Origin of the sequence: Azospirillum sp. A23, from assembly GCF_042938965.1 — a bacterium.
Classification (GTDB): Bacteria; Pseudomonadota; Alphaproteobacteria; order Azospirillales; family Azospirillaceae; genus Azospirillum; species Azospirillum melinis.
Genome location: NZ_CP170667.1, coordinates 1,234,118 through 1,290,991, shown reverse-complemented (window position 1 = coordinate 1,290,991; position 56,874 = coordinate 1,234,118). Strand labels below are relative to the sequence as shown.

The window sequence follows — 56,874 nt, the reverse complement described above, 5'->3', positions numbered from 1 at the left end:
GGAAACCGGGCGGCGGTGGCCACTTTGTCGAATGGAAATAACCCTATACGACGTTCAAGAGTGTTTCCGGCCTTCACAAGCTTCCGTCATCGGCCTATTTGGACGGACGGAGGTGCCGTGCCCGCAAGGCACGGCCCGGAAGGACAATCAAATAAGAGAGGGTAAATCAAATGGCGTTCGAACTTCCGCCGCTTCCGTATGCGTACGACGCTCTGGCTCCGTACATCTCGTCGGAGACCCTGCACCTGCATCATGACAAGCACCACCAGACCTATGTCACCAACCTGAACAACCTGACCAAGGACACCCCGCTGGCCGACGCCAGCCTGGAGGAGGTCATCAAGGCCTCTGCCGGCGATTCGTCCAAGGTCGGCATCTTCAACAACGCCGCCCAGGTGTGGAACCACACCTTCTTCTGGCAGTGCCTGAAGAAGGACGGCGGCAAGATGCCGGCCGCCCTGGAGCAGCGCATCGTCGCCGACTTCGGCAGCGTCGAGAAGTTCAAGGAAGAGCTGACCCAGGCCGCCCTGACCCAGTTCGGCTCGGGCTGGGCCTGGCTGTATCTGGACGGCGACAAGCTGAAGGTCGGCAAGACCGGCAACGCCGACACCCCGCTGGCGCACGGCCAGAAGCCGCTCTTCACCATCGACGTGTGGGAGCATGCCTATTACGTCGATTTCCAGAACCGCCGCGCCGATTTCGTGAAGGCGGTCATCGACAATCTCGCCAACTGGGACTTCGCCGCCGAGCAGCTGGCTGCGTAACGTTTCCTGTCGAGGTATGAAAAAGCAAAGGCGCCCTTTCGGGCGCCTTTGTCGTTTCCGGTGAGGGTATTCGGATTTATACCGGCAGCATCGCCGCAGCCACCCGCCGACCTTCGGCCAACAGGACATTGTAGGTCCGGCACACCGCACGGCTGTCCATCAGTTCCACCACGATGCCCTGCTCGCGCAGGGCCAAGCGCAGGGCCTTCGGAATCATCCGCATGGTGCCACCGGTGCCGAGCAGCAGAATCTCCACCTTCGGCTCCGCCGCCAACACCGGCCCAAAATCTTCCACCGACAGGGAGGCGACGTCGGTCGCCTCCCACACCAGGGTGCGGTCCGGCAGGACGATCACCGCGCCGACACGCCACTGGCCGGAAATGCAGAACTGTCCCGGACCGTAGCCGTCGATGACCTGACGGTCCGACGGGATCATCGGCATAATGTCGGCCATGCTGCCCTCTCCTTCCCCAAACGTCCGGCGTTACGGCGTGGTCGCCGGGGTGTTGCCCGCCGAAGCGGCATCGGGAGAACCGCGCCGCAGGCGATTCTCGCCGAGGAACAGCAAGATGGGGGCGGCAATGAACACCGACGAGCTGGTCGCAAGGATGACGCCGAAGATCAGCACGATGCCGAAGTCCTGCAGCGCCTCGCCGCCGAACAGCGCCAGCGGAATGATCGACAGCAGCGTGCAGACCGAGGTGCCGACGGTACGGTTCAGCGTCTCGTTGATCGACATGTCGATCAGGTCGCGCAGCGGCATCTTCTTGTAGATGCGCAGATTCTCACGCATGCGGTCATAAACCACGACCTTGTCGTTCACCGAGTAGCCCATGACGGTCAGGATCGCCGCCACGGCCGTCAGATTGAACTGGATGTCGGTGATGGCATAGAATCCGACGATCTTGGTGATGTCGAGGATCAGCGTCACCACCGCGCCGAAGCCGAACTGCCATTCGAAGCGGAACCAGATGTAGACCAGCATCGCCAGCATGGCGAGGCCCAGCGCCAGCATGCCGTTGGCGAACAGCTCGCCGCTGACCGACGCGCCGACGGCTTCGACGCGGCGGACCTGAGTGCCGGGAATGGACTGCGCCAGCGTGTTGCGCACCTTGTCGGCTGCGACCTGCTGGGCGGCGTCGTCGCCGGGCTGCCGTTCGAGACGGATCAGCACGTCCTGCGGCGACCCGAACTCCTGCAACGCCACCTGCCCCATGCCGAGGCCGGACAGCGTATGGCGGAGCGAGGCGAAGTCGGCGGCCTGCGGCGTGCGGGCTTCGATGACGATGCCGCCACGGAAGTCGATGCCGTAATTCAGGCCGGGATGGAAGAACAGGACGACGGACGCGATTGACAGGATCGCCGACACGACGAGGCCGGCGATGCGGCCGTTCATGAAGGGGATCTTGGTGTTGTCGGGGACGAGGCGGAGATGGAACATCGGAAGACCTCTCTCAGACCGGCAACACGGCCGGACGCGTCCGGCGCAGCCACGTCACCATCATCAGGCGCACAAGCACCGTGGCGGTGAACATGGAGATGAGGATGCCGAAGGTGATGGTGACGGCGAAGCCCTTGATGGTGCCGGTGCCGAAGACGAACAGCAGCGCCATCTTGATGGCTGTCGTCAGGTTGCTGTCGACGATGGTGCTGTAGGCGCGGCTGAAGCCGGCTTCCATCGAGGCGAAGACCCCACGGCCCTTCTTCGTCTCCTCACGGATGCGCTCATTGATCAGGATGTTGGCGTCGACCGCCAGACCCAGCGACAGCAGCACGCCGGCGATGCCGGGCAGCGTCAGGGTGGCCTGCAACAGCGACAGCGCCGCGAGCGTCAGCACGAGGTTGATGAACAGCGCCGAGCAGGCGAAGGCGCCGAACAGCCCGTAGCAGGCGATCATGTAGATGCAGACCATCACGAAGCCGACGACGACGGCGGTCAGGCCGGCGCGGATGGAATCGGCACCCAGGTCGGGACCGACGGTCCGCTCCTCGATCACCTTCAGCGGGGCCGGCAGCGCGCCGGCACGCAGCAGGACGGCGAGGTCGTTGGCGTTGGCGGCGGTGAAGTTGCCGCTGATCTGACCGCGGCCGCCGGTGATCGGCTCGCGGATGACGGGGGCGCTGATGACCTTGTTGTCGAGCACGATGGCGAAGGGCCGGCCGACATTCTGCTTGGTCACCTCGGCGAACCGGTTGGCGCCGGCGGTGTTGAACTCGAAGTTCACCACCCATTCGCCGGTCTGCGGGTTGGTGCCGGCCGACGCGTTCTGCAGCGTGGCGCCGTCGACCTCGACCTTCTTGCGGATGACGTATTTGGACTGGTAGCGGTCGCCCTCGGTCGACGGCAGGATCTCGGACCCCGGAGGGGCGCGGCCGGTGGCGGGATCGGCGTTCACGTCGACCAAGCGGAAGGTCATCTTGGCGGTGGTGCCGAGCAGCCGCTTGATGCGGTCGGGATCCTCGACGCCGGGCAACTGGACCAGGATGCGGTCGTTGCCCTGGCGGGCGATGGTCGGCTCGTTCACGCCGGTCTCGTCGATGCGGCGGCGCACGATCTCGATCGACTGCTCGATGGCCTGGGTGGCGCGGTCGCGCAGGGCGACCTCGCTCAGCGCCACGGTCACCGTGCCGCCGTTGACGGTCACGTCGAGGTCCGGCTGACCGCCGCCCAGAGCCGTGCGGGCAACCGGGCTGGAGAGCTGGCGCAGGGCCTTCACGGCCTCCTCGGCCTGGGCCGGGTCGCGCAGCTGGACGGTCACGGCGCGCTCGCCGGCGTTCAGCGCGGTATAGCCGACATTGGCGGTGCGCAGCTGCTGCCGAGCGCCGTCCACCAGACCTTCCACGCGGTCGCGGATGACGGTGGCCATGTCGACTTCAAGCAACAGATGCGATCCGCCGCGCAGGTCGAGACCCAGCGACACCCGGGTGTTGGCGTACCAGGACGGCAGCGCCGCCAGCGTGTCGCGGCCCATGAAGTTGGGCAGCATCAGGATGAACCCGGCGATGCAGGTCGCCAGGATCAGGTAAATCTTCCAGCGCGAAAAATAGAGCATGCGTCACTCGAATCCGATCAGACACCCGGTCCGGGCGACCGGTCCGCCACGCTTTAGCGGCGACCGGCCGGGCCGGACGGGAAGCGCCTTCGGGCCGACCCGTGGAAGAGGGGCCCGGCTGCGGCTTACTTGCGGCCGAACAGCTTGCCGATCCCGCCGGCGGCGGTGGTGTCGGCCGGCTTGGCCTCGCCATCGACGGTCGGCGCGGCGTCGCCGCCGGACTTGCCGGCCGGCTCGGTCTTGGCGAGCACTAGATTGACGGTCGAGCGCAGGCAGCGCACGCGCACATTCTCCGCGATCTCGACGGTGATCTCGTCGTCGGTGCCGACCTTGGTGACGATGCCGATGATGCCGCCGCCGGTCACGACGCGGTCGCCGCGGCGGATGGCCGACAGCATCGCCTTATGCTCCTTCATCTTCTTCTGCTGCGGACGGATCAGCAGGAAGTAGAAGACGACGAAGATCAGGATCAGCGGCGCGAACTGGACGAGCATGTCACCGCCGCCGCCAGCCGGGGCCGCCGTCTGTGCATAAGCCGTCGAAACGAACATCTGGAAGCTCCTTACAGGTTTGGTCTCGGCACCGGATCGGCGTTCCGCCGGGACGCCGCGACTATAGCCGCCCATGACCGGGATGCAATGGTGATGCGCCACAATCCGCGGGCGCACCACAGCTTGTGTGCTTGCCTTGCTGTGTTACGGTGCGAAGGCGTCGGAAAGATGGCTGCGCGGGCACCCACTTTCCATGGAACATCCAGAAAAAATTTCCGGAAAATTATGTCGCAATCCATCGAAAAGTCCGGTGCCGATCAGGCGCTCGTCCCCTTGCTGACCCGCATCGCCGAGGCGCTGGAACGTCTCGCCCCGCCGCCGGACCGGCCGCTGGACTTCGGTGCGGCGGATGCCTTCGTCTGGCACCCCGATCCCGACCGTCTGGAAGGGGTTCCCGTGGTCAACCGCGTCGACATCATGCTTCTTCAGGGCATCGAGCGGCAGCGCGAGATCCTGCTGGACAACACCCGCCGCTTCGCCGCCGGCCTGCCGGCCAACAACGCCCTGCTGTGGGGTGCCCGCGGCACCGGCAAAAGCTCGCTGGTCAAGGCCGCCCACGCCGCCATCTGCACGGAGCGGCCGGGCGAACTGGCGCTGGTCGAGATCCACCGTGAGGACATCCCCACCCTGCCCCGCCTGCTGACCCGGTTGAAGGGCGAGGCCCGCCGCTTCATCCTGTTCTGCGACGACCTGTCCTTCGATCATGACGACGCCCATTACAAGTCGCTGAAGGCGGTGCTGGACGGCGGCATCGAAGGGCGGCCGGACAATGTGGTGTTCTACGCCACCTCCAACCGCCGGCACCTGATGCCGCGCGACATGATCGAGAACGAGCGGTCGACCGCCATCAACCCGGCGGAAGCGGTGGAGGAAAAAGTGTCGCTGTCGGATCGCTTCGGTCTGTGGCTGGGCTTCCACAACTGCGACCAGGACACCTTTTTCGCGATGATCGAGGGCTATGTCCGCCATTTCGGCCTGGAGATCCCGGAAGACCGGCTGCGCGCCGAGGCCGTCGAATGGTCGGTCACGCGCGGAAGCCGGTCGGGCCGGGTTGCCTGGCAGTTCATCCAGGACTTGGCTGGCCGCCTCGGGAAGTCCCTTCGCTGACCTTGCGGTCCATCTGGTCGCTCGGGTCGACGGCCTGGCTGCCCTTGCGCAGCTCGAAATGCAGCTGGGGCGAGGACACGCCGCCGGTCTGGCCGACCCGGGCGATCACCTGCCCCCGCTTCACCGACGCGCCGCGCTCCACCTCGATCTTGTCGAGGTGGGCGTAGGCGGTGATCCAGCCGTCGGAATGCTTCAGCAGTAGCAGGTTGCCGAAGCCGCGCAGCTCGTTGCCGGCATAGGCGACCACGCCGTTGTCGGCGGCGACCACGGCAGTCCCCTTCGCGGCCGCGATGTTCAGCCCGTCATTGTGCAGACCGTCTGGCTTCGGCCCATAGCCGGAGATCAGCTTGCCCTTTACCGGCCACAGGAAACGGGCGCCGCCACGCGGCGGCGGGGCGCCGACCTCGGCCTTCGGCTCCGGCTTCGGTGGCGCAGCGGCGGCAACCTCCTGCTGCGGAGCGGCGGCAGGCGGAGCGGGCTGTGCGGCTGGTGCCGGAATCGGCGTTGCCGCCGGCTTGCTGCCGGGCGGACGCAGCATGGTCGGCGCCTGGCCCGGTTGATAGGCGGTATCGCCGGCTGCGGCAGGGGGCGCTGCGGCCGGTTCCGGCGCGGCCCCAGGCTTGGACGGCGGCGGCAGCGGCGTGGCGGCGATGCCGCCGGAGGACATGGAGCCGGAGGACAACGCGCCGGGAGGCGGAAGCTCGGCCGCCTGCACCGACCCGCGACCGGCAGGCGAACCCTGCGGCGTCAGCGGCACGGCACCGCCGGAGGCGATCCCGGAAGCGACCATGGTCCCATTGCTGTCATTGCTGCCCGGCAGGCGCAGGGGCTGGCCGACCTGCACCGCATAGGGCGGGGTCAGGTTGTTCAGCCGGCTCAGTTCGCTGACGTCGACATTGTGCATCCGGGAGATGCTGTAGAGGCTGTCGCCCTTCTGCACGATGTACTGGCGCGAGGTCGGCAGGACCAACCGCTGCCCGACTTCCAGCCGGTAGGGCGGAGCCAGCTTGTTCGCCTCGATCAGGTCGCGCAGCGGCACATTGTAGCGGCGCGACAGGCTGTAGGCGCTGTCGCCCTTCTGCACGCTGATGGCGCCGCCGGCCGAATCCGGCACCTCGGAAACTGTGGTGAAGGGGGCAAGCCCCCCCACCCGCTCGCAGGCGCCGAGCGCCAGGACGGCGGCGGACAGGACCAGGGCGGGCAGGACGCGCTTGGAAAATGCGGGTTTCATGCGGAACGGACCGATTGCGGCGGGTCGGACAGCAGCGGAACGAAACGGACGGGCCACAGGTCCTCCCGGATAAGGCCAGCTTCGGAGCGCCGGAAACGCACGACCCTCTGGTCGCGGTGATCGGTCCCCAACGGAATGACCAAGACACCATCAATGGCGAGTTGATCCGTCAAGTCTTTTGGCGGCTCCGGCCCACCGGCGGCTGTGACCAGTATACGGGCGAAGGGCGCCTGCTCCGGCCAGCCCCGCGTCCCGTCGCCGAGCCGCGTGGTGATGTTGCCGATGTCGAGCGCCCGGAACCGCCCCTCGGCCTCACGCAGAAGCGGCTTCAGCCGCTCTATGGTGAAGACCCGGCGGCAGAGGCGCGACAGCACCGCCGCCTGATAGCCGGAACCGGTTCCGACCTCCAGGACAAGATGTCGCGGGAGCAATTCCAGCGCCTGGGTCATCAGGCCGACCACCAGCGGCTGGCTGATGGTCTGGCCCTGATCGATCGGCAGCGCCGTATCCTCCCACGCCCTGTCCTGGAAAGCCTCCGGGACGAACAGCTCGCGCGGGATCCGCTCGATGGCCGCCAACACGTGCGTGTCGGTGACGCCGGCCCCGCGAAGGGCCATCAGCAAGCGGATCTTGCGCGGGTTGTATGTCACACGAAGGCCTGCCTCAACGTCTGCAACGTTGGCGTATGGGTGAGGTCGAGATAGACGGGCGTCACCGAGATGCCGCCGTTGAAAACGACATGGATGTCGGTGTCGTCCGCCACGTCGGCTTCGCCGCGCAGCGTGCCGATCCAGATGTAGGGCTTGCCGCGCGGGTCGACACGCTCGAACAGCTCGTCGCCGATCTTGCGCTTCCCGTGGCGCACCACTTGGATGCCGGTCACCTCCGCGGCTGGGCGTGCCGGGAAGTTGACGTTCAGCAGCACGTTCTTGGGCCAAGCCACCGTCACCGCCTTGCGCACCACGTCGGTGCCATGGGCGGCGGCGGCAGACCAGTCGATCGGCTGGCCCGGCTCGTAATGCTGGCTCATGGCGATGGCAGGCACATTCAGCAGGGTCGCCTCCATCGCCGCGGCGATGGTGCCGGAATAGGTCACGTCCTCGCCGATGTTGGAGCCCTGGTTGACGCCGGACAGAACCAGCGTCGGACGGGCGTCCTTCATCACATGGTTCACCGCCAGCAGCACGCAATCGGTCGGCGTGCCGTCGACGGTGAAGCGGCGTTCATCCAGCTTGCGCAGACGCAGCGGCCGGTTGATGGTCAGCGAATGGCTGGCCGCCGACTGCTCCATCTCCGGCGCCACGACCCAGACGTCGTCGGACAGCTCGTGCGCGATGGCTTCCAGGACCTTCAATCCCTGGGCATGGATGCCATCGTCGTTGGTGACGAGGATCCGGGTCCGGGACAGGTCGAGCGGCAGGTCGAACATCAGATGGAAATCCTCTCCACTCCGCGCATGTAGGGACGGAGCGCTTCAGGAACCAGGATCGAACCGTCGGGCTGCTGGTAATTCTCCAGAACCGCGATCAGGCAGCGCCCGACCGCCACACCCGATCCATTGAGGGTGTGCACGAACTGAGTTTGCTTCTCGCCCTTGGCCCGGCAACGGGCTTTCATCCGCCGGGCCTGGAAATCGCCGCAATTGGAGATGCTGGAGATCTCGCGGTAGGCGTTCTGGCCCGGCAGCCACACCTCGACGTCATAGGTCTTGCGCGAGGAGAAACCCATGTCGCCGGTGCACAGCACGATGGTGCGGTAAGGCAGGCCCAGCCGCTCCAGGACCGTCTCGGCGCAGCGGGTCATGCGCTGATGCTCGTCCTCCGACTGTTCCGGCGCGGTGATGGCGACCATCTCCACCTTCCAGAACTGATGCTGACGGATCATGCCGCGGGTGTCGCGCCCGGCCGACCCTGCTTCTGCACGGAAGCAGGGGGTCAGCGCGGTGTAGCGCAGCGGCAGCTCCTCCGACGCCACGATCTGGTCGTTGACCAGATTGGTCAGCGGCACCTCGCTGGTCGGGATCAGGTAATGGTCGCTGGAGGTGGTCTTGAACAGATCCTCCTCGAACTTCGGCAGCTGGCCGGTGCCGAACAGGGCGGTGTCGCGCACCATCAGCGGCGGCGCGATCTCGGTGAAGCCGTGCTCCGACGTGTGGATGTCCAGCATGAAGTCGGCGAGCGCGCGCTCAAGACGGGCCAGACCGCCCTTCAGCACGGTGAAGCGGGCGCCGGACATGCGGGCCGCCGCCTCGAAGTCCATCAGGCCCAGCGCCTCCCCCAGCTCGTAATGCTGCTTGGGGTTGGCGAGGTCGGGCGGCGTGCCCCAGCGGCGAACCTCGACGTTGGCGGTCTCGTCCGGGCCGTCCGGCACGTCGTCGGCCGGGATGTTGGGGATGCCCGCCAGGATGGCGTCGAGTTCCGCGCCGAGTGCGCGTTCCTCCTCCTCCACCTGGGGCAGGCGGTCCTTCAGGGTCGCCATCTCGTCCAGGATCGGCTGGGCATCGCGCCCTTCGCGCTTGGCGAGGCCGATTTCCTTCGCCGCCTCGTTCCGGCGGGCCTGCATCTCCTGCATCTGGGTCTGCGCGGCGCGGCGGCGGCTGTCGAGGTCGAGCACGGAGGACGACATCGGCGCCAGTCCCCGGCGGCCAAGGCCGCGGTCGAAGGCTTCGGGATTCTCACGGATGGCGCGAAGGTCGTGCATGGCTCGAACAATCAACGAATTGTGTGGGGCACTGGTTATACGGCGCGACCCCGCCAAGGTCCAGTGCGAGGCCGCAGCGCCGGTCGGTACGGATGGAGTCGGCCATCGTCGGTGCCCCCGATGATGCCGCGCATCGGGGGCTCTGCTCAGGCAGCCGGCTTGGTCAGCACGGCGACGGACTGTCCCAGGGCATGGCCGCCCCAGCGCGGGTCATGGGAATCGACGAAGGCGACCTGCGGACACCCCAGATGTGCAGCCCAGCGTGAAATCGCATTGCGCTCGATGAAAACATTCAGGTGCGGCAGAACCGACTGCCGACGGGCCGCGACCGTGTCGGTAAAGATCGTCCAGTGGTTCGGATCGGCAAATTCCAGAAACGAGAAGATGATGCGACCGCCCGGCTTCGCGGCACGCACCAGATCCGTCAGGTACAGGTAGGAATCCTCGTGCCTGAGATGGGTGAAGACGCTGAAGGCGCAACAGATGTCGGCAAAAGCGTCGGGCACAGGGATTGACAGCCCGTGATTCAGAAGGAAGCGGTAGTGTGGCGGAGCCTTCGAGGCGGCGAACCGAAGGAGGTCGTCGACAACGTCCACTCCAAGATATTCGATTTCCCACTTTTGCGAAATCGCCGTGGACAGACGACCGCTGCCACATCCGAAATCGAAAACGGACATACCGTTCGCCAGACCATAGTGTTCCAGTATCTGGCATTCGATATGACCGAAAATCTCGTAAGCGCCGCCAACCGCCTTGCTCATCGCCACGTCGATGGGATCGACGCTCTTCAAGGCCGCAACCAGCTTCTCGTAATCATCGACGAAATATTCTTTTTCCATTACCGGTCTCGACAAAAGGAGAGAAATCGATCGTACTGCGGCTGCCGCAGCCACGAGGTCCGAACCATTTTCGACGGACCATAGAACGGAAATCAAACCCTGAGAAGCCGCGAAACAGCCAAGTATCGGCTGGCCCCGATTCCGCCCGGGCAATCCGGATCAGGGACCGGATGTCGTCGGATTGCGTCCGGAGCATGACGGACAAGACTTTGGGAGCTTGGACAATTTTTCCCTCGGCGCACAATGTCCGCCGGCCGTTCGCATGGCAGCGTGGCGAATCTTCTGAAGCGCAGCAGGACTTTTTGGCAGTGAGGGATTGTGGCAGTGCAGGATAACGAATCGTCCGCTTACCTGGTGTCCGGAACGCCCGCCTATCGTCGTGCCAGCCGTATTCTGTTCGTCGCCGGCTTCTCCACCTTCGCCACTCTCTATTGCGTTCAGCCGCTGCTGCCCGACTTCGTGCGCGAGTTCGGGGTGACGCCGGCGGAATCGAGCCTGTCGCTATCGTTGACCACCGGCATCCTGGCGGTGGCGCTGCTGGTGGCCGGCGCCATTTCCGACGGGATCGGCCGCAAGCCGGTGATGGTCGCGGCATTGCTCGGCGCCGGCATCCTCGGGATCGTCGGCGCGCTGATGCCGGGCTGGCATGGCTTCCTGGCGGTGCGGGCGCTGGAGGGTCTGGCACTGAGCGGCCTGCCCGCTGTGGCGATGGCCTACGTCTCAGAAGAGGTCGATCCGAAGTCGGCCGGCGTCGCCATGGGACTCTATATCGGCGGGACGGCCATCGGCGGCATGTCGGGCCGGGTGCTGACCGCCGTCCTCACCGATCTCGGCAGCTGGCGGCTGGCGGTCGGGGTGGTCGGCGCGCTGGCGGTTGCAGCCGCCGTCACGGTCTGGTTCGCCCTGCCGCCGTCAAGGCACTTCGTCCGCCGCGCCGCCGGGCTGCCGGCCCTGGTGCGGGCATGGCGCGGATTGCTGACCGATCCGGCTCTGCTCGGGCTCTTCTCACTCGGCTTCCTGCTGATGGGCGGCTTCGTCACCGTCTTCAACTATATCGGTTTCCGGCTGAGCGAGCCGCCATTCGAACTGCGCCCGGCCGTCGTCGGCGCGGTTTTCCTGGTCTATAGCTTCGGCGTCGTCAGCTCTCCGCTGTTCGGCGGCTGGTCGGGCCGATTCGGGTCGAACCGCACGCTGGCGGCGGCGGTGGCCCTGATGGTAGCCGGGCTGGCGCTGATGGAGATCGAGGGCCTGTTCGCCATCGCCTTCGGCATCGCCCTGTTCACCTTCGCCTTCTTCGGCGCCCATTCCATCGTGTCGGCCTGGATCGGCCGCCGCGCCGCGATGGCGCGCGGCCAAGCCTCCTCCATCTATCTGTTCTGCTATTATCTGGGCTCGACGCTCGCTGGGACGCTCGGCGGGCTGTTCTGGCATGGCTATGGCTGGACCGGTGTGGCCGCCTTCGTCGGCCTTCTGCTGACAGTCGCGGTGGGGGTAACGGTCGGCCTGCAACGCAGCCGCTGACGGCCGAGCTGCGGTACAGCCGCCGATGCGCGGCGAACGGTCGCGGCTGCGATTCGGCTTATTGCGCTGCGCCGGACGGCGCTTCACGTTGTGCGCGTCCATTCGGCGGGAGTGCGCGCAGTGAGCGATCTGACCGTATATCTGGAAAGCGATGCCCGCCGACCGGAACTCCGCACGTCCGATGCGGCCTTGATAACGGCTCATCTCGCCCATGCCGGTATTCTCTGCGAGCGCTGGAACGCCGATACGCCCCTCCCCGCCGATAGCGATGCGGATGCCGTGCTGCACGCCTATGCTGTACCCATCAAGCGGCTGAAGCAGGCGCGCCGTTTCCTCACAGCGGATGTCGTCCGCATCACCCCGCAGACGGATGGCATCGCCGCATTGCGTGCCAAGTTCCTGGACGAACACACCCATGACGAGGACGAGGCGCGATTCTTCGTAGAGGGTGCCGGCGCCTTCTACATCCATCTGAAGGCCCGCGTCTTCCGCGTGGTGTGCGAGGCCGGCGACCTGCTGAGCATTCCCGCCGGCACGCCGCACTGGTTCGACATGGGGCCGAAGCCGCGCTTCACCACCATCCGTTTCTTCGGCCGTCCCGACGGTTGGGTGGCCACCCCGACCGGCGACGCCATCGCCGCGCGCTTCCCGCCCTTCGAGCCGGAAGCCGCGCAGGCGGCCTGAATCCGCCCCATTCCCGCCTCAAAAAATTCACTTGAATCACGGGCGGAAAAGCGTAAATCAATCGGCACGACGCACCCGCACGTGCCTATGGCCCTCTGTGGTTATGCTACGACGTACCGCGTCCTTTTTGGCAGAACCGACCATTCCAGTGGGTCGGTCCCGAGAGGGAGGTCAGTATGTACGCTGCCCACGGTGGGGCTGTGAGACGGTAGCCCTTTAGCCGGTAAACGACGCGCTGTTGCCTGGAGCTTCACAGCCCGGGGCCGCTGCTCGCACCGGCTTTTTCCGTCTCCCCCTTCCCCAAATCCGATCGATCGCCGATTCCGCTGCGCCACCCGCGCCCAGTCCTGTGCTGGCCGGCTCGTGACGCGGCCGGGGATCGCCGTCTGCTCACCGGACCGGCCTGCGCGCCGCCGTCCGGGGATAGGAGTGCGCCATGGGTTTCCTGCGTTCCCGTTCCGCCGTCACCCCGCTGCGCCGCGTCGGCCTGAACGACAGCAGCGCCGTTTCTCTGTCCACCGGCCGCCGCTCCACCGTGGCGCAGGCCGTCGCCCTGCACCGCCCGGAAGAGCCGATGCACTGCATCCGTCCCGGCGTGCTGGCCGACACCGCCGACAGCTTCCTGAAGGCATTCGCCGGTACGACCGATGCGGTCGCCCGTGGCGGCGACGTGCTCTATGCCGTGAAGTGCAACCCCGAGCCGGCAGTGCTGCGCGCCCTGTGGGCCGGCGGCGTGCGCCATTTCGACGTCGCCTCCCCCGGTGAGATCCGCCTGATCCGTCAGATGTTCCCGGACGCCGTCCTGCATTACATGCACCCGGTCAAGGGCCGTCAGGCGATCCGCAACGCCTATCACCAGTATGGCGTCCGCGACTTCGTCCTCGACAGCCGGGAAGAGCTGGACAAGATCCTGGAGGAGACGGACGGCGCCGCCGACCTCGGCCTCGTCGTGCGGCTGTCGCTGCCGAAGGGCAACGCCGTCTACGACCTGTCCGGCAAGTTCGGCGCCGCCATCACCGATGCGGTGGAACTGCTCCGCGCCGCCCGCGCGGCGGCGGCGAAGGTCGGGCTGTCATTCCATGTCGGCTCGCAGATGCTCGACCCGTCGGCCTATGAGCGCGCCATCGCGCTGGCCGGCTATGTCATCGCCGAGAGCGGCATCGACCTCGACGTCCTGGACGTCGGCGGCGGCTTCCCGGTGTCCTATCCGGGCGTCACCCCGCCGCCGCTCGGAGACTTCATGGCCGCCATCGCCCGCGGCGTCGCCGCCATCGACCTGCCGGCGCAGTGCCGCCTGTGGTGCGAGCCCGGCCGCGCGCTGGTCGCCCCCGGCGTCTCTCTGGTCGTTCAGGTGGTGAAGCGGCGCGGCAGCGAACTGTTCATCAATGACGGCGTCTATGGCGCGCTGTCGGACGCCGGCGTGCCCGGCTTCCGCTTCCCGGCACGATTGATCCGCCCGTTCGAGGCGATGACCGATGCCGGGGATGAGGCCTTCAGCTTCTACGGCCCGACCTGCGACAGCGCCGACAAGATGGCCGGCCCCTTCCACCTGCCGGCCGATGTGAAGGCCGGCGACTGGATCGAGCTGGGGCAACTCGGCGCCTATGGCTCCTGCCTGCGCACGGCCTTCAACGGTTTCGACCAGGCGCGCGTCGTCGAGGTGTCGGACGCCCCCCTGCTCGCCACTCCCGGTTACCAGCTTCGCTCCTGCGCGGCCTGAACGCGAAGCCGGTTTCTGTGGATAAAGCGTAAAGACATCCGTAACATTCAGTCGCCCGGCGCGTCCCGTTTCCGCTTCTCCGAAGTGGGCGGGAGCGCCGGCTTATGTCGTCGGCCTAAACTACCTCGGGGAGACAAAAAATCATGGCCCTGGACACGAAGCTCTGCACGTTCACAGGCCGCATGGTCATCGTTGGATTCGGTTCGATTGGCCAGGGTGTCTTGCCGCTGCTTCTCCGTCACATCGACGGACTTACGGCCGACCGAATCACCATCGTCACCGCCGAGGAGCGCGGGCGCGAGGAAGCGGAGCTTTACGGCGTCGCCTTCCACAACAACCCGCTCGACAACGACAATTTCTTCCAGGTTCTGAAGCCGCTGATCGACAAGGGCGATTTCCTGGTCAACCTGTCGGTCGACGTCTCGTCGCTTGCGTTGATCGAGTTCTGCCAGCGGGTCGGCGCCTTCTACACCGACACCTGCACCGAACCGTGGGCGGGCGGCTACACCGATTCCAGCCTGTCGCCGTCGCTGCGCTCCAACTATGCGCTGCGCGAATCGGCACTGGCGCTGCGCGGCCGTTACGAGGGCGGCCCGACCGCGTTGATCACCCATGGGGCGAATCCGGGTCTGGTGTCGCATTTCGTCAAGCAGGCGCTGCTGAACATCGCCGCCGACACCGGCGTGGAAACCGATGTCCCGACCGACCGCGACGGCTGGGGCCGGCTGGCGCAGAGGCTTGGCATCAAGACCATCCATGTGGCCGAGCGCGACACTCAGGTGTCGAACCAGCCCAAGCAGATCGGCGAGTTCGTCAACACCTGGTCGATCGACGGCTTCGTCAGCGAAGGCTGCCAGCCGGCCGAACTGGGCTGGGGCACGCACGAGAAGGACTTGCCGCCCGACGGCAGCCGGCACGAATTCGGCTGCGACGCCGCCATCTACCTGATGCGCCCCGGCGCGGCGACGCGCGTGCGCACCTGGACCCCGCTGGAGGGGCCGTTCCACGGCTTCCTCATCACCCACAGCGAGGCGATCTCGATCTCCGACTATTTCACGGTGCGCGACGGCGACCGCGTCGTCTACCGGCCGACCTGCCACTATGCCTATCACCCCTGCGACGACGGGGTGATGTCGCTGCACGAGCTGGCCGGCAAGAATTACAACATGCAGGCCGAGCAGCGGCTGATGATGCATGAGATCACCGGCGGCATGGACGAGCTGGGCGTCCTGCTGATGGGCCATCCCAAGGGCGCCTACTGGTACGGCTCGCGGCTGGACATCGACACGGCGCGCTCGCTGGCGCCCTACAACAACGCCACCTCGATGCAGGTGACCTCCACCGTTCTCGGCGGCATCGTCTGGACGCTGGAGAACCCGAATCGGGGGTTGGTGGAACCGGACGAGGTCGACTTCCGCCGGGTGCTGGACATCGCCACCCCCTATCTCGGCGAGGTGGTCGGCGCCTATGGCGACTGGACTCCGCTGCAGGACCGCAATGTCCTGTTCCCGGAAGACATCGACGAGGACGATCCCTGGCAGTTCAAGAACTTCCGGGTGAATTGAGAGACGTTGGATGAAGCACCGCAGCCCCCAAAGCCGGTTCCGGCGCGGCGGCTGCGGCAGCGCTGCCACAGGGGGGACGGCGACACGGTGACATTGCCCGTGGAAGGGTCTTGAAACCGTTGACTTGGGCTTTCGCTTCCCCCAATCGTTCCGACATGCCCAAGCACGTCTCCCGGCGCGCCCGCGCCAAAGTTCCGACCGTCGCCAACCCCATCCTGCGCTCCGGCATCGTCGGGCTGATGGTGGCGTGTGGGGTCGCCGCCGTGGATCTGGCCCTTCCGGATTCGGCCCATGCCCAGACGCCGGCCAAGCAGGCGCTGACCCCAAAGCCGACTCCCAAGCCGGCCGACGGACCGCTTCCGGGCAGCAAGCCCACCGCTCCGGCCGCCCAGGCCGGCGCGGCCGGCACCGAATCGAAACAGGACCCCGTCCTGCTGACGGCCGATCAGGTCACCTTCGACGAGGTGAACAGCATCGTCACCGCCAGCGGCAATGTCGAACTGGCCCAGGGCAAGCGCAGCGTCCGTGCCGACAAGATCACCTACAACCAGAAGACCAAGGTCGTCACCGCCACCGGCAAGATCAGGCTGGTGGAGCCGTCGGGAGACATCGTCTTCGCCGATTACGCCGAGCTGACCGACGATCTGAAGGACGTATTCATCGAGAACATCCGCGTCCTGATGACCGACAACGGCCGCATGGCCGGCAACGAGGGTGAGCGTCGCGAGGGCCGCCTGACGCGCGTCAGCCGCGGCGTCTACAGCCCTTGCGACCTGTGCAAGGAGGACCCGACCCGTCCGCCGCTGTGGCAGATCCGCGCCGTGCGCATCGTTCACGACAACGAGGAGCACGAGGTCCGCTATCGCGACGCGACGATGGAGATCTTCGGCATCCCGGTCGCCTACACGCCCTATCTGTCGCATCCCGATCCGTCCGTGGACCGCAAGAGCGGGTTCCTGACGCCGTCCTTCGGCAACAACTCCAATCTCGGCGCGATCCTCAAGACCCACTATTACTGGGACATCGCGCCGGACCAGGACGCCACCTTCGACCTGCATTACTACTCGCAGCAGGGGCCGCTGCTGGGCGGCCAGTACCGCAAGCGGTTCGAGAGCGGCCGGCTGGAGCTGGAAGGCGCCATCACCCGTGGCGACGTGGCCAACACCACCATCGTGCCGAAGGAAACGCGCACCCGTGGCTACGTCGCGGCGCGCGGCCTGTTCGACATCGACGAGACGTGGCGCGCTGGCTTCGACATCAAGCGGGCCAGCGACCCGACCTTCCTGCGGCGCTATTACGATTTCCGCGAGGATTACCTGACCAGCAAGGCCTTCGTCGAAGGCTTCCATGGCCGGAACTATGCGGCGATCACCGGCTACAGCTTCCAGGACATGCGGTACGGGAACCCGATTCCGGAGCCCGTCACCCTGCCCTATGCGCAGTACAACGCGCTGGGCGAGCCGGGCAGCCTGCTGGGGGGCCGCTGGTCGTTCGATACGAGCCTGCTGGCGGTGTCGCGCTTCAGGAACGCCGGCCCCGACACCCAGCGCGTCATGGTCCAGCCGGGGTGGGAGCGCAACATCGTCTCCAACGCCGGTTTTGTGACGACCCTGTCGGGCAGCGTTCTGGTCGCCGGCTACAAGGCGCAGCAGTTCAACTACAACGACCCGACGGTCCGCGGCGACGACAATATCAGCCGCTTCCGCTTCTTCCCGCAGGGGCAGGCCACCGTCCGCTATCCGTTCGTCCGCTACGGTGAAAGCTCGTCCCAGCTGGTTGAGCCCATCGGCCAGCTGACCTTCGCGCCCAAGCTGCCGAACGGCCGCCTCTTCCCGAACGAAGACAGCCTGGACGTCGAGTTCGACGATGTGAACCTGTTGCAGCCCAACCGCTTCACCGGCATCGACCGGCTGGACGACGGCATGCGCTTCACCTACGGCTTGCGCGGAGCGATCTACGGCTACACCCAGGGATCGGCCAGCCTGTTCCTGGGCCAGAGCATTCGCCTGAGCGACAGCAGCGCCGGCTTCTCCGGCGATTCGGGCCTGGAGGAGCGGGTTTCCGATTATGTCGGCCGCCTGGATCTGCAGCCCGCCGACTGGCTGGACGTCAATTACGGCTTCCGTGTCGATCACGAGACCTTCCGTCCGCGCCGCCACTCGCTGAACGCCTCGGCCGGCGTGCCGCTGCTGAGGCTGTCGACCTCCTACACCTATGTCGACCAGACGACCTCCCGCACCGCGGTCACCCGCAACCGGGTGGAGCAGGCGAACTTCGGCGTTTCGTCGCAGTTCACCGATCGCTGGAACATCGGCATCGCCCACACCCAGGCGATGGAGCCGCAGCCTGGTCCGCGCTCCAGCCTTGCCGTGCTGACCTATGGCGACGAATGCCTGCTGTTCCAGACCATCGCCCGGCGCGACTACACGATCAGCACCACCGGCGAGAAGGACGGCAACACCATCTTCTTCCGTCTGGTCTTCAAGAATGTCGGCGAGTTCAAGAGCCCGGGCATCAACGCCAGCTTCCTGGGCGGCGGGTCGGCCAACCAGTAATAGCGTTTCCTCGGGACAAGACGGCACAAACCAACGGCCAGGGGGTTGCATCCCCTGGCCGTTGCCATTAGCCATAAAGGTCCGACGAGACAGCCCGCCACGACCGAAATCATGACCCTGGGACGTTACGACTACGAAAGACGGTACCGCAAACGCATGCGGGCCGGCGCGATCAAGTTCATGCTGCTGGCGGCACTCGTGCTGGGGGTCGGGCTTTTCTCCTACCAGATGGGAATCGAGCAGCTGAAGGGCCGCGATGTGACCCTGCGCGAGGAGATCGCCACGCTGTCGCGCCAGAAGGCGGAGCTGGAGCTGCTGGCCAGCCAGATGCAGCATGCCGCCCGCACCGCCGAGGCACGCGCGGCTGAACTGGAAGGCCGCCTTCAGCGCGAGGTGCCGACCGGCGATCTCGCCAAGCTGAGCCAGTTGGTGGGGGAGCGGCTGAAAAGCGGGCTGGACGCCAACCGCCTCGCCTTCGTCATCTCGCAGGCCCAGGTTCCGCGCAACTGCCAACCGACCGACACCAAGCGCTTCACACTGAGCACCCCGCTGCTGAAGGGCGGCGCGCGCGGAGTCACCTTCGGCAACGGAACCGTCACGGTCACCGGCGAGGGGCAATCGGCGCACAACCCGCAAGGCAACGCCGAAAGCTGGTTCGATCCGGGCCAGCCGGTGACCATCCGCATCACCGGCATGGGCGGCAAGGGCACCACGGTCAGCGGCGTTCTGCCTCTGCACCAGTCGCTGGTGGTCGACAACAGCGAATACCGCTTCACCATCGCTGCGGCCCAACGTTCCTTCGTCGAGGTGACCGCCGACCGCTGCGCCTATCCCTGAGGCGGAACGGCGAATCCGCGCGGCGGCTCTCCCGCCGCGTGGATGTCCCACATGGTCGTGAAAGCCGATTCGATGGAACGGGCGAACCGGTCGGTGTCGAACAGGGGAGCGGTGGCGCACGCCCGCTCCAGCCGCAGCTTCAGAGCGGCCAGCTCGGCAGGCTCCACCGCCAGCCGCCGCGCCGTCGCCTCATAGGCGTCCCAATCCGCCACCGCCAGTTCGGGCAAACCGACCGCGTGCAGCAGGCTGGCGGCAACCCGCCCGGCAAAGGACCGGCCGGGGACTGTCAGCACCGGCAGCCCGGCCCAAAGAGCATCGCTTGCCGTGGTGTGGGCGCCGACCGGGGCTGAATCGAGGAAGAGGTCGGCCAGCCGGTGGCGCGCCAGATGCGCCGGTCCCGGAAGGCGCGGGGCGAAGATCAGGCGTTCCGGCGCAACGCCGCGCTCCGCAGCCGCTCCCCGCAGGTTGGCGGCGACCTCTGCCGGCCCGTCCAGCAGCCACAGGACCGATCCCGGCACGCGTTGCAGAATCCGGCACCAGCGACCGAACAGATCCGGCCCGATCTTGTAGGCCGCGTTGAAGGCGCAGAAGACGAATCCGTCGGCCGGCAGCCCGCAGTCGGCGCGGTCCGGTATCGGCCCGATGGTGCGTTTCCGGTCGTTCGGCTGGTAGCTGTCGGGCAGATGGACGATGCGCTCGCTGTAGAAGCGCTGGTGATCGGTCGGCGCCACCACCGCGTCGGCGATGACGTAGTCGATGGCGGTGCTGCCCAGCGTGCCCGGATAGCCGAGCCATTGCGCCTGCACCGGCGCCGGCCGGTATGCGGCGATGCCCGGGCGGGCGTTCTGGGTGTGGCCTTTCAGATCGACCAGGATGTCGATGCCTGCCTCATGGATCAGCCGGGCTGCGGCCTCGTCGGTCAGGGCGGACAGGTCGAGAAGACGGTCGAACCCGGCGACCAGCCGCTTGCGCAACGGCCCGCCGTCGTCGGGGCCGTAGGAGCAGCCAATGATCTCGAAGCGGTCGCGGTCGTTCCGTTCGATCAGCTCGGCGATCAGCACCGCGGTGGCGTGCTCATGGAAATCGGCGGAGAGATAACCGATCCGAAGCTTTGCCCCGCGGTCGGTGCGCTTCGGGAAGCCGGGCCGGATGCCCCGCGTCTTCCAGCCGGAATAGCGCTCGGCACAGGCACGCTCCAGCGCCGGCCCCGCTCCCTCTCCCAGGACGATCCAGGGGTGAGCCTGCTGCGTCCGCCCCTCCCGCACCAGATCGACCAGCCGGGCGGACAACGCGCCCAGCCCAGCCCAGCGGCAGAGATGCCGGCGCTGCTGCACCAGCTGCGCCAGCACACCACCGGCATCGGGCAAGCCAATGCGCAAAGCGCGGTCGAAACCAACGAGGCTTGCTGCCGCGTCCTCCGCCGGGCCGCCGCGCTGCCCACACTCCTTCAACGCAAGGGCAAGGTTGGCCTGTCCCTCCGCCAGATCGGGCAGCAGAGACAGGCAGGCACGGAAACCGGCAGCGGCGCGGTCCAGATCGCCGCGGTCACGGTGCAGGGCGGCCAGGGCCAGCCGGGCCGGCACCAGCGCACGGTCAAGCTCCAACGCCCGGCGTAGCGCTGCTTCCGCCTCGTCCAGCCGGCCAAGCTCGCGCAGGAGGACGCCCTGGTTGCACGGCGCCGGCGCAAAGCCGGGCATCAGCCGGGCGGCTTCGCCATAGGCTGCCGCAGCCTCCGCCGGACGGCCGAGCGCCTGCAGGGTCACGCCCCAATTGTAATGGTTGCCGCCGAAATCGGGGAACCAATCCAGCGCCTTGCGGTGATGTGCCTCCGCCTCCGCAAGGCGGCCCTGACGCCGCAACGCCTCCCCAAGGTTGGAGCGGGCGACCGCCTCCTCCGGCGTGCCGGCCTGGCCCAGCGTGTCGAGTGCCGCGAACAGGGCCGACAGCAACGCCGCGTCGCCCGCTTTGCCGACAAGGCGGCGACGCAGGTCGGCAACGACGCCCTTGCCAGTCTCCTTTCCGACCATGGGCGGCGAGGTCACTTGCGCTGCCACTCGCCCGCGGCGGTCATCACGAATTGTCCGGCCGGGGTGCGCTCGATCAACTGCTGGCCGGCAACCGCCTGGACCTTGTCCAGCGCCGTGCCGTTGCCCTTGGCGATCTCCTGATAGCGGGCCAGGCGCTGGGCGTTCACCTGCTGCGCCAAAGCCTGGGCGGAGGCGGGCGCGCCCGGAACCACGCCGACCATCCCGTCCGGACGCTCGCCCAGCTGCCCGGTGGCCTTGGCGGCGGCCAGCGCATCCTGGGCCAGCGCCAGTTGCGGCATCGCGACCGCCAGCAGTCCGGCAGCCAGGGTGGAGAGTGCGAGCCGGTTGAAGTGCCGGCGACTGATGGGGCTTCTCGTCATCACTTCTTCCCCTTCGTCGAAGAAGGCACGGTGTCGGTGGGAAGACCGAACAGGGCGGGGTCGTTGCGGATCGCGTCGTCGACGTCGCGCTCCAGCTTGACCCGCACCTCCTGCTCGATCCGGACGTTCAGGTTGATCTCGATGGGCTTGTCGGGTGCCTCGATCTTCACCGTCGGGGCGCAGGCGGCAACGGAGGCGGAGATCAGCAGGGCAGCCGTCAGGCCTGTGTGGGGAAGTCTGGTAACCATGGTGGCGATCAGTGGTCCTTCTGGTCGGAGCCGGTCATCCGCTCCCGCAATGTGTCGGGAATCCGGTAGACGTCGAGGTTCTGGCGCAGAATCCGGTCGAGCGCGCCGGACAGCTTAAGGTTAAGCGCAACCGGATAGCCATCGTAGAATGACGGGTTGGCCCCGCGCAGGGAGAAGCCGGCGTTGAGTTCGCCGCCGGCCTGCCCGTCGATGGTGATCCGCAGGGTTTCGTAATGGAAGTCGGTCAGGGCGCCCATCAGCATGGCGGTTGGGCTGCCTTCCTCCCCTTTCAGGCCGGATGGCGGCTGGGCGGGGTCGTAACGCAGCGTTCCGGGCCCCGCCGATTCGAGGACACCGCCGTTCAACGTGACCGTATCGCCGGCAAGGACCACGGGGAGGGTGCCGGCCAGCTTGCCGCTTGCCTCCAACCCATCCACGGCAATCAACTCCAGCAGCTTTGCGGCATCGATGCCGGCGGCATGTAGGGTGACCGTCCCCTTCGGCTTGTCGGGCGACAGTTCGAACGGGTCAGCATGGAGCGTGCCGCCGGCCCAGCGCCACTCCGCCCGGTCGACATCGAGACGCCCGTCACGGCCATAACCGAACAGCAGCGTCCCGTCGGTCAGCGGAATGCCGACATCCAGCAGGCCGATGGACAGCTTCTGCCCGACCGGGATCACCGGTGGCGACAGGCTGGACAGGGCGACCGTACCGCTGACACCGGCGACCGTCACCGGACCGGCGGCGCCGGCCAATCCCTTGACCACCGCTTGGCCGGCCGTGGTCAGGCCCTTTGGGGTCAGGGAGAGTGTCGCCTTGCCGGACAGCGTGCCGGATGCCTTCTCCAGGAAGGTGGCACCCAACGGCGAGACCGCGGCGAGACCGGGTCCGTTCTCGGCGACGTGGATCGGCTTCGCCACCGCCTCCAGCCGTCCGGTACCGGCGGTCTGGTCATAGGTGCCGTTCAGACCGACCGTAAGAAGACCGTTTGCGCCCTTGGCGGTGCCGTCGATGTTCCACGGCCCCTCCCCCGCCTGAACCGCCTGCATTGTCACGGCCAGCGGTACGACGGGTGCCGGCTTGGCCGTGCTGGTCAGCCGCGCAACGGTGGCATCCGCCCGCCGTCCGTTGCCGTCCTGCCCCAGCCGCAGCACGACCTGCTCGGCCCTCAGACTGCTCGTCGGCATGTCGAGCCGCGGCGCTTGCAGCTCTGCCGCGACGGTCATGGAACCGGGCGCCCAGCGCAGAAGTTCACCCTTCTGCGCGGCGCACAGCGTCGCCCCCTGCGGCAGGTCGAGACGCTGGCCGGAAACCGTCAGACCTTCCGCCTTGGCCGGCAGGCAGCCATCGGGGGTGACGGTCACGGCGCCGCCATCCGTCCCGACCACCAGCGCGCCGGACAGGATCAGCCGGCCCGACATCGGCAAATCCAGCGCCTTGGCCGTCGCTTCGAGCGAGCCGCTATCGCCGGTGATTTCCAGCCGCAGCCCCTGCCATCCGTCGGCGATGCGCAGTCCGGTGACGGTCACCGCGGCACCAGTGAAGCCGGTCCCGCGCAGCGCTTCGGTCGCTGTGGCGCCGATCAGCGCCGGTCCGGCCAGGATCACCCCGCCCAGCCCGACGACGCCAAGCGTCACCGCCACCGCCGTTGTTCCCGCTATCGCCCGCCCCAGCCTCAATGCCCCCGCCCCTTCCCGTTCGATCGTCAGGACCGGCATGCCACGTCCACGCCCGGATGAACACCCGGACGAGCGGCCGTCATCCGTGACCTTTGGCGGATCTTTCGGGTGGCAGACCGGCTGGCCCGCCTATCGATTGGCCGACCGGCCGAACTCCCCGCCAGCGTGGCTTTGCATTCCGCCGCTTTTCCCCTATGGTCCGGGGCGCGGATTTCGGCTCATCGGAGTGTTTCGCATGAAGCGGTGGACCCGCGCGTTGCTGGCGGCTCTGTTCGCCACAATCTTCACTGTCTCGTTCTTTACAGTTTCTCAAGGGGAGGCGAAGGCCTTGGATCCGGAAAACACCATTTACCTCGACCTGAAGGACGGTCGCGTGGTGATCGAACTGCGGCCCGACCTGGCGCCGAACCACGTCGCCCGCATCAAGGAACTGACCCGCCAGGGCTTCTACAACGGCGTCGTCTTCCACCGCGTCATCGACGGCTTCATGGCCCAGACCGGCGACCCGACCGGCACCGGCATGGGCGGCTCCGGCCAGAAGCTGAAGGCGGAGTTCTCCAGCACCCCGCACATCCGCGGCACCCTGTCGATGGCCCGTGCGCAGGATCCGAACAGCGCCGACAGCCAGTTCTTCATCTGCTTCGCCCCGTCCCAGTTCCTGGACCGCCAGTACACCGTCTGGGGCCGCGTGGTCGAGGGCATGGAGTTCGTCGACATGATCAAGAAGGGCGATCAGGCCCGCAACGGTCAGGTCTCGAACCCGGACAAGATCATCAAGATGCAGGTCGCTGCCGACGTGAAGTAACGTCGCCGCATCAGCCGACCGAAAAAAAGGGACCGGTTCGCCGGTCCCTTTTTTCTTGTGCACCGACTCCGAACTCAGATGCCGGCTTCAGCCGCCGGACAGTGCGTTGGTCATGGCCCGCAGCAGGTCCTTCATCGATTGCGGCCGGTCCTGCCAGCGCATGGACAGCCCCGACAGAAGCACCTTCTCGAATCCGGGGACCAGCACCACCCCCAGCTCCGACGGCTTCGGCACCTTGTCGTTCATGAAGCGGGCGGTGGCGTCGGGCGGCGTACGGCCGGTCAGCGCCAGATAGATGGTGGCGCAAAGCGCATAGACATCGGACCAGGGGCCTTGCCGCCCCTCGTTGGAATATTGCTCCGGCGGGGCATAGCCCGGCTTGAGGATCACGGTCATGCCGGCTCCCGGACGGGCGGTCTGCCGCGCGGCACCGAAGTCCAGCAGCTTGCGGTCGCCGCCATTGGTCAGAAAGATGTTGTCCGGGCTGATGTCGCGATGGATCAGACCCTGGTCGTGGATGGCCTGCAAGGCCTTGGCGATCGGCATCACAACGGCCAGGGTCCGCTTCACGTCGATGCGTCCACCGCTGTCGACCAGATACTTCTTCATGGTGCGGCCCTCCAGCAGCTCCATGACCAGATAGGCGGTGCCGTTCTCCTCGAAGAAATCCTGTACGCCGACGATCTCGCGCACGTCCCGCAGCCGGGCGAGCGTCCGCGCTTCCTCCAGGAATTTCTCCAGACCGGCGGCGAAGGTCTCCGCATGTTCGTCCGAGAAGGGGGAAACGGCGGCGGCGTTGGGAATCCGGGCGATCAGGTTGGCCGGGTAATATTCCTTGATCGCCACCCTCACCTGCAACCGGTCGTCCCAGCCCAGATAGGTGGCGCCGAATCCGCCCTGCCCCAGCACCCTCCCGGCCCTGTAGCGGCCATGCAGCAGCGTGCCGGGCACAAGATGCACGCCCGGCCGGTTGTCGGACTTTTCCGGGAAACCACAGGCGGCACAGGCGCCAGCGTTCCCTTGGGTCGCGTAGCAGCTTGGACACAGGCCGGGTCTCACCCCCGAAGCCGGCTTCGATGCCGCCACTCCTGCCGGCTGGCCGCTGACCGGGTGAAGGATTGTCTCGGCACCGCGCATGCCTTTCGGCGGAGGTCCCTGGGGCGAAAGCTGCACCACATCCACGGTGGGCTTCATAGCTCCAGGGGAAACAGGCGGCATGACGGGTGGAGGGGCTGGTGCCGTCGCCAACTGGCGCAGCCGGTCCAGCAGTTCCAACAGACGCCGGACCTCGGCCTGGGCGACTTCGCTCTCCGGCTGGGCAATCTCGGCCTGGAACTGCGGTTGGCGGACGATCTCAAGGATGTGCTGGCGGATCAGCGGCAGTGCCCCGTCCTCGCGGATCAGGCCCGAGCACGCGACCTCCGCCAGCCGGACGGTGCGGCGGCGCAGGACCGGCTCCACCTGCCGCAGGCGGACGGCGAGCTGGCCGGTCTTCACATAGTCGTCCACCGCCCGTTCGGCTTTCGCGGCGATCCGCTCGCAGGTGTCGACCGGCAGCGGAGCGGAGCGGAGCGCCGCCAGCGCGCGGACGAAATCCCGCTCCAGCAGAGCCGTGTCGGGCGTCTGCACCAGCATGTTCTCGATCAGCAGTTCGTTGCAGACGGCAGCCTCCAGCGAGGCAAGGATCTCGTCGGCATGCCGTTCGGCGGCGGGGGCCGCAGCGACGCGGGTCAGGTAATGGATGCGGCAGATCAGGTCCGATTGCCCCTCGCCAAGCCCGACGATCGACCGGCGATAGGCGCTGGCTCCCCCCTGCTCCAGCCGGCGCGAATAGCGCACGGTCAATGCATCGGCCATCGCCGCACCGCCGATCAACCCGTCGCGGGTCAGCAGATGGCCGACCAGCGTCTTCAACATCTCCGCCTCCTGATCGAAAGCGCCACGGCCCAGCGGCTGGGGCGCTTTCAACTGGCGGCGGATGCGGTCGAGCACCGCGGCCTTGGCCTGGGGAAGCTTGTTCTGGCGGAACAGGGCGTTCAGCACGCCGACGCGGTTCGGTCCGATGGCCTCCATGCCGATCCGGCCGAACAGCAGGTCACACAGGGTTCCCAGCAGCGCGCCGGGCAGCAGGTTGGCGCCGAACAGCTCCGCACTCGCCGCGGAAGAGGCCAGGATCTCGCCGATCACCCCATCGACGGCCGCGGCCAGCCGTTCATCCCGATCCCACTGGTGCAGCTCCAGCAGCCGGTCCAGCTTGCCGTTCCAGGTCTTGATGTCGAAAAGCTCCAGGCCGATGGCAACGCGCATGTCGTAATCCGCATCGACGGTCGGTGTCTTGCTTCCCTGGGACAGCAGCCAGTCGACGGGGGTGCGGCCGCGCGGCATGGCGGCGAAGGCAACCTGGGCGCCCCGGGCCTTTGCCCAGCTCTCGTCCACCGCTGCGCGGATGGCGCGGCGGCGAAGCTGAAGATCCTGCCCCGGCGCGCGTGCCTGGATCGTCGCGATCCTGGTGATGGCCGCCTCGACCAGGGAGCCTTGCTCCAGACAGGATTTCAGCGGCTTGGCGAGATGGATCAGTTCCGTCGGCGTCAGAAGCAGCGGGTCCAGATACGACCGCATCGCCACCCCGATCACCAAACGCGCCGGCAGCGAATGGTAATCCGCCAGCGCGCCGCACAGCTCCGCCTCATCGAGCATAGCCATGGCCGGCTGGGGTGTCGGGGTTGCGCGGCTGAGCTGGGGACTGGACACTCAGGGCCTTTCCATCAGGTGGCGGATGGTGCAGCCGGGGCGCAACAACGGCGCCGCGCCTGCGTTGTTGATCAAGCCGGCGTGCCGCACCGGCCAGGGCACGCCGCCGGAATATACCGCCGGAGAAGCATGTTTGCGCAGCGAGGGTAAATGACGAGTGTACGATACCCGCATTTTTCATCAAAAACACAAGAGTTGTGTCAGCATTGCGCCATGCGGCCTGTTGACTGCGGGGCCCGTTCCCTTCGCTCTTCGCATGTGCGATAAAAAATCGGAACGCTGACGATGGGAGAAACGCATGATCCGGAACGGCACCATCATCGCGTTGCGACACGGGCCGATGACTCTCACGGCGGCCCCCCGCTGCGGTGGCTCGCTGGCGAGTTGGAGCCTGTCCACCCCCGATGGTCCGGTGGAACTGTTCCGGCGGGCGTCCGACCGAGCGCTGGCCGGCGATTTCGCCCCTGACATGGCCTGTTTTCCCCTGGTTCCCTTTTCCAACCGCATCGGCGGCGGCCGCTTCGTCTTTCAGGGCCGGGAGGTGAGACTGGCGACCGACCCCGGATCGCCGCACCGCATCCACGGCCATGGCTGGTCCACCCCGTGGAACGTCGAGGCTGTGACCGACGATGCCTTGCGGATGGCCTTCACCCACCGGGGGGACAATTGGCCCTGGAGCTATCGCGCGGCGCAGACCGTGGCGCTGGACGGCGAGGGTCTGACCGTCACCCTGGACCTCATCAACGAGGCCGATAGCGACATGCCGGCCGGATTGGGCCTGCACCCCTATTTCGTCAAGACGCCGGGCAGTCGGGTGACCGCCGATGTCAGCAGCATGTGGGAGAATGACGAGACCATCCTGCCCTGCCGCAAGCGCCCGCTACCCCCGGTCTGGGATTTCCGCCACGGCGTGACGATGGACCGTGTGGCGCTGGACAATGGCTTCACCGGTTGGAGCGGTTCGGCGACGCTCGACCGCCCGCAGGAGCGGCTGCGCCTGACCATGCTTGCCGATGGGCCGGCCGCTCACCTGATCGTCTATGCTCCGGCGGACGAACCTTACCTGTGTCTGGAGCCGGTCACCCACATGACCGATGCGCTGAACCGCCCGCAGGAGCCCGATGCCGGCGTGATCGCCCTGCCGCCGGGCGAACGGCTGTCCTTGACCGTCCGCTTCCTGCTGTCGCGGCTTTAGCGGCAGCGCACGAATTCAGCGGCGAAGGTCGCCGGCGGCTGCATGCGCAGGACCAGCCGGTCGAGGCGCGGCGAATCGGCCGGCAACAGCCGCAGGGTCGCCAGGGGTGCCGGTGTGCCTTCCGCCGGACCGGCGGGCAGGAGCGCCACCCCCCGGAGCGGATCGCCGTCGCCCGCCAGCGTGCCGTTCAGCGGAAACTGCGGCAGCCGCGCATCCACCGCTTGCAGGCCGCGGTCTGCCCCGATCTCCAGGTAGGAGCTGCGGCAATCGTCGATGGCGGCACGGTCGGTCGGATCGGCCTTGGCCCAGCGGCCGGCGAGAGTCGACAGGGCCACCTTGCGGCTGAACGGCGGGATATGCGGCTCGGGTGTGTCGAACCGGCGGGCGGCGGCACCGGTGACGGACAGCGGCAGGTCGCCGACCGGATGCGAGCGCGCCTGACGCTCCGTCTCCAGCGCGGCCGTGCGCTGGCGAAGAACGCGCAACAGGCAGTCGCTGCGGGTCTTGCCGGTCTTCGAGTCGGCAAGATCGGCCGCGGTCACCTGACAGGCCTCGTCCCGGCGTGCCCGCCAGACGGTCTGGGCATCCGCAATCGCCGCACGCCCGGCGTCGTCGGTGGTGGTCCCCAGTGCTGCCAGCGCGGCATCCATCGCCGCACTGGCCTCCGCAAGCTTCGGATCGCGGCACATCAGCTGCGCGACCGGGGTCTCCGCCGCTTCGCAGGCGGGCGCAGCCGGAGCCACCGCTTCGGGCGACGGGGTATCCGCCGAAGCCGAAAGGGCGGGGACCGCGGTCATGACCGAGAGCAGGGAGCCGGCAGCCAGAAAACCGCCAACCAGGGACAGGGCGCGCATCGCAGGAAACCTTGGATGGGGAAACGGGACGTCACGAAGCGGGGAAAGCCTCCAGCACGGCCTTGACCTGACGCTGGAAATCCTGATCGGTGCGATAGCGCGTCACGACCGACTTGTCACGCTCCACGAAAAACAGCATGTCGTCGCGGCTGGGCAGCATGCGCGGGTTGGGCTTGTCCAGCAGCTCACCATTCCAGTCGACACGGGCCATGAAATAGACGGCTCGGGCAAACAGCATGAACAGCTTGTTGTCGGGCGCCAGCTTTTCCCGCCGGAGCAGAGCAAAATAGTAATAATTTCGGCCGTGGAAATAGCTGGTGTGGATGGCTTGCAACGCGGCGAAGCGCTCGTCGGGACTGTTGACCTTCTTGATCTGCTTTTCCAACCGGAAGCCGGCGAAAAAATACTCCCGTGCTTCATGCTCGAAGGAGAAGGGACTGCCTTTGATCAGCGCCATCTGCTCGCCGTAGCGCTTCAGCGCACGGGTCATCAGCAACTCAAGAAAACGCCGTTCCGCCGCATGAATGTCGGGGATGTTCGGCAGCATCTCGAACACGTGGCGCAGGTGATAGGGATGGCGCACGACGACGATGGGAACTGACAGCTTCTTGCTCTTTGCCGGCGCCCGTTTCTCCGCAACCAGCGTGACGGCGGGCGACAGCGACGCCATCGTCGCCTGAATGGTGTCGTACAGCTTCCAGCGCAGGCGGGTCTCCGCCGACTGGCTTCCCAGATTCATCCGGGCAAGAAACCGTTTCACCCGGCTGCCGAAGGTCTCTTTCGGCAGCTTGTGCGTCGGCAGGTTGGGAACGACCAGCGGGTTGCCGAGGATGTCGGCCGGAGGCGGCAGCGGCTTGAAATTGAAATATTTTCCGGTGACGACTCCCCGCCCGGCGCCGCCCGGACCCGCGTCGCCCATACCGCCGGAACCCCGGTTGCCGCCCGCTGATGAAAAAGCCGCCACCGACACCATCCAGACGCGAATCCCCGCCGCAACGCCAGCCCGTTCGCTTAGGATATAAAGGGTAACGCGAACGGAAGAAAGCCGCAGCGCGCGTCACAGGCAACTTCGTGACTTTTTCGCAACTGCGGTAGGATCGGCGGCGGGGCACCCTGTCGGGGCGGATTTATCGGTGTTACCGTTGCGGCGGCGACCCTGGACCAAACCATGGCGCGAACATCATCGAACAGGCATGAGGCGGGGTTTTCAATGGCGATCCACGTCGCGCTGAACCACAAGACGATCTATCGCTACGACCGGCCGGTCTCCCTCGGCCCCCAGATCATCCGGCTGCGCCCGGCGCCCCATTGCCGGACACCGATCCTCAGCTATTCCCTGAAGGTCACGCCCAAGCAGCATTTCCTGAACTGGCAGCAGGACCCGCAATCGAATTTCCAGGCCCGATTCGTTTTCCCGGAAAAGACCCGCGAGTTCGTTGTCGAGGTCGATCTGGTCGCCGAGATCGCCGCGATCAACCCGTTCGACTTCTTCCTGGAGGAGAAGGCGAGCCACATCCCCTTCGCCTACGAGGACTGGCTGCAGCGCGAGTTGCGCCCCTATCTGGAGACGGAGGAGCCGGGTCCGGAACTGGCCGCCTACCTGACCGACATCCCGCGGGACAAGACGCCGACCATCGACTTCCTGGTGGCCGTGAACCAGCGGCTTCAGCAGGAGATCGGCTACGTCATCCGGCTGGAACCCGGCATCCAGAGCTGTGAGGAGACGCTGACCAAGCGCACCGGATCCTGCCGCGATTCGGCGTGGCTGCTGGTGCAGATCCTGCGTCACCTGGGGCTCGCCACCCGCTTCGTCTCCGGCTACCTGATCCAGCTGACCACCGACCAGAAGGCGCTGGACGGCCCGTCCGGTCCGGAAAGCGACTTCACCGACCTGCATGCCTGGGTGGAGGTGTTCCTCCCCGGTGCCGGCTGGGTCGGGCTGGATCCGACCTCCGGCCTGCTGGCGGGCGAAGGGCACATCCCGCTGGCCTGTACCCCCGATGCGTCTTCCGCCGCCCCCATCTCCGGCCTCGTCGATGAGGCGGAGGTCGAGTTCGGCCATGAGATGTCGGTCACCCGCATCTACGAGGCGCCGCGAGTCACCAAGCCCTACAACCCGCAGCAATGGGCGGCCATCGAGGCGCTGGGCCACCGCGTCGACGAGGATCTGAAGGCCGAGGATGTCCGCCTGACCATGGGCGGCGAGCCGACCTTCGTGTCCATCGACGACATGGACGGCGCCGAGTGGAACACGACGGCGCTCGGTCCGCAAAAGCGCAGGATGGCCGCCGACCTGATCCATCGGCTGATGGCGCGTTTCGCCCCCGGGGGGCTGCTGCATTTCGGCCAGGGCAAATGGTATCCCGGCGAATCCCTGCCACGCTGGGCGATGACCGTCTATTGGCGCCGCGACGGCGGGGCGCTGTGGGCGAACAGCGACCTGCTGGCACGCGAGGACACCGATTACGGCCACACGGCGCAGGATGCCGGCGTCTTCCTGATGGCGCTGGCGAAGCGGCTGGGCCTCGACCCGAACCTCGTGCTCGGCGCCTATGAGGATCCCTGGCACTACCTGCGCAAGGAATCGCAGCTTCCCATCAATGTCGATCCGCTGAACAGCAAGCTGGAGGACAAGGAGGAGCGGGAGCGGCTGACCCGCGTCTTCACCCGCGGCCTGGCGGAGCCGGTGGGCTTCGTCATGCCGATCAACCGCCGCATGACCCAGCAGGGTCCGGTCTGGCTCTCCAGCACATGGCCGCTGCGCCAGGAGAAGCTGCTGCTGATCCCCGGCGACAGCCCGGTCGGCTACCGCCTGCCGCTGGGGTCCCTGCCCTGGGTGTCGAAGTCCGACTATCCCTATGCCTGGGAAACCGACCCGTTCGAGGATCGCGGCCCCTTGCCGCCGCATCCGGTGCAGCGCCGGCAGGAGATCCGCGGCGCCGTTCAGGAATCCGACCGCGGCGTCCACACGGACAAGCGGATCGCCCAACGCCAGCGCATCATGGCGGAAATCCGCGACGAACTGCCGGAGGACGGCAAGTCGGCCTGGTGGGTGGTGCGCACCGCCCTGAGCTGCGAGGCGCGCAACGGTCGCCTGCACCTGTTCATGCCGCCGATGAGCACGCTGGAAGACTATCTGGCGATGCTGGCGGAGATCGAGGCGACGGCGGTCGAACTGGAGATGCCGGTGGTCATCGAAGGCTACCAGCCGCCGAAGGACCCGCGGCTGAACTCGCTGGCCGTCACCCCGGACCCCGGCGTGATCGAGGTGAACATCCACCCGGCCCACAGCTGGGACGATCTGGTGCGCAACACCATCACCCTGTACGAGGATGCGCGCCAGTCCCGCCTGGGGGCGGAGAAGTTCATGATCGACGGGCGCCATTGCGGCACCGGCGGCGGCAACCATGTGGTGATGGGCGGCGCCACCGCGGCCGACAGCCCCTTCCTGCGCCGCCCCGACCTGCTGCGCAGCCTGATCACCTACTGGCAGAACCACCCCGCCCTGTCCTACGTCTTCTCCGGCCTGTTCATCGGCCCGACCAGCCAGGCGCCGCGGGTGGACGAGGCGCGCGACGACCAGCTCTATGAGCTGGAGATCGCCTTCAACCAGATCGATCAGGCGGCGGCGAGCGGCAACTGTCCGCCCTGGCTGGTCGACCGGGTGCTGCGCAACCTGCTGGTCGACGTGCAGGGCAACACCCACCGGGCGGAGTTCTGCATCGACAAGCTCTATTCGCCGGACAGCTCCACCGGCCGCCTCGGCCTTGTCGAGTTCCGCGCCTTCGAGATGCCGCCGCATGCGGAGATGAGCCTGACCCAGCAGCTTCTGATGCGGGCGCTGGTCGCGCGCTTCTGGAAGCATCCCTACAAAGGCCGTCTGGTGCGCTGGGGCACCGAGCTTCACGACCGCTTCATGCTGCCGCACTTCCTCCAGCAGGACATGGCCGACGTGCTGCAGGATCTGCGCGACCATGGCTATCCGCTGGAGGACAGCTGGTTCGCGCCGCACTTCAACTTCCGCTTCCCGGTCTACGGCCATGTCAACCAGCGCGGCATCACCATGGAACTGCGCATGGCGCTGGAGCCCTGGCACGTCCTGGGCGAGGAACCGGGCGGCGGCGGCACGGTGCGCTATGTCGACAGCTCGGTGGAGCGGGTGCAGGTCCGCGTCAGCGGCCTGATCGACGCCCGCCATGTCATCACCTGCAACGGCCGGCGCGTGCCGCTGATCCCGACCGGGGTGGAGGGCGAGTTCGTCGGCGGCGTGCGCTACCGCGCGTGGCAGCCCCCCTCCTGCCTGCATCCGACGATCCCGGTCCACACCCCGCTGATCTTCGACATCCTGGACAGCTGGGCCGGCCGGTCCATCGGCGGCTGCACCTATCACGTCATGCATCCGGGCGGGCGCAACTACGAGACCTTCCCGGTTAATGCCAACGAGGCGGAAGGGCGCCGTCTGGCCCGCTTCTTCCCCTTCGGCCATACCCCCGGCCCGATGGACAGCCCGGCGGAGGAACGCAACCCGCAATTCCCGATGACACTGGATCTGCGGCGGGGCTGAGTTTCGACGACCCGACGGCGTCGGATCGGTCCGCAATTTCCGGCAAGCCGGAGCGTCGCCTTGCGCGGCGCTCCGGTTTTTTCGTTTCAGGACACCGGTCTGCGATCATCCATCGATGACAGGATCGCCACGGAATCTTTCCTCTTTCGGATGGATCCCAGGTCCACCAGCCTTGCATCGACGGGCGGGGACGTTCAGACTGTTGCTTCCTTCATAGGCAATACGCACCAGTCAGACCTTGTCCCAGCCCGATCAGCCATTCCGCGCGCCGGCATCCGTGGTCCCGTCCGGGATGCCGCCGGTCCCTTTCACCCAGGGATCGCTGTTCGGCGAGGCCGACGCCATCGGCTACGGCTCCGGACAGGTCTATGACGAGATGGTGAACGGCCAGGGCCGGCTGCGGCCGCACTGGCAGATTTTCATGAGTTCGCTGGGGCCGCTCGACTCCGAACAGATGGCGCAACGCTGGGAGGAAGCGCGGCGGCTTCTGCACCAGAACGGCGTCACCTACAACATCTACGGCGATCCCAACGGGATGGAGCGGCCCTGGCCGCTCGACATGATGCCGCTACTGCTGCCGGCCCATGAATGGAAGGCTATCGAATCGGGGCTGATCCAGCGGGCGTCGCTGCTGAACGCCATCCTGACCGACATCTATGGACCGCAGACGCTGACCCGCTATGGCCGGTTGCCGCCATCGGTGATCCATGCCGACCCCGGCTTCCGCCGCGCGGTCCACGGCATCCGGGTTCCGAACGACGTCCATCTGCATTTCTACGCCGTCGACCTCGCCCGTGCGCCCGACGGTCGCTGGTGGGTGCTGTCCGACCGGACCCAGGCGCCGAGCGGCAGCGGCTATGCGCTGGAAAACCGCGCGGTTATCGCCAAGGTCCTGCCCGACAGCTTCCGCCATTGCCAAGTGGAGCGGCTGAGCGGCTTCTTCGACACCTTCAAGGAAACGCTTTTCTCCATCGCGCCGCGGACCAGTGCCGCCGGGCGATTGCCGCGCGTGGTGCTGCTGACCCCCGGCCCCTACAACGAAACCTATTTCGAGCATGTCTATCTCGCCCGCTATCTCGGTCTGACCCTGGTGGAAGGGGCGGATCTGACGGTGCGCGACCGGACGGTCTATCTTAAGACTCTGTCCGGGCTGGAGCAGGTGGACGTCATCCTGCGCCGGCTCGACGCCGATTTCGCCGACCCGCTGGAGATGCGCGCCGACAGTTCGCTCGGCGTCGCCGGGCTGATCGAGGCGGTTCGGGCCGGCACCGTCGTGATGGCCAACGCGCTCGGCTCCGGCCTGATGGAATCGATGGCGATGAAGTCGTCGCTGCCGACGCTGTGCCGCCACCTGCTGGGGGAAGAACTGCGGCTGCCCGGCGTCGCCAGCTGGTGGTGCGGCAACGATGCGGAACGCGCCTACGTCATCGACCATCTCGACGGTCTGGTGATCAAGCCGGCCTTCCCGTCGCTGTCCTTCGAGCCGATCTTCGGCGCCCAGCTGTCGGCTGCCGAACGCTCTGCCCTGACCGAGCGGATCAAGCGCCGCCCCTGGTATTTCGTGGCGCAGGAGCAGATGGCGCTCTCCACCGCCCCGGTCTGGCAGGACGGCCGGCTCCAGCCGCGCCCGCTGGTGCTGCGCGTCTTCCTCTGCGCCACCCCCAGCGGCGGCTATGCGGTGATGCCCGGCGGCCTGACCCGCGTGTCCAGCGAATCGGGGCGGCTGGTCGTGTCGATGCAGAGCGGCGGCGGCAGCAAGGATACCTGGATCCTGGCGCCGCGGCGTGCCGACGTGGTATCCGGCCAGCCGCGCCCGTCTGCGCTGGCAATGGAGCCGACGGCCAGCGGTGCGCGTCCATCCGCCAACGACCTGCCCAGCCGCGTTGCCGACGGTCTCTATTGGCTCGGCCGCTATGCCGAACGGGCGGAGGGCGCGCTGCGTCTGCTGCGCGCGACGCAAAGCCGCCTGATCGACAGCAACATGCCGGGCGCCACCTTGCAGCAGCGCCCGCTGCTCGACCTGCTCGGTTCGCTCGGCATGATCCCGGCGGAACTGGCGCGGGTGACGGAAAGCGGCACCAGCCGCGGCCTGCGCGATGCGCTGCATGCGGCGGTGACGGACCCGGACCATCCCAACAGCCTGCGTGCCCAGGTGCTGAGGCTGCACCGCACCGCCTATTCGGTGCGCGACCGCCTGTCGATGGACATGTGGCGGGTGGTATCGGCAATCGACCGCCAGACCCAGCAGCCGAAGGGACGCATGGACGCGGCCTCGCTGCTGCTGCGGCTGGACGATGCGATGATCATGCTGGCCGCCTTCTCCGGCCTTGAACAGGATAGCATGACGCGGGGGGCCGGCTGGCGCTTCCTCGACATCGGCCGGCGGATCGAGCGGTCGCTGCATATGGTGGCGCTGATGCGCGGGGTCCATGTCGCCGATCTCGACCGCCAGGACGAGCCGATGCAGGCCGCCACCCTGTCGGTGCTGCTGGAGTTGGGCGAGAGCGTGATGACCTATCGCGCCCGCCACCTGACCAGCGTGCTGCGCACGCCTGTGCTGGACCTGCTGCTGGGCGAGGAAGCCAACCCCCGTGCGCTGGCTTTCCAGCTGGCGGCACTCGACCGGCACATGCGGGCGCTGCCCAGCCAGGGCGTCGGCACCGGGACGGACCCGACCGGCGGCGCGCTGGCCATCGTCGCCGCCGCGCGCAACAGCCTGGAACGCACCGACGCCATGGCCTCCAGCGAGGCGCTGCGCACGCTGCTGGACACGCTGGCGATGACGCTGCCGGACGTGTCGAATTTCCTGGCTCACGCCTATTTCAGCCATGCCTTCGCAAGATCGGCCTGAAGCGATGACGCCTCCGCCCTCCGCTCCCGCTTCCGGCAGCAGCGATCTTTCCACCCGCTATCGCCTGCGCCACTCCACCGCCTACGACTATGGCGAGGACGTGCCGATCTCCCACCATCTGCTGCACCTGACCGCCCGGCCGCACCCGCGCCAGCGCATCCGGCGCAGCCTGCTGACCATCGACCCGGTCCCGGCCGTGCGGACGGAGCGGGTGGATTATTTCGGCAACACCGTCACCTACGTCGCCGTGCAGGAGCCGCACCGGACTTTCTCCGTCATCGCCGAAAGCGAAGTGGAAGTGTTCGATCCGCCCGCATTGGTGCCCGACGATTCGCCAGCGTGGGAGCATGTGCGCGACAGCCTGCGCGGCCTGACAGGGCCGGACGACGGTGCGGAGATCACGCAATACTGCTTCGACAGCGCGCTGGTCGCCTCCAGTCCGGAACTGCTGGACTATGTCCGGGGAAGCTTCACGCCGGGCCGTCCGGCGGTCGCGGCGGCCATCAGCCTGATGAACCGCATCAACCGCGAGTTCGCCTTCGATCCCACGGCCACCACGGTCGCGACTCCGCTGGCGTCCGTGATGCGCAACCGCCGAGGCGTCTGCCAGGACTTTGCCCATATCGCCGTCGGCTGCGCCCGCGCCATCGGACTGCCGGCACGCTATGTCTCGGGCTATCTGCGTACCCTGCCCCCGCCCGGCCAGCCGCGGCTGGTGGGTGCGGACGTCAGCCATGCCTGGGCCTCGGTCTGGTGCGGGGCGACCGCCGGCTGGCTCGACATCTGCCCGACCAACGCCTGCATCGCCAACCGCGACTTCATTACAATCGCCTGGGGACGCGATTATGACGACGTCAGCCCGGCCCGTGGCGTCCTGCTGGGTGGAGCCGGCCATGGCCTGACCGTCAGCGTGGACGTCGAACCGCTGGAAGACTAAGGGAAACGCCTCAGGCTTCCAGCGGTATGCCCAGCATACGGTGCAGCGTGTTGCAGATGGTGCGCGGGTTGACCGGCTTGCTGAAGATCTCCAGCGGTTTCCAGCGCTCCTGCTTCAGGTCGCTGTCCTCCGTCAGGTAACCGGTCATCACCACCACCGGCAGGGTGGCGTCGCGGTCACGGATTTCTCGGATCAGCGTCTCGCCATCCATGCGCGGCATGCGAAGGTCGGTCACCAGCGCGTGTATCCGCTCGGCGGCATAGCGCTCCAGCGCCTCCACCCCATTGGCGGCGACGGTCACCCGGAAGCCTTTGAAGGACAGGAAGTCCTCCAGCGCCATGGCCGCCAGCACCTCGTCTTCCGCGATCAGGATATGGAACCGATCAGGCATGCGAGAACTCCCTGTCGACTGAGGAGACCGGTTGGCTCGGCAGCGTGATGGTGAAGCGGACGCCGCGGCCTCCACCTTCCAGATCGACGTTGCGCGCTTCGATCCGCCCACCCATGCCGTCGATGATTCCATAGCCGATCGACAGCCCCAGGCCGGATCCCTTGCCGACCTCCTTGGTGGTGAAGAAGGGATCGAATATCTGTGGCAGCACCGAGGGATCGATCCCGCCGCCATCGTCGGTCACCTGGATGACCACGCTATACCCGTCGGGATCGTCGCCGACCGCCACCATGATGCGTCCCGCTGCTCCACCCGTTGCACGAAGTGCGACGATCGCGTCGCGTGCGTTCGAAAACAGGTTGAGGATCACCTGCTCCAGTTCAAGTGGCCGTCCGGATACCGCCAGTTGCGCCGCCCAGCCTTTCTCGACGATCTCGATGTCTTCCTGACGATATTGATGGCGGACAAGCTCGACCGCGCTCTGAACGCAGTCGGCGGGATGGAAGGTCCGCATGCCTCCGCCGTCCCGTCGCCCGAACATGCGAACATGGTCGATCAGTTTGCCCATGCGCTCGGTCTGCTCGATCACCAGCTTCAACGCCTTCTCCGCACGGGCGGGTTCGAGCAGATTGTCATGCAGGCGGGTCAGGGTGTTTTCCGTCCACAGACGAATGACGTTCAGCGGCTGGCTCATCTCGTGCGCCATGCCCGCAGCCAGCGTGCCCAGCGTCGCCAGCTTGGAGGTTTGGATCACCTCCTCCTGCAAGCGCTTGCGTTCGGTCACGTCGCGGCCGCTGCCAAGGATCTGGACGACCCGGCCGGCGGCGTCCTTGACCGGCACGAGCATGGTGTGGAAAACGCGCTGGCCGGCCGGCATGTCCAGCGTCTCTTCGTAATCGATGGATTTGCCGCTGTCGCGGCAGGCGGCGTAGCGCGGGATGACCAGATCGGCCAGTTCCGGGTTCACCGCATCTCGGACACGGCGGTTCCGCATCAGATCGGGGTCCAAGCCGCCGATTCTCGCCAATGCCGGATTGATCGCGTCGTAGGCGAAGTCACCGTCGGGAAGAACCTGGACGATGAACAGCGCCTCGCCCAGGTTGTTGAAGAAGCCCGAATAGCGGGCCTCCATTTCGCGCCGGGTCGCCACCTCCAGTTCCAGGGCGCGGTTGCTTGCCTCAAGCTCCCGCGGGCTGGGCAGGGCCAACAGGCGCGGCATCAACCACCAGAGCGCCGCGGCGGTCGCCAGCGAGGCGAAAGCGGTGATCAGCTTCACCAGACCTTCGAGCACATAGTCGGGAGTCCACAAGGTCCAGACCGACAGGAAATGGGTGGTGCCGCAGGCGATGATGAACAGCGCGAACAGCAGCGCCATCCAGCCGAAGGCCACGTCGCGGCGGCGCATCACGAAATAGATCAGGGCCACCGGGATCGAGAAATAGGACAGGCCGATCAGCACGTCCGACGCGACATGCAGCATCAGGATGTCGGGGCGCCAGAGCAGGCAGACCCCATGGGGCACGAAACCGCCGGTGTCCAGAAGCTCTTCCAATCCCACCGCCATGTCCGCCTCTTTTCCCACCGTGCCCGTCCGACGGAGGACGTTGATTAGGCGTCGAAACCAACTGACGCATCGGCACACGTTCCGCCACCGGACCGACTCCGTCAAGCCGTCAATCCGTTAAGGGCAGATCTGTGAGGTTTCTCTACTGAAAGGACGCCCGCTCCGTGGTTACGGCCACGTGAGCGGGCGTTTGCGTCACGCGGCGGTGTGGACCTTGCGATTCTGCTCGCGTGTCTTCAGGAAGCGCAGCGCCGGGAAATCCTCCTGCGCGCGGTTCAGGTGCCAGGCGTTGCGGGCGAGGAACACCAGTGCGCCGTCATGGTCCTCGGCCAGCGCCGAGCGGTTCAGCTCGATGAACTTTTCCAGCTGAACCTTGTCGTCGGTCTCGACCCAGCGGGCGGCGTCCAGCCCCGCACCCTCGAATCGGGCGGCGATGCCGTATTCCGCCTCGATGCGCGAGGCCAGAACCTCGAACTGCAGCTGGCCGACGACACCGACGACCCAGTCGGCGCCGGTCAGCGGCTTGAACACCTGGGAAGCGCCTTCTTCGGCGAAATGCTCCAGCGCCTTGCGCAGGTGCTTCACCCGCATCGGGTCGTCCGGGCGGACGCGCTGCAACAGTTCCGGCGCGAAGCTCGGCACGCCGGTGAAGCGCAGATCCTCGCCCTCCGTCAGCGTGTCGCCGATGCGAAGGCTGCCATGGTTGGGGATGCCCATGATGTCGCCGGGCCATGCCTCCTCCGCAACCTCTCGGTCGCGGGCGAGGAACAGAACGGCGTTGTTCACCGCCATCAGCTTGCCGGAGCGGATGTGCTTCAGCTTGGCGCCGCGCTTGTAACGGCCGGAGCAGAGACGGACGAAGGCGATGCGGTCGCGGTGGTTCGGGTCCATGTTGGCCTGGACCTTGAACACGAATCCGGTGACCTTCTCCTCGTCCGGTTCGACGGTGCGCGGATCGGCCGGCTGCGGACGCGGCGGCGGGGCGTTCTCCGCCAGACCGGACAGCAGCTCGCGCACGCCGAAATTGTTGATGGCGGAGCCGAAATAGATCGGGGTCAGATGGCCGGCGCGATAGGCCTCCAGATCGAAGGCCGGCATCAGGCCGCGCGCCATCTCCACCTCTTCACGCAGCTTGGCGACGGCGTGGGCGGGAAGCAGCTCGTCCAGACGGGGATCGTCCAGGCCGTTGCACTCGATGCCTTCGTCGATCTCGTCGCCCTTGCTGCGGTCCATCAGGATCAGCCGGTCGCGGATCAGGTCGTAGCAGCCCAGGAAGTCGCGGCCCATGCCGATGGGCCAGCTGGCCGGCGTGACCTCCAGCGCCAGCGCGCTCTCGATCTCCGAGATCAGGTCGAAGGGATCGCGCGCCTCGCGGTCCATCTTGTTGCAGAAGGTCATGATCGGCACGTCGCGCAGACGGCAGACCTCGAACAGTTTCAGCGTCTGCGCCTCGATGCCCTTCGCGCCGTCGATCACCATCACCGCGCTGTCGACCGCGGTCAGCGTGCGGTAGGTGTCCTCCGAGAAGTCCTCGTGGCCCGGCGTGTCGAGCAGGTTGAAGGTGCGCCCGTCGAAATCGAATGTCATGACGGAGGCGGTCACCGAGATGCCGCGCTCGCGCTCCACCTTCATCCAGTCCGACTTGGCGCGCCGCTGCTCGCCGCGCGCCTTGACGGCACCGGCCATCTGGATGGCACCGCCGAACAGCAGCAGCTTTTCCGTGAGCGTGGTCTTACCGGCGTCGGGGTGCGCGATGATGGCGAAGGTCCGACGGCGGGAGACGGCGTCCTGAAGTTCGGACATGCGCAGAATCCCGTGACTTGAAGGCGTTATACGGTACGAACGGCGAAAGGGCCGACAGGCGAAACACGCCCGTCGGCCCCCGTCGCATTACATAGCAGTGCCTGCCCTGGGATTCCAGAGCATTGCCGTCTGCCTTACAGCGCCAGCTCGGCGATCTGCACGGCGTTCAGGGCGGCGCCCTTCAGCAGCTGGTCGCCGCAGACGAACAGGTCCAGGCCATGATCGCCGAAGACGATGTTGTTGCGGATGCGGCCGACCTCGACGTCATACTGGCCGGTGGCGTTCAGCGGCATCGGGTAGGCGCCGTTGGCCGGATCGTCCACCACCTTCACGCCGGCGGCGTCGGCCAGGACGGCGCGGGCAGCGTCGGGCGTGACCGGCTGGATGGTCTCCAGCGTGATGGCCTCGGAATGGGCGCGGTAGGTCGGAATGCGGACGGCGGTGCAGCTGACCGGCAGATCCGGAACCTCCATGATCTTCCGCGTCTCCCACGTGACCTTCATCTCCTCCTTCGTGTAGCCGTTCTCCTGGAAGGCGTCGATCTGGGGGATCAGGTTGAAGGGGATCGGGTGGCGGAACACGCTGTTGGTGACCGGCTTGCCGTCCAGCTGGTTGCGAGTCTGCTCTTCCAGCTCGGCCATGCCCTCGGCGCCCGCGCCGCTGGTCGCCTGATAGGTGGAGACGATGGCGCGCTTGATGCCGAAGGCCTTGTGCAGCGGACCGAGCGCCACGACGGCGATGGCCGTGGTGCAGTTCGGGTTGGCGATCAGGCGCGACCCGGCAGCGTACGCCTCGCGGAAGACGTGGGCGTTGATTTCCGGAACGATCAGCGGGATGTCGGCGTCGTAGCGGAAGGCGGAGCTGTTGTCGATCACCAGCGCACCGGCCGAGGCCAGATCCTTGGCGTGCGCCTTGGCGAAATCGCCCGACACCGCCAGCAGGACAACGTCGTACCCCTTCACCACCGCGGCATCGAAAGCCGTCAGGGTCAGGGCGCCATAGGGGGTGTCCTGAACCTTGCCGGCGGACCGCTCGGAGGCGAACAGGCCGAGTTCGGCGACCGGGAAGTTGCGGTCGTGAAGGACCTTGACCATCTCGCGGCCGACGGCGCCGGTGGCGCCGACCACGGCGACGCGGAGGGACTTGGAAGAAGCGGAGGCGTTGCTGCTGCTCATGGCGGGGTTCCGTCCTGTCTATCGCACTGTTGATCGGACCGGCCTATCGGTCGTTCGGACAGCGGACCCCGGATACGACGAGGCCCCGTCCGTTGTCCGGCGGGGCCTGCCTCGTGGAAGAAACGCTGGTCGATCCGATCAGCACGCACCACGACGCTGCCCGCCGAAGCGAGTCGCTTTTTTGGTCGTAGTGATGGTGATGGCCTTGCGGTTCATGACGCCTTCTTATCCGAACGCGCAGGCATTGTAAAGCGCCTGCGCGTTCGCCCTTTCAGAAATTACCGGCTTTACCGGAACCCCTCGCCGTCATGGCTCGGCTTGACCGGGTGTACGTCCCAGATCTCGCCGGCATACTCGTTGACGGTACGGTCGGACGAGAACCAGCCCATGTTGGCGGTGTTCAGGATGGCCTTGCGGGTCCATTCCTCGGGGTCGCGGTACAGCTGCATCGCGGCATCCTGCGCCCGGCAATAGTCGGCGAAGTCCGCCGTCACCAGGAAATGGTCGCCGCCGTCGGTCAGCGCCTGGACGATGGGGTGGTAGCGGTTGCGGTCGTCCGGCGAGAAGGCGCCGGTCGAGATCATGTCGAGCGCCCGCTTCAGGCTGGGGTTCGACGCGATCACCTCGCGCGGGTTGAAACCGCCGCTGGCGCGCAGGTCGTTCACCTCATCCGCGGTCATGCCGAAGATGAAGATGTTGTCCGCACCCACATGCTCGCGGATCTCGACGTTGGCGCCGTCCAGCGTGCCGATGGTCAGCGCGCCGTTCAGGGCCAGCTTCATGTTGCCGGTGCCCGACGCCTCCATGCCAGCGGTGGAGATCTGCTCCGACAGGTCGGCGGCCGGAATGATGATCTCCGCCGCGGTCACATTGTAGTTCGGCAGCAGCACGACCTTCAGGTTGTCGTGCACCGACGGGTCGTGGTTCACCACCTTGGCGACGTCGTTGATCAGTTTGATGATCAGCTTGGCCATGTGATAGGAGGGCGCCGCCTTGCCGGCGAACACCTTGGTCACCGGAACCCAGCTGACCGTCGGGTTGTCGCGCATCTCGTTGTAGAGCGCGATGGTGTGCAGCACGTTCAGCAGCTGGCGCTTGTATTCGTGCATGCGCTTGACCTGCACGTCGAAGATGCTGTCGACCAGCACCTCCTCGCCGGTCTGGCGGGCGATATAGGCGGCCAGACGCTTTTTGTTCTTGCGCTTGGCCCGGCGGAACTCCTCGCGGAACACCACGTCGTCGGCCTTCTCGCGCAAGGCCGCGATCTGCGACAGGTCGGAGATCCAGCCCTCGCCGATGCGGGTGGTGATCAGCTCCGACAAAGCCGGGTTGGCCTGCTTCAGCCAGCGGCGCGGGGTGATGCCGTTGGTCTTGTTGTTGATGCGGTCCGGGAATTCCTCGTGGAAGTCGGCGAACACCGTCTGCTTCATCAGGTCGGTGTGCAGGGCCGACACGCCGTTGACCTTGTGCGAACCGAGGAAAGCGAGGTTGCCCATGCGCACGCGGCGCTCGCCGCGCTCGTCGATCAGCGACAGCCGCGACAGCTTGGCATTGTCCCCTGCCGCCTTCGCCTTGGTGCGGTTCAGGAACTTGGCATTGATCTCGTAGATGATCTGCATGTGGCGCGGCAGCACCCGCTCGATCATCCGCACCGGCCAGGCTTCCAGCGCCTCGGGCAGCAGGGTGTGGTTGGTGTAGGCGAAGGTGGCGCGGGTGATCTCCCACGCGTCGTCCCAGCGCAGCGCATGCTGATCGACCAGCAGGCGCATCAGTTCGGCGATGCCGATGGCCGGGTGGGTGTCGTTCAGCTGGATCGCCGCCTTGTTGGGCAGGTTCTCGAAGGTGGAGTGATGCTGAAGGTAGCGGCGCAGGATGTCCTGCAGAGAAGCGGAGGTGAAGAAATACTCCTGCTTCAGCCGCAGCTCCTTGCCGGTCTCCGTCGCGTCGTTGGGATAGAGGACGCGGCTGAGATTCTCCGACAGGATCTTCTGCTCGACCGCCTTCATATAGGCGCCGTCGTTGAAGTGGCCGAAGTTGAAGTCGCGGGTGGCGCGGGCCGACCACAGGCGCAGCGTGTTGATCGTCTCGCCGCCGAATCCGACGACCGGCGTGTCATAGGCCATCGCCAGCACGCGGTCGGCATCGACCCAGCGGTAGGCGCGCTCGCCGACGCTGTCGCGGAACTCTTCGACGCGGCCGTAGAACTGGACCGGATACAGCACCTCCGGACGGGCGAATTCCCACGGGTTGCCGAATTGCAGCCACTGTTCGGGGTATTCGACCTGCCAGCCGTTCTCGAAGCGCTGCTCGAACAGGCCGAACTCGTAGCGGATGCCATAGCCGTAGCCGGGCAGATTCTGGGAAGCCATGCTGTCGAGGAAACAGGCGGCCAGACGGCCGAGGCCGCCGTTGCCGAGTGCCGCGTCCGGCTCGGCGTCGACCACATCCTCCATCGACAGGCCGAGGCGGTCGAGCGCCTGACGGCACTCGTCCACGATGCCCAGGTTCGACAGGCTGTTGGTCAGCAGGCGCCCGATCAGGAACTCCAGGGAAAGGTAATAAACGCGCTTGGCGTCTTCATGATAATAGCTGCGGGTCGTGTCCATCCAGCGGTCGACGACGCGGTCGCGGACGGCCAGCGCCACGGTGTGGAACCAGTCGCGGCGCGTGGCGGCGCGTGCATCCTTGCCGACCGAATAAACCAGCCATTCCAGGAACGACCGTTTGAGGCCATCGACATCGAGGCTGCGGCGTTCGATGTCGCGAGATTTGAACCGAGCGTCCATGTCCTGACTTTCTGCGTGAAAGGCCAATAGGAGCGGGCGGCTGGAAGGACGGCGCTCCGTATATTGGGGAAGTGTCTGCCCTGTTGGTTAAGCAAAGCTTTCCCCAGATGGAACCTACCGTCGTTTCGCTGTGGTAAAAGGGAGTAGGTTGTCATCCCCTTCCCTATTTCCCATCAACGATGCGTCACGAATCCAATCCTGTCCACTGCGATGCAGCATGCATCGGCATCCGCCACGCCGAATCGGCCGATATTCCTGCGCTGCTGGCGATCGAGGAGCAGAGCTTCGCGACCGACCGGATGACACAGCGCAACTTCCGTTATGCGATCCGGCAAGCAAAAGGTGTGGTGCTTGTGGCATACCGCCAAGTACCGAAGGTGCAAGAAAGGCCGCCGTCCTATCAGCCCGGCGGCTATGGGGTCGTCGGATTCCATGCCGGGACGCCCTTCGCCCGGCTGACCTCCTTCGCTGTGGCCCCGGACAAACGTGGGCAGGGACTCGGCCGCAGCCTGCTTGCCGCCCTGGAGAAAGCCGCCGCCGACCATGGCTGCCGCGGCATGAGGCTGGAGGTGCGGGCCGACAATTCTGCGGCAATCGCCCTCTACACCGCCGCCGGCTATCGCTGTTTCTCCACCTATCCGGATTATTACGAAGACGGAATGGCGGCGCTGCGCCTGGAAAAGCTGCTGGGTCCCGGCCACTGACTGTTGCAGGTGCGCACCGGCAGCCGCGTTCGATGGTGGTAAGCCCGGCAAGCGGAGCCTGGACCGGAATCGCCGGATTCTGCCACCGATGTCACTCTTTCCGAATCCTGCGGTGGAACATCATCGGCGGACGGCGCGTTTAGCTCCCGACACGATCAAAGACGGGCAACAACGGGACCGCCTCAATGACGCCACCGCCGACCGGATCGTTCCGCAATACCTCGCAGAGGCAGCCGACCCGCGCCAGATGACGGGCCGGCCCATGGGCCCCCGGGAGACCATCCCCAGGACGCCCTGAGCGTTCAAGACCGAAAAAAGCACTGTCAGCCCTTCGAACCGGTGGCGCCGCCTTTGCGCGCCGGAAAGCCCAACGCCGTCCCCGCTCCGCGCCCCGCCTGACCGCGACGGGCGCCGCCGCCGACCAGGCCGGCGGGAGACGTACACAGACCGTGGAGGAATGAAAGACCATGGCGTACTCGTTCGAAAACGAACTGATCCGCTGCATGCCGAACCTGCAGCGCTATGCCTGCAAGCTGACCCGTGACGCCAACGCCGCAGAAGACCTGCTGCAGGACTGCCTGGCCCGTGCCTTGTCGCGCCAGCATCGTTTCGAACCCGGCACCAACATGCAGGCATGGCTGACCACCATGCTGAAGAACCTGCACTTCAACAACCTGCAGCGCGACCGCCATGTGACGAAGGTGGAACTGTGGGACGGCGCCATGTCGGTCGATGCGGCGCAGATGTCGCGGCTGGTTTTCCGCGATGTCGACCGGGCCTTTTCCTCCCTCACCCCCAGCCAGCGCAAGGTCGTCAAGCTGGTCGCCATCGAAGGCCGTCCCTATCAGGAAGCGGCGGAAACGCTGAACGTGTCGATCGGCACCATCCGCTCGCGCCTGTGCCGGGCGCGGGAACGGCTGAACAACCTGATGGCCGCCTGATCGACCGGAACTCCTCCATGTCGGTGCTACGTCCCCGCCAAATCGGCCATGAACGCCCTCCGCAGTCCGCTGCGGGGGGCGTTCGCGTTATGTGGGGCTTTTCACGCCGGGTCCGGAAGACGCCGACCGCGCGAGATGACCGGGGACGGCTCCGGTGCCGCTGGCGTCGGAGCCGCCCGCCTGTCGTCCGTCAGCCATTCACCACGGTGCCGCCATTCGGGTGCAGTACCTGACCGGACATATAAGAAGAGTCATCGCATGCCAGGAACACATAAGCTGGCGCCACCTCGTCGGGTTGGCCGGCACGTTTCATCGGCACGTTGCTGCCGAACTTCTCCACCTTCTCCTCGTCGAAGGTGGAGGGGATCAGCGGAGTCCAGATCGGACCGGGCGCCACCGCATTGACGCGGATGCCGCGGTCGGCCAGCGACATCGACAGCGACCGGGTGAAGGCAACGATGGCCCCCTTGGTCGCGGAGTAGTCCAGCAATTCCGGACTGCCCTTGTAGGCGGTGACCGACGTGGTGTTGATGATGCAGGCCCCTTCGTGCATGTGCGGCAGCGCGGCCTTCACCATATAAAATTGGCCGAAGATGTTGGTGCGGAAGGTCCGCTCCAGCTGTTCGGCGGTGATGTCCTCGATCGATTTCTGCGGATGCTGTTCGGCCGCGTTGTTGATGACGATGTCGATGCGGCCATGCTCGCCGATGAGCTGCTCCACCGCCTTGCGGCAGATCTCCTCGTCGCCGACGTCGCCGCTCAGGATGGTGCAGGGTTGACCTTCGGCTTCGATCAGCCGGCGGGTCTCACGGGCATCGTCATCCTCGTTCAGGTACAGGATGCCGACCTTCGCACCCTCACGTGCGTACAGCACGGCGATGGCCCGTCCGATGCCGCTGTCACCGCCAGTGATCAGCGCAACCTTGTCGCGCAGCTTGCCACTGCCGCGATAGCCAGGCCGGGTTTCCGAGGGCTGCGGTACCATGGGACCCTGATGGCCGGGCCGGGTGTCCTGATGCTGGGGCGGCTGCCTGCTTTCCTGTTGAGTCATAGGTATTCTCCTTGGTTGGCAAGCCGTTCGGGTATGGATGGGATGAGTTGCACATTCACAACAAACCCCAATGCACGGCGTTCCTCACAGAAGAGAGCCGGAACAATCGGCGACATTGCCTTGTTACTTGGCCGGGCGACGCGAAAGAGGATGGCAGTGCCGGATTGCTCGTCTCGAAAGTGAGCAATGATCGCGCCGTTTGTCGGACTGGTATGGCCGAGGATCATGCCCATAAGATGGGGTAGGGGTCCTTTCGGCCGAGCCGTCCGCCAGCGGTGGAGCCACCGGACGTGTCACGGTTGATCGTGTCCCAGGGGAGAACCCCGGCGACCCATCCGGGAACGACAGAGATGAAGCGTGTAACGATGACCGATATAAACGCCTATCTGGACGGCGCCCTGGACGAGCGGGAGCGTGCCGAATTCGAGAGCGTGGTCGAGAGCGATCCCGACGCAAAGGCGCTGCTCGCTCAGCATCGCCAGCATGTCGAGGAGCTTCATCGCCTTTACGACCCGGTCCTGAGCGAAGAGGTACCCCCCCGAATGCTGGAACTGCTGCGCAAGCGGAACGGCTGACGGCCCCCCGGCCGCGCGCCCCGCGTTATTTTTTCTCCGTCCGGCAGCACATTGCGCTATTGCATGCGGCAGGCCCATCTTTGGGGGAAGGGCCGGTTCGGACGGATGAAGCATGGCGCCGAGACGAGCGGAGCCGAGCATCCTGCTCGGCCCGATCCTGTACTTCCGCGGGGAGCAGCGCGACCGATGGTGGCTGTCGGCGCTGTTCGTTCTGGATGGGGACGTCGAGCCCGACGATCTGCGGGTGGACGGCGTCACCCTGCCCGTCCCGCCGCGTCACCTGATGGTCTGGCGCCGCCGCCAGGTATGGCGCTTCGACTTCGCCGTTCCCCGCGGCATGCGCGACACGGATGTCACATACGGTTTCCCTGACGGTCCCCGCTGGAACGTGATCGTTCCGGGCCGTCATTCATTTCCCCGCCTCGCTATTCTTTACGGGAGCGGAATGAGTGGAGATGCCGGTCCCGACGCCAATGCGCCGCCGGCTCTCTGGCCCGACCTGATCTCCCGGCATACCGCCGACCGCTATCACCTGTTGGTTCAGGCGGGCGGGCAGATCGATGGCGACGCGGTGATGTCAGCCTCCGCCCAGGCCCGGGGATTGCTGACGGATGCCTCACGGCGGCTCGGCCCCGCCCTGCCCGGTGTGGCGGAGGAATTGATGACCGCCGGCTTCGACCGGATGCTGCGGGTTTGGAGCGGTGCCGCCGCGGCCTCGGCGCTGGCCTCCATCCCGTCGGTGATGATGTGGGATGGCGCCGATCTCGGCCGTCTGCTGGCGGGCGCCTGGAGCAGCCGGGAGGAGGGCGACGCCACATCGCGCAGCCTGCGTCCGCTGCTGATGGCGGTGAGGCGTCAGGTCCAGCTGTTCCAGACCGGGTCGGTGGCGGACAGCCCGCCGGATTGCCTGTGGGGGTCCGCCTGCGGAACGCTGGCGCAGGGCTTCGTCCTGGGCGAAGCCGGCCTTCTTGCGCTCGATCTCTGGACCGACCGCAACAGTCGGCGCCTGCTGTCCGAACGGGACTGGAGCCTGCTGTCCGACTGGCTCGACCGCTTCGCCGGATGCCGGCATCTGATCCTGGTCAGCGGCGGGCCGCTCCTGTCTCCCGCCGCCGCCTTGCTCGACCGCCTGGGAAGCGCAATTCCGGACCGGATGCGCAACCGACTGGAGGGCCGGCTGCAGGGGCGGCTGGGGGACCGTTTGTCGTCGGCCGGACGCCATGCCGATTGGGAGAGGATGCTGCGCACCCTGGGCGATTTTTCCCGGCGCAGCGGCTGCCGCATCACCATCGCGTCCCGAGGCCTTGCAGACGGAGCGGGAGCGCGGGGAGTGCTGCGCGGTGGCGGGCTGGAGATGTGGCAGCTCTATACCCCCACTTTCACCGCAACCGGCCGGCCGGCCGGCTGGCGGTCACGGTTGGCGGAGCCGCTGGCGATCCGCCCCGATCATCCCCTGCCGGCCCATCGGTTCGAGATGCCGCCCTTCGCGGAAAACGGGCGGCGCCTGCTGCGGGGGGCCGGATGGATCGCATGCAGCTTCGATGCGAAGGGTCAACTGCATGCCCGCTGGTGCCTGCCCGGCGATGGCGGCCGTTACACCCAGGCCATCTGAAAGGGCCATCCGCCAAAGAGAGCGTCGAGGTCTGCGGCGCCTCCCTTATGGCGCCGCCCGCTCCACCACGAACAGCAGGCCGGGAACCGGTACGCCCTTCTCCCGGCGCGGCGTGCAGGGCTCCATCAGGCGGATCGTGAACCCGGCCATGCCCGCGGTTTCCCGGACATAGCCTTCGGCATGGGCATATCGCCGGGTGGCGCCGAGAACAAAGGGATCGACCGCCGCTTCGTCCGCCAGACGCTCCACGGTCGCGGCGAAATGGCCTCCTGGCACCAGAGCGTGGGCCGCCGCGGCAAAGACGGCTGCGAGATCGCCGATATAGACAAGGACATCGGCGGCGACCAGCAGGTCCCAGCCGCCGGGCGTCCGCTCCATCGCCTCCACTACGTCGCCGACACTCAACTCTTCATAGAGCATGCGCTGGCGTGCCTTCTCGACCATCCTCGGCGACAGATCGACCCCGGCCAGATGTGCGGCAAGCGGTTTGAAGGTCACCCCCGCCAGCCCGGTGCCGCAGCCGAGATCGAGAATCCGCAGAGCCACGGCAGCGGGCATCACCCGGTCGACCGCAGAGCGCAGCAGGTCCGGCGCCGCATAGCCGAGCTTGCCGACCAGATCCTGGTCGAAGCGGTCGGCATAGCGGTCGAACAGGGCACGGACATAGGCGGCCGACAGGTCGGCCCCCTCCCCGGCCTCCAGAGCGGCGATCAACCGTTCTATGGCCGCCGCCTCATCCCCCTCCGCGAGGCCCCGGGCGTGACGGAGCACAGCCAGAGCCTTCACCGGTTCGCGAAGGGCAAGCCAACTGCGTCCCAGCGCATGATGGACAGCCGAATCGTCCTCGTACCGGCGGGCAAGCGGCTGAAGCAGTTCGACCGCCGCCAGCGCATCGCCCGACGCGCTCAGTGTTTCGGCCAATGCCAGCACGGCATCGCGGTCGTTGGGGCGCAGAGCCACCGCCTCCCGGAATTCCTCCAACGCCTCATCGGACCGGCCAAGTGCAGCGAGACAGCGGGCGAGCCCGAGTCGAACCTGCGCCGAATCGCTCCGCTCCGCCGCCAGAGCGTGGAAAAGCGCAAGTGCAGCATCGATTTCGCCGCACTGCCGCAGGGCATCGGCAAGCATCGACCGCCATGCCCGGTTTCCCGGCTCAAGCGCGACGGCGCGCCGGAAACAGGCGGCGGTCTGCCCCGCCGGACCCTGTGCGCCTTCCGCTTCGCCCAGCGCGGACCACGCTTCGCCATTGTCGGGATCGACAATGACGGCGGCACGGAATGCGAGCCCGGCCCCGGCGTGATCCCCGGCATAGAGCCGGTCGTATCCAACCCGGAACATTTGATCGAGATTGTAGATTTTCGGCTCGTCGCCGAAGGAGGGATCCGCTGACACGGATGAATGTCCTCTGGTGTCGGGCTTCGGCCAGGGAGATGCCGCCGGCCCGGAGAACCCGCCTCCGCCCGCCATCGGGCCGTCCCGGGCGACGCTGCGGCTCCGCCAACCCCCAGGCATCCGAGTCCCGGGAAATAAGGCGGCGGAGTTTACTGCCCCAACATGCTGCGCTGCGCAAGGGGGGAGCGAAAATCCTTCCGAAGTGTGATTCCGGCGACACGCGGTCGCAGTAGCCCTGTTTGCGGACCCTGTTCAAAAGGATAGTGGAGCCAGCTTGGCTAACCCTATCGTTATCGCCGGCAAATGTGGCGATTCAATGGCTTATGTCCCACGCCGAAGGGCCTAAGCCGTCCGTTTCAGGGCTCGGCGTGACATCTGCCGGACGAAAGCTGTGGTATTACCAGGGTGCAAGCGGGTTGACGATGGATCAAATTTTTGGAAGTGTGGCCCCGGCGCCCGATTGGGAGGCGCTGAACATCTGGGTAGGAGGCGGTCGCCGTAAGCGACTCGGTGACCGGAACAACGGCCCCGCGCGGGGGGTCAAACAGCCGCCGTAGAACACGGGGCGACAGCAGAAGGAGGTTTGGGATGCGGGGACGAAATCAGCGCGTAGGCGCCACAGGGTGTGGACGCTTCGCACTGGCTGCGGGACTGCTGACGGCTTCCATGGCTGTCCTCACCGTTTCCGGCATGGCCCAGGCCCAGACCGCGCCTCAGTCGAAGGAAAGCTGCGTCACCCACGCGGTGGAAGCCGAGCAGAAGTTGGGCATTCCGTCCGGCATGCTGGTCGCCATCGCCCTGGTGGAGAGCGGCCAGGACGGCGCTCCCCACCCGTTCGCGATGAGCGTGCAGGGTCGCCCCTATTACGCCCGGAATGTCAGTGACGCTGCCCGCCACCTGCGCGACCATCGCGGCCAGCTTCGCAGCAACACCTATGTCGGCTGCATGCAGCTGTCGGTCGCGACTCACCGGGGCGAGTTCCAACCGCTGGAGAAGATCGTCGAGCCGCGCGACAACGTGTTTTATGCCGGCCAGCTTCTCGTCCGCTTCCACGGCGAGGAAGGCAACTGGAAGACCGCGCTGACCCGCTACAATGGCAGCTCGGGCCGCCGCGCCCAGGCCTATGTCTGCAAGATCTGGCAGAGCCTGTCCGAACTGGACACGCAGAGCGCCAAGCTGCTCGCCTCCTCCCGTTGTGAAGACAGCGATCCCGTCAGTGTCGCCCCGCGTACCCGCCGCAGCTTCCGCAACGCCCAGCAGGTCGCGGCCATCAACTGACGAACACCTGACAGCCATGCTGCGTGACGGTCGCTCTGAGAGCGCTGGCGCGGCGCTGTCGGATCGGGTAAACCCCGACGCATGAACTACCGCCATATCTTCCACGCCGGCAACCCGGCCGACGTGATGAAGCACGCCGTCCTGGCGCTGATCCTGGATCATCTGCGCGCCAAGCCGGCACCGTTCTGCGTGCTCGACACCCATGCCGGGATCGGCCGCTACGACCTGACGTCCGAAGCGGCCCGCAAGACGGCGGAGAGCGACGAGGGCATCGGCCGGCTGTTCGGCCATCCCCTGCCGCACCCTGCCCTGGCACCCTATCTCGACGCCGTACAGGCACTGAATCCGGATGGGTCCCTGCGCTGGTACCCGGGTTCCCCCCGCGTAGCCCGCGCGGCCCTGCGCCCGCAGGATCGCATAGTGCTGGTGGAACTGCATCCTGACGACGCCCACACCCTGAAAGCGGAGTTCGCCGGCGACCGCGCCGTCGCCGTCCATCAGTCGGACGCCTACACCGCGCTGAAGGCCCACCTTCCGCCCAAGGAGAAGCGCGGGCTTGTCCTGATCGATCCGCCGTTCGAGCAGCCGGACGAGTTCGCCCGCATGGCGGAGGGGCTGGCACTGGCGCACCGCCGCTGGTCCACCGGCATCTTCGCCCTGTGGTATCCGATCAAAGAGCGTGCGGCTGTCTGGCGGTTCCAGGATGCGGTGGAAAAGACCGGCATCCCGAAAGTGCTGATCGCCGAACTGACCTGGCACCCCGAAGACACCCATCTCCGGCTGAACGGCTCCGGTCTGCTGATCGTCAATCCGCCCTGGCAGCTGGACGAAACGCTCAAGGCAATGCTGCCGGCCCTGCACGACGCCCTGCCCTCGACCGGCGGCGGCACGGCGGTCAGCTGGTTGACGCCCGAGGCGTCATAGGGAAAGCCGGTTCAGGCGCAGAAAAAACCCCGGTCCTATCGGGCCGGGGTTGAGTCAGGATGGAGACCGTTCGTTATCGATGACGTACCGTCATCGGCGGCGCGGTGGTCAGAACCGGCGCTCCGCCTGCTGGGCCGCGCCTTCCAGGCGGGCATTCAACTTGCCGATGGCGGTGTTGGCGGTGTTCGCCGACAGCTCGGAGATTTTGACGCTGCGGCTGAGAACCAGCTGCATGTTGTCCTTCAGCATGCGGCTCTGCGCGGCGTAAAAGTCGGGAACGCTCCGGCTGCGCATCAGGGCGTTCACGCCCTCCGCGTTGCGGGAGGCGACCTCCTGGGCCAGCCCCATCCATTCACGCCAGGCATTCTGGAGACCGTCGGCCAGCACGCTGCTGCACTGGACCATGACGTCCATGGTCTCGCGGGTCTGGCTGGCGACTTCGCCCTGGGCTTCCTTGGACAGGCCCAGAACGCGCTGGAACTGCTCCGTCGTGCGGCCGGCGACATCGGTGGCGGAGCCCATCGCGGACTTGGCGGCTTCGGCGCCACGGCGGGTGATGTCGGCACCGGCATCCATCGCCTTCTGTCCGGCACCCAGACCGGCATCGGCAGCGTGGGCTCCCGTTTCCGCCGCGGTTCCACCGATCGAGCGCGCGGCGTCGGCAGCGCGGCGGGTGGTGGTCTCGCCGGCGCGCGTCAGATCGTCGAGCGTGCCCTTCGCCAGGTCGGCGGTCTCGCGCACACCGGTTGTGGTGTCCTTGTCCATAGCCATGCGGGATGCTCCTCGAATATTATCGTCCGGGAGGACGCTTCTTCCCAAATCTCGCGTCGGCCATTTATGCTGCACCGCCGAACGAGTTCATCCCTATAACACCCGGAAAACAGAACGTTCCAGGACGCAAAATAATAGCGTCGCATACTTTCTTTCGAGGTATGCGGTATTTTGAAATCGAACTGTCTTTTGCATGAAACAGTTATTATTCGATTTGATCCATCTTAATCAGGGCCGCTATCCGGAACGGCTCTGCTTTCCAAACCGCGCCTGGATCTCCCCGGCAATGCCGCGGCGGAAGACCAGCACGCAGGCGACGAAGATGCAACCGATCACCACCGGCACGGGAAGGCTGGTCGCCGCCAGATAATTCTCCAAGGTCACCACCAGAGCGGCTCCGATCACCGGCCCGGTCAGCGTGCCCATGCCGCCCAACAGCGTCATCAGCACCACCTCGCCCGACATCTGCCACGTTACGTCGGTCAGCGTCGCCAATTGAAACACGATCGCCTTGGTGCCGCCGGCCAGCCCGGCCAGCGTCGCCGACAGGACGAATGCCATCAACTTGTAACGCTCGGTGCGGTAGCCCAGCGAAATGGCACGCGGTTCATTCTCACGAATCGCCTTCAGAACCTGTCCGAAGGGGGAGTGCACGGTCCGCCAGATGATGGCGAAGCCGATCAGAAAAACGCCCAGCACCGTATAATACATCGCCAGCGGGTTGTTCAGGTCAAAGATACCGAACAGCACGCCGCGCGGAACCGCCTGGATGCCATCCTCACCATGGGTAAAGGGCAATTGCAGGGCCAGGAAGAACACCATCTGGCTCAGCGCCAGCGTGATCATGGCGAAATAGATGCCCTGGCGACGGATCGCGATGCTGCCGAACAGGATGCCGAGGAATGCCGACGCCGCGGTGCCAAGCAGAATCCCCAGTTCCGGCGACAGTCCCCACACCTTCACCGTATGGGCCGTGATATAGGCGGCGCTGCCGAAGAAGGCGGCGTGGCCGAAGCTGAGCAGACCGCCGAAGCCGATCAGCAGGTTGAAGGCGCAGGCGAACAGCGCGAAACACAGCACCTTCATCAGGAAGACGGGATAGAGCAGAAAGGGAACCGCCAGCAGCGCCACCAGCACCGCAAGGGCGCCGACCCGCGCCAGCGTCGCCCCCGTCGCCGGCGCTTGGGAAGCCTTCCCGGATGCCCGGATGCCGCTTTGCGAATGAAGGCTCATGCGCTCACCTCTCCCGTCCGAACAGGCCGGCTGGCTTGATCATCAGCACCACCGCCATGATGACGAAGACCACGATGTTGGAGGCCTCCGGGTAGAAGACCTTGGTCAGCCCCTCCAGCAGGCCAAGCCCATAGCCGGTCAGCACGGCGCCAAGGATCGAGCCCATGCCGCCGATCACCACCACCGCGAACACCACGATGATCAGATTCGATCCCATCAGCGGCGACACCTGGTAGATCGGCGCCGCCAGTACGCCGGCAAGCCCGGCCAACGCCACGCCGAAGGCGTAGGTCAGCGTGATCATCCGCGGGACATTGATGCCGAAGGCCTGAACCAGCACCGGATTTTCCGTCGCAGCGCGCAGATAGGCGCCCAGCTTTGTCTTCTCGATGGCGATCCAGGTGCTGATGCAGACAATCAGGGAAGCGACGACCACCCAGCCGCGATAGTTGGGCAGGAACATGAAGCCGAGATTCTGCCCCCCCTTCAGCGTGTCGGGGATGGGGTAAGGCTGCCCCGAGACACCATACTGGTGGCGGAACGCGCCCTCGACGATCAATGCCAGCCCGAATGTCAGCAGCAGGCCGTAGAGATGGTCCAACTTGTAGAGCCGCGACAGCAGCGTCTTTTCCAGCACCACCCCGAACAGCCCGACGACCAGCGGCGCCAGCAGCAGCGCCCACCAGTAACCGATGCCCAGCTGGGTCAGCAGCAGCCAGGCGACGAATGCGCCCATCATGTAGAGCGCGCCATGGGCGAAGTTGATGACGTTCAACATGCCGAAGATCACCGCCAGCCCAAGGCTGAGCAGCGCGTAAAACGATCCGTTGATCAACCCCAGCAAAAGCTGGCCGAACAGCGCCTGGGGCGGAATGCCGAAAATCGTTCCCATCATGAGCGTCGCTCTCCCCAACGGCATCCCCGCCGAACCGGTCCCCCAGGACCGTCGCGGCGGGGATGCCGCTCCGTCACGTCATGGCTTGTGCCGGCCGGCCATCATTTCGGCACCGTCATTTCGGCAGCTTGCAGCCGCTCTCCTCGAAGCTTGCGAAGGCTTCCTTGCCGGGGATGGTGCGCAGGATCTGGTAATAATCCCAGGCGCCCTTCGATTCGGACGGCTTCTTCACGCGGGCCAGATACATGTCGTGGACCATGCGGCCGTTCGGCAAGATGGTGCCGTTCTTGGCGAACATGTCGTTGACCGGCATCTCCTTCATCTTGGCGGCGACGGTCGGGCCGTCGTCGGTCCCGGCGGC

48 protein-coding genes (2 of these 48 only partly in view) are annotated in these 56,874 nt (G+C 66.5%); 20 read left to right on the top strand and 28 right to left on the bottom strand.

What is annotated here, in order from left to right; all coding sequences use genetic code 11:
* Both hpnE and ABNQ40_RS23435 read left to right on the top strand, forming a co-directional pair.
* Positions 1 to 165, top strand: the 3' end of a protein-coding gene (gene hpnE, locus ABNQ40_RS23440; protein ID WP_391349058.1) for a hydroxysqualene dehydroxylase HpnE. It extends 1,224 nt beyond the left edge of the window; the window shows 165 of its 1,389 coding nt (coding positions 1,225-1,389); the start codon falls outside the window, past its left edge; its stop codon occupies positions 163 to 165.
* Positions 166 to 170: 5 nt separating this feature from the next.
* Positions 171 to 764, top strand: a complete 594-nt coding sequence (locus ABNQ40_RS23435; RefSeq protein ID WP_109051575.1) for a superoxide dismutase — start codon at positions 171 to 173, stop codon at positions 762 to 764.
* A gap of 76 nt (positions 765 to 840) precedes the next feature.
* Here the strand turns inward: ABNQ40_RS23435 and ABNQ40_RS23430 are convergent, their stop codons facing one another.
* The 4 genes from ABNQ40_RS23430 to yajC all read right to left on the bottom strand — a co-directional run bounded on the left by ABNQ40_RS23430 (position 841) and on the right by yajC (position 4,368).
* Positions 841 to 1,218, bottom strand: a complete 378-nt coding sequence (locus ABNQ40_RS23430) for an Mth938-like domain-containing protein (protein WP_109051574.1) — start codon at positions 1,216 to 1,218, stop codon at positions 841 to 843.
* A gap of 30 nt (positions 1,219 to 1,248) precedes the next feature.
* Positions 1,249 to 2,205 (bottom strand): protein translocase subunit SecF, encoded by a 957-nt coding sequence (secF, locus tag ABNQ40_RS23425; RefSeq protein ID WP_109051573.1) that lies wholly within the window; start codon positions 2,203 to 2,205, stop codon positions 1,249 to 1,251.
* A gap of 13 nt (positions 2,206 to 2,218) precedes the next feature.
* On the bottom strand, positions 2,219 to 3,817 hold the full coding sequence (gene secD, locus ABNQ40_RS23420; protein WP_109051572.1) for a protein translocase subunit SecD: 1,599 nt from the start codon (positions 3,815 to 3,817) through the stop codon (positions 2,219 to 2,221).
* A 125-nt stretch (positions 3,818 to 3,942) separates the two neighbouring features.
* Positions 3,943 to 4,368, bottom strand: coding sequence for a preprotein translocase subunit YajC (gene yajC / locus ABNQ40_RS23415; protein ID WP_098739828.1), 426 nt, complete (start codon positions 4,366 to 4,368; stop codon positions 3,943 to 3,945).
* Positions 4,369 to 4,593: 225 nt separating this feature from the next.
* On the opposite strand from yajC, the gene ABNQ40_RS23410 reads away from it, so the two are divergent.
* Positions 4,594 to 5,475 (top strand): ATP-binding protein, encoded by an 882-nt coding sequence (locus ABNQ40_RS23410; RefSeq protein ID WP_109051571.1) that lies wholly within the window; start codon positions 4,594 to 4,596, stop codon positions 5,473 to 5,475.
* On the opposite strand, the gene ABNQ40_RS23405 is transcribed toward ABNQ40_RS23410, so the two are convergent.
* The 5 genes from ABNQ40_RS23405 to ABNQ40_RS23385 all read right to left on the bottom strand — a co-directional run bounded on the left by ABNQ40_RS23405 (position 5,432) and on the right by ABNQ40_RS23385 (position 10,245).
* The gene (locus ABNQ40_RS23405; RefSeq protein ID WP_109051570.1) at positions 5,432 to 6,706 is read right to left on the bottom strand and encodes a LysM peptidoglycan-binding domain-containing M23 family metallopeptidase; all 1,275 of its coding nucleotides are present in this window, start codon (positions 6,704 to 6,706) and stop codon (positions 5,432 to 5,434) included. The two genes, ABNQ40_RS23410 and ABNQ40_RS23405, sit on opposite strands and share 44 nt — an antisense overlap.
* Positions 6,703 to 7,356, bottom strand: coding sequence for a protein-L-isoaspartate(D-aspartate) O-methyltransferase (locus ABNQ40_RS23400; RefSeq protein WP_109051569.1), 654 nt, complete (start codon positions 7,354 to 7,356; stop codon positions 6,703 to 6,705). Before ABNQ40_RS23400 ends, ABNQ40_RS23405 begins: the two co-directional genes overlap by 4 nt.
* The gene (surE, locus tag ABNQ40_RS23395) at positions 7,353 to 8,135 is read right to left on the bottom strand and encodes a 5'/3'-nucleotidase SurE (protein WP_109051568.1); all 783 of its coding nucleotides are present in this window, start codon (positions 8,133 to 8,135) and stop codon (positions 7,353 to 7,355) included. Before surE ends, ABNQ40_RS23400 begins: the two co-directional genes overlap by 4 nt.
* Positions 8,135 to 9,406: a serine--tRNA ligase gene (gene serS / locus ABNQ40_RS23390; protein ID WP_109051567.1), complete on the bottom strand. Its 1,272-nt coding sequence runs from the start codon at positions 9,404 to 9,406 to the stop codon at positions 8,135 to 8,137. The genes surE and serS overlap by 1 nt, the downstream gene beginning before the upstream one ends.
* A gap of 146 nt (positions 9,407 to 9,552) precedes the next feature.
* Positions 9,553 to 10,245 carry a class I SAM-dependent methyltransferase gene (locus tag ABNQ40_RS23385; RefSeq protein WP_109051566.1) on the bottom strand — a complete coding sequence of 231 codons (693 nt, stop codon included), beginning with the start codon at positions 10,243 to 10,245 and terminating at the stop codon, positions 9,553 to 9,555.
* A 324-nt stretch (positions 10,246 to 10,569) separates the two neighbouring features.
* Here ABNQ40_RS23385 and ABNQ40_RS23380 point away from each other — a divergent pair, with 324 nt between their 5' ends.
* From ABNQ40_RS23380 to ABNQ40_RS23355, 6 genes are all read left to right on the top strand, one after another.
* Positions 10,570 to 11,766: an MFS transporter gene (locus tag ABNQ40_RS23380; protein ID WP_247880007.1), complete on the top strand. Its 1,197-nt coding sequence runs from the start codon at positions 10,570 to 10,572 to the stop codon at positions 11,764 to 11,766.
* Positions 11,767 to 11,886: 120 nt separating this feature from the next.
* Complete coding sequence (locus tag ABNQ40_RS23375; RefSeq protein ID WP_109051564.1) at positions 11,887 to 12,450, top strand: acireductone dioxygenase; 564 nt, start codon at positions 11,887 to 11,889, stop codon at positions 12,448 to 12,450.
* Positions 12,451 to 12,886: 436 nt separating this feature from the next.
* Positions 12,887 to 14,170, top strand: a complete 1,284-nt coding sequence (locus ABNQ40_RS23370; protein WP_109051563.1) for a type III PLP-dependent enzyme — start codon at positions 12,887 to 12,889, stop codon at positions 14,168 to 14,170.
* Positions 14,171 to 14,313: 143 nt separating this feature from the next.
* Positions 14,314 to 15,735, top strand: a complete 1,422-nt coding sequence (locus tag ABNQ40_RS23365; RefSeq protein WP_109051562.1) for a homospermidine synthase — start codon at positions 14,314 to 14,316, stop codon at positions 15,733 to 15,735.
* 155 nt (positions 15,736 to 15,890) lie between these two features.
* Positions 15,891 to 18,290 carry an LPS-assembly protein LptD gene (locus ABNQ40_RS23360; protein WP_109051561.1) on the top strand — a complete coding sequence of 800 codons (2,400 nt, stop codon included), beginning with the start codon at positions 15,891 to 15,893 and terminating at the stop codon, positions 18,288 to 18,290.
* Positions 18,291 to 18,401: 111 nt separating this feature from the next.
* Complete coding sequence (locus ABNQ40_RS23355; RefSeq protein ID WP_109051560.1) at positions 18,402 to 19,127, top strand: hypothetical protein; 726 nt, start codon at positions 18,402 to 18,404, stop codon at positions 19,125 to 19,127.
* On the opposite strand, the gene ABNQ40_RS23350 is transcribed toward ABNQ40_RS23355, so the two are convergent.
* From ABNQ40_RS23350 to ABNQ40_RS23335, 4 genes are read right to left on the bottom strand one after another with little or no spacing between them, the layout of a single operon-like run.
* Entirely contained in the window at positions 19,118 to 21,169 is a 2,052-nt protein-coding gene (locus ABNQ40_RS23350; RefSeq protein ID WP_247880005.1) for a glycosyltransferase family 41 protein, read from the bottom strand. The genes ABNQ40_RS23355 and ABNQ40_RS23350 overlap by 10 nt on opposite strands.
* Complete coding sequence (locus tag ABNQ40_RS23345) at positions 21,166 to 21,534, bottom strand: YdbL family protein (protein ID WP_109051558.1); 369 nt, start codon at positions 21,532 to 21,534, stop codon at positions 21,166 to 21,168. Before ABNQ40_RS23345 ends, ABNQ40_RS23350 begins: the two co-directional genes overlap by 4 nt.
* Positions 21,534 to 21,782, bottom strand: coding sequence for a YnbE family lipoprotein (locus ABNQ40_RS23340; protein ID WP_109051557.1), 249 nt, complete (start codon positions 21,780 to 21,782; stop codon positions 21,534 to 21,536). Before ABNQ40_RS23340 ends, ABNQ40_RS23345 begins: the two co-directional genes overlap by 1 nt.
* 8 nt (positions 21,783 to 21,790) lie before the next feature.
* Positions 21,791 to 23,500, bottom strand: a complete 1,710-nt coding sequence (locus ABNQ40_RS23335; protein WP_247880004.1) for a YdbH domain-containing protein — start codon at positions 23,498 to 23,500, stop codon at positions 21,791 to 21,793.
* A gap of 196 nt (positions 23,501 to 23,696) precedes the next feature.
* Here ABNQ40_RS23335 and ABNQ40_RS23330 point away from each other — a divergent pair, with 196 nt between their 5' ends.
* The gene (locus ABNQ40_RS23330; protein WP_109051555.1) at positions 23,697 to 24,266 is read left to right on the top strand and encodes a peptidylprolyl isomerase; all 570 of its coding nucleotides are present in this window, start codon (positions 23,697 to 23,699) and stop codon (positions 24,264 to 24,266) included.
* An 87-nt stretch (positions 24,267 to 24,353) separates the two neighbouring features.
* On the opposite strand, the gene ABNQ40_RS23325 is transcribed toward ABNQ40_RS23330, so the two are convergent.
* On the bottom strand, positions 24,354 to 26,969 hold the full coding sequence (locus ABNQ40_RS23325) for a serine/threonine-protein kinase (RefSeq protein ID WP_109051554.1): 2,616 nt from the start codon (positions 26,967 to 26,969) through the stop codon (positions 24,354 to 24,356).
* A 346-nt stretch (positions 26,970 to 27,315) separates the two neighbouring features.
* Between ABNQ40_RS23325 and ABNQ40_RS23320 the strand changes: the two genes are divergently transcribed.
* Complete coding sequence (locus ABNQ40_RS23320) at positions 27,316 to 28,212, top strand: aldose 1-epimerase (RefSeq protein WP_109051553.1); 897 nt, start codon at positions 27,316 to 27,318, stop codon at positions 28,210 to 28,212.
* Here the strand turns inward: ABNQ40_RS23320 and ABNQ40_RS23315 are convergent.
* Positions 28,209 to 29,066, bottom strand: a complete 858-nt coding sequence (locus tag ABNQ40_RS23315; protein ID WP_109051552.1) for a lysozyme inhibitor LprI family protein — start codon at positions 29,064 to 29,066, stop codon at positions 28,209 to 28,211. The two genes, ABNQ40_RS23320 and ABNQ40_RS23315, sit on opposite strands and share 4 nt — an antisense overlap.
* A 31-nt stretch (positions 29,067 to 29,097) precedes the next feature.
* Complete coding sequence (locus ABNQ40_RS23310) at positions 29,098 to 29,985, bottom strand: hypothetical protein (protein ID WP_391349050.1); 888 nt, start codon at positions 29,983 to 29,985, stop codon at positions 29,098 to 29,100.
* A 291-nt stretch (positions 29,986 to 30,276) separates the two neighbouring features.
* Here ABNQ40_RS23310 and ABNQ40_RS23305 point away from each other — a divergent pair, with 291 nt between their 5' ends.
* The 3 genes from ABNQ40_RS23305 to ABNQ40_RS23295 all read left to right on the top strand — a co-directional run bounded on the left by ABNQ40_RS23305 (position 30,277) and on the right by ABNQ40_RS23295 (position 37,418).
* Positions 30,277 to 33,630, top strand: a complete 3,354-nt coding sequence (locus ABNQ40_RS23305) for a DUF2126 domain-containing protein (RefSeq protein ID WP_109051551.1) — start codon at positions 30,277 to 30,279, stop codon at positions 33,628 to 33,630.
* A gap of 292 nt (positions 33,631 to 33,922) precedes the next feature.
* Complete coding sequence (locus ABNQ40_RS23300; protein ID WP_109051550.1) at positions 33,923 to 36,481, top strand: circularly permuted type 2 ATP-grasp protein; 2,559 nt, start codon at positions 33,923 to 33,925, stop codon at positions 36,479 to 36,481.
* A gap of 4 nt (positions 36,482 to 36,485) precedes the next feature.
* On the top strand, positions 36,486 to 37,418 hold the full coding sequence (locus ABNQ40_RS23295; protein ID WP_109051549.1) for a transglutaminase family protein: 933 nt from the start codon (positions 36,486 to 36,488) through the stop codon (positions 37,416 to 37,418).
* 10 nt (positions 37,419 to 37,428) lie between these two features.
* Here the strand turns inward: ABNQ40_RS23295 and ABNQ40_RS23290 are convergent, their stop codons facing one another.
* The 5 genes from ABNQ40_RS23290 to ABNQ40_RS23270 all read right to left on the bottom strand — a co-directional run bounded on the left by ABNQ40_RS23290 (position 37,429) and on the right by ABNQ40_RS23270 (position 45,137).
* Complete coding sequence (locus ABNQ40_RS23290) at positions 37,429 to 37,809, bottom strand: response regulator (protein ID WP_109051548.1); 381 nt, start codon at positions 37,807 to 37,809, stop codon at positions 37,429 to 37,431.
* A complete protein-coding gene (locus ABNQ40_RS23285; RefSeq protein ID WP_109051547.1) occupies positions 37,802 to 39,373 on the bottom strand; it encodes a sensor histidine kinase in 1,572 nt (523 codons plus the stop codon). The genes ABNQ40_RS23290 and ABNQ40_RS23285 overlap by 8 nt, the downstream gene beginning before the upstream one ends.
* Before the next feature lie 195 nt (positions 39,374 to 39,568).
* Positions 39,569 to 41,176, bottom strand: a complete 1,608-nt coding sequence (locus tag ABNQ40_RS23280; protein WP_109051546.1) for a peptide chain release factor 3 — start codon at positions 41,174 to 41,176, stop codon at positions 39,569 to 39,571.
* A gap of 134 nt (positions 41,177 to 41,310) precedes the next feature.
* Positions 41,311 to 42,351, bottom strand: coding sequence for an aspartate-semialdehyde dehydrogenase (locus ABNQ40_RS23275; protein WP_109051545.1), 1,041 nt, complete (start codon positions 42,349 to 42,351; stop codon positions 41,311 to 41,313).
* A gap of 287 nt (positions 42,352 to 42,638) precedes the next feature.
* Entirely contained in the window at positions 42,639 to 45,137 is a 2,499-nt protein-coding gene (locus tag ABNQ40_RS23270; RefSeq protein ID WP_109051544.1) for a glycogen/starch/alpha-glucan phosphorylase, read from the bottom strand.
* Between the two features lie 179 nt (positions 45,138 to 45,316).
* On the opposite strand from ABNQ40_RS23270, the gene ABNQ40_RS23265 reads away from it, so the two are divergent.
* Positions 45,317 to 45,841, top strand: a complete 525-nt coding sequence (locus tag ABNQ40_RS23265; RefSeq protein WP_109051543.1) for an N-acetyltransferase — start codon at positions 45,317 to 45,319, stop codon at positions 45,839 to 45,841.
* Between the two features lie 467 nt (positions 45,842 to 46,308).
* Positions 46,309 to 46,782: a sigma-70 family RNA polymerase sigma factor gene (locus tag ABNQ40_RS23260; protein WP_042695558.1), complete on the top strand. Its 474-nt coding sequence runs from the start codon at positions 46,309 to 46,311 to the stop codon at positions 46,780 to 46,782.
* Positions 46,783 to 46,972: 190 nt separating this feature from the next.
* Here ABNQ40_RS23260 and ABNQ40_RS23255 read toward each other — a convergent pair whose 3' ends face one another.
* On the bottom strand, positions 46,973 to 47,833 hold the full coding sequence (locus ABNQ40_RS23255; RefSeq protein ID WP_109051542.1) for an SDR family oxidoreductase: 861 nt from the start codon (positions 47,831 to 47,833) through the stop codon (positions 46,973 to 46,975).
* Positions 47,830 to 48,066 carry a hypothetical protein gene (locus ABNQ40_RS23250; RefSeq protein WP_146255520.1) on the bottom strand — a complete coding sequence of 79 codons (237 nt, stop codon included), beginning with the start codon at positions 48,064 to 48,066 and terminating at the stop codon, positions 47,830 to 47,832. The genes ABNQ40_RS23255 and ABNQ40_RS23250 overlap by 4 nt, the downstream gene beginning before the upstream one ends.
* A gap of 132 nt (positions 48,067 to 48,198) precedes the next feature.
* Here ABNQ40_RS23250 and ABNQ40_RS23245 point away from each other — a divergent pair, with 132 nt between their 5' ends.
* A complete protein-coding gene (locus ABNQ40_RS23245; RefSeq protein WP_247880000.1) occupies positions 48,199 to 48,408 on the top strand; it encodes an anti-sigma factor in 210 nt (69 codons plus the stop codon).
* Between the two features lie 112 nt (positions 48,409 to 48,520).
* On the top strand, positions 48,521 to 50,020 hold the full coding sequence (locus ABNQ40_RS23240; RefSeq protein WP_109051540.1) for a hypothetical protein: 1,500 nt from the start codon (positions 48,521 to 48,523) through the stop codon (positions 50,018 to 50,020).
* Positions 50,021 to 50,065: 45 nt separating this feature from the next.
* On the opposite strand, the gene ABNQ40_RS23235 is transcribed toward ABNQ40_RS23240, so the two are convergent.
* Positions 50,066 to 51,412, bottom strand: coding sequence for a tetratricopeptide repeat protein (locus tag ABNQ40_RS23235; protein WP_109051539.1), 1,347 nt, complete (start codon positions 51,410 to 51,412; stop codon positions 50,066 to 50,068).
* A 666-nt stretch (positions 51,413 to 52,078) separates the two neighbouring features.
* On the opposite strand from ABNQ40_RS23235, the gene ABNQ40_RS23230 reads away from it, so the two are divergent.
* Both ABNQ40_RS23230 and ABNQ40_RS23225 read left to right on the top strand, forming a co-directional pair.
* Positions 52,079 to 52,690: a transglycosylase SLT domain-containing protein gene (locus ABNQ40_RS23230; RefSeq protein WP_247879998.1), complete on the top strand. Its 612-nt coding sequence runs from the start codon at positions 52,079 to 52,081 to the stop codon at positions 52,688 to 52,690.
* 81 nt (positions 52,691 to 52,771) lie between these two features.
* Positions 52,772 to 53,614, top strand: coding sequence for a 23S rRNA (adenine(2030)-N(6))-methyltransferase RlmJ (locus tag ABNQ40_RS23225; protein WP_109051537.1), 843 nt, complete (start codon positions 52,772 to 52,774; stop codon positions 53,612 to 53,614).
* Positions 53,615 to 53,722: 108 nt separating this feature from the next.
* Here ABNQ40_RS23225 and ABNQ40_RS23220 read toward each other — a convergent pair whose 3' ends face one another.
* From ABNQ40_RS23220 to ABNQ40_RS23205, 4 genes are all read right to left on the bottom strand, one after another.
* Positions 53,723 to 54,385: a phasin family protein gene (locus ABNQ40_RS23220; RefSeq protein WP_109051536.1), complete on the bottom strand. Its 663-nt coding sequence runs from the start codon at positions 54,383 to 54,385 to the stop codon at positions 53,723 to 53,725.
* Between the two features lie 237 nt (positions 54,386 to 54,622).
* The gene (locus ABNQ40_RS23215; RefSeq protein ID WP_391349044.1) at positions 54,623 to 55,618 is read right to left on the bottom strand and encodes a branched-chain amino acid ABC transporter permease; all 996 of its coding nucleotides are present in this window, start codon (positions 55,616 to 55,618) and stop codon (positions 54,623 to 54,625) included.
* 4 nt (positions 55,619 to 55,622) lie between these two features.
* The gene (locus ABNQ40_RS23210; RefSeq protein ID WP_391349091.1) at positions 55,623 to 56,510 is read right to left on the bottom strand and encodes a branched-chain amino acid ABC transporter permease; all 888 of its coding nucleotides are present in this window, start codon (positions 56,508 to 56,510) and stop codon (positions 55,623 to 55,625) included.
* A 118-nt stretch (positions 56,511 to 56,628) separates the two neighbouring features.
* Positions 56,629 to 56,874: the final stretch of an ABC transporter substrate-binding protein gene (locus ABNQ40_RS23205; protein ID WP_109050047.1), read on the bottom strand. Its footprint extends 984 nt past the window's final position; 246 of the gene's 1,230 nt are visible here — the last part of the coding sequence; its start codon lies beyond the right edge, outside the window; its stop codon occupies positions 56,629 to 56,631.

Bases quoted from the DNA above. Each gene is read 5' to 3' on its own strand.
- ABNQ40_RS23435 (WP_109051575.1), top strand. From the start codon at position 171: ATGGCGTTCGAACTTCCGCCGCTTCCGTATGCGTACGACGCTCTGGCT.
- ABNQ40_RS23430 (WP_109051574.1), bottom strand. From the start codon at position 1,218: ATGGCCGACATTATGCCGATGATCCCGTCGGACCGTCAGGTCATCGAC.
- secF (WP_109051573.1), bottom strand. From the start codon at position 2,205: ATGTTCCATCTCCGCCTCGTCCCCGACAACACCAAGATCCCCTTCATG.
- secD (WP_109051572.1), bottom strand. From the start codon at position 3,817: ATGCTCTATTTTTCGCGCTGGAAGATTTACCTGATCCTGGCGACCTGC.
- yajC (WP_098739828.1), bottom strand. From the start codon at position 4,368: ATGTTCGTTTCGACGGCTTATGCACAGACGGCGGCCCCGGCTGGCGGC.
- ABNQ40_RS23410 (WP_109051571.1), top strand. From the start codon at position 4,594: ATGTCGCAATCCATCGAAAAGTCCGGTGCCGATCAGGCGCTCGTCCCC.
- ABNQ40_RS23405 (WP_109051570.1), bottom strand. From the start codon at position 6,706: ATGAAACCCGCATTTTCCAAGCGCGTCCTGCCCGCCCTGGTCCTGTCC.
- surE (WP_109051568.1), bottom strand. From the start codon at position 8,135: ATGTTCGACCTGCCGCTCGACCTGTCCCGGACCCGGATCCTCGTCACC.
- serS (WP_109051567.1), bottom strand. From the start codon at position 9,406: ATGCACGACCTTCGCGCCATCCGTGAGAATCCCGAAGCCTTCGACCGC.
- ABNQ40_RS23385 (WP_109051566.1), bottom strand. From the start codon at position 10,245: ATGGAAAAAGAATATTTCGTCGATGATTACGAGAAGCTGGTTGCGGCC.
- ABNQ40_RS23370 (WP_109051563.1), top strand. From the start codon at position 12,887: ATGGGTTTCCTGCGTTCCCGTTCCGCCGTCACCCCGCTGCGCCGCGTC.
- ABNQ40_RS23365 (WP_109051562.1), top strand. From the start codon at position 14,314: ATGGCCCTGGACACGAAGCTCTGCACGTTCACAGGCCGCATGGTCATC.
- ABNQ40_RS23360 (WP_109051561.1), top strand. From the start codon at position 15,891: ATGCCCAAGCACGTCTCCCGGCGCGCCCGCGCCAAAGTTCCGACCGTC.
- ABNQ40_RS23355 (WP_109051560.1), top strand. From the start codon at position 18,402: ATGACCCTGGGACGTTACGACTACGAAAGACGGTACCGCAAACGCATG.
- ABNQ40_RS23345 (WP_109051558.1), bottom strand. From the start codon at position 21,534: ATGACGAGAAGCCCCATCAGTCGCCGGCACTTCAACCGGCTCGCACTC.
- ABNQ40_RS23340 (WP_109051557.1), bottom strand. From the start codon at position 21,782: ATGGTTACCAGACTTCCCCACACAGGCCTGACGGCTGCCCTGCTGATC.
- ABNQ40_RS23335 (WP_247880004.1), bottom strand. From the start codon at position 23,500: ATGCCGGTCCTGACGATCGAACGGGAAGGGGCGGGGGCATTGAGGCTG.
- ABNQ40_RS23330 (WP_109051555.1), top strand. From the start codon at position 23,697: ATGAAGCGGTGGACCCGCGCGTTGCTGGCGGCTCTGTTCGCCACAATC.
- ABNQ40_RS23325 (WP_109051554.1), bottom strand. From the start codon at position 26,969: ATGGCTATGCTCGATGAGGCGGAGCTGTGCGGCGCGCTGGCGGATTAC.
- ABNQ40_RS23320 (WP_109051553.1), top strand. From the start codon at position 27,316: ATGATCCGGAACGGCACCATCATCGCGTTGCGACACGGGCCGATGACT.
- ABNQ40_RS23315 (WP_109051552.1), bottom strand. From the start codon at position 29,066: ATGCGCGCCCTGTCCCTGGTTGGCGGTTTTCTGGCTGCCGGCTCCCTG.
- ABNQ40_RS23310 (WP_391349050.1), bottom strand. From the start codon at position 29,985: ATGGGCGACGCGGGTCCGGGCGGCGCCGGGCGGGGAGTCGTCACCGGA.
- ABNQ40_RS23305 (WP_109051551.1), top strand. From the start codon at position 30,277: ATGGCGATCCACGTCGCGCTGAACCACAAGACGATCTATCGCTACGAC.
- ABNQ40_RS23300 (WP_109051550.1), top strand. From the start codon at position 33,923: ATGCCGCCGGTCCCTTTCACCCAGGGATCGCTGTTCGGCGAGGCCGAC.
- ABNQ40_RS23295 (WP_109051549.1), top strand. From the start codon at position 36,486: ATGACGCCTCCGCCCTCCGCTCCCGCTTCCGGCAGCAGCGATCTTTCC.
- ABNQ40_RS23290 (WP_109051548.1), bottom strand. From the start codon at position 37,809: ATGCCTGATCGGTTCCATATCCTGATCGCGGAAGACGAGGTGCTGGCG.
- ABNQ40_RS23285 (WP_109051547.1), bottom strand. From the start codon at position 39,373: ATGGCGGTGGGATTGGAAGAGCTTCTGGACACCGGCGGTTTCGTGCCC.
- ABNQ40_RS23280 (WP_109051546.1), bottom strand. From the start codon at position 41,176: ATGTCCGAACTTCAGGACGCCGTCTCCCGCCGTCGGACCTTCGCCATC.
- ABNQ40_RS23275 (WP_109051545.1), bottom strand. From the start codon at position 42,351: ATGAGCAGCAGCAACGCCTCCGCTTCTTCCAAGTCCCTCCGCGTCGCC.
- ABNQ40_RS23270 (WP_109051544.1), bottom strand. From the start codon at position 45,137: ATGGACGCTCGGTTCAAATCTCGCGACATCGAACGCCGCAGCCTCGAT.
- ABNQ40_RS23265 (WP_109051543.1), top strand. From the start codon at position 45,317: ATGCGTCACGAATCCAATCCTGTCCACTGCGATGCAGCATGCATCGGC.
- ABNQ40_RS23260 (WP_042695558.1), top strand. From the start codon at position 46,309: ATGGCGTACTCGTTCGAAAACGAACTGATCCGCTGCATGCCGAACCTG.
- ABNQ40_RS23255 (WP_109051542.1), bottom strand. From the start codon at position 47,833: ATGACTCAACAGGAAAGCAGGCAGCCGCCCCAGCATCAGGACACCCGG.
- ABNQ40_RS23250 (WP_146255520.1), bottom strand. From the start codon at position 48,066: ATGGGCATGATCCTCGGCCATACCAGTCCGACAAACGGCGCGATCATT.
- ABNQ40_RS23245 (WP_247880000.1), top strand. From the start codon at position 48,199: ATGACCGATATAAACGCCTATCTGGACGGCGCCCTGGACGAGCGGGAG.
- ABNQ40_RS23240 (WP_109051540.1), top strand. From the start codon at position 48,521: ATGGCGCCGAGACGAGCGGAGCCGAGCATCCTGCTCGGCCCGATCCTG.
- ABNQ40_RS23230 (WP_247879998.1), top strand. From the start codon at position 52,079: ATGGCTGTCCTCACCGTTTCCGGCATGGCCCAGGCCCAGACCGCGCCT.
- ABNQ40_RS23225 (WP_109051537.1), top strand. From the start codon at position 52,772: ATGAACTACCGCCATATCTTCCACGCCGGCAACCCGGCCGACGTGATG.
- ABNQ40_RS23220 (WP_109051536.1), bottom strand. From the start codon at position 54,385: ATGGCTATGGACAAGGACACCACAACCGGTGTGCGCGAGACCGCCGAC.
- ABNQ40_RS23215 (WP_391349044.1), bottom strand. From the start codon at position 55,618: ATGAGCCTTCATTCGCAAAGCGGCATCCGGGCATCCGGGAAGGCTTCC.
- ABNQ40_RS23210 (WP_391349091.1), bottom strand. From the start codon at position 56,510: ATGGGAACGATTTTCGGCATTCCGCCCCAGGCGCTGTTCGGCCAGCTT.